We start from the raw sequence: 57,377 nt of genomic DNA, 5'->3' as shown, positions 1-57,377 counted from the left end.
TCTGGAAGCCGGCCTTGATGAGCTCGACTGCCCCGCCACACAGCACCGCCTGTTCGCCGAACAAGTCGGTTTCGGTTTCTTCGCGGAAGCTGGTTTCGATGATGCCGGCACGACCACCACCATTGGCCATGGTGTACGACAATGCGATGTCGCGGGCTTTGCCGGAATGATCCTGATGCACGGCGATCAGCATCGGAACGCCGCCGCCTTGGGTGTAGGTGCTGCGCACCGTGTGGCCTGGCGCCTTCGGCGCAATCATGATGACGTCGATGTCGGCACGCGGCACGATCTGGCCATAGTGGATATTGAACCCGTGCGCAAACGCCAGCGCGGCACCCGCCTTCATGTTGTCGGCAATCTGGCTGCGATAGACCTGGGCAATGTGCTCGTCAGGCAACAGCATCATGACCACGTCGGCGCCCTTGACGGCCTCGGCAACTTCCTTGACTTCCAGGCCTGCGTTCACGGCCTTGTGCCAGGAAGCACCGCCTTTGCGCAGACCCACGGTGACGTGCACACCCGAATCATGCAGATTCAGCGCATGCGCATGGCCTTGCGAACCATAACCGATGATGGCGACTTGCTTGCCCTTGATGAGGGACAGGTCACAGTCTTTGTCGTAAAAAACTTTCATTGTGTACTCCGTAGATTTTTGTGATTCTAAAGAATGAGGGGTTTGAATGAGGGACTCAGAGCTTGAGGACGCGTTCGCCACGCCCCACCCCCGAAACGCCTGTACGGACGGTTTCCAGGATGGCGCTGCGGTCCAGCGCACCGATAAAGGCCGCGATCTTGTCCTGCACCCCGGTCAGCTCGATGGTGTAGGTCTTGTCCGTGACGTCGATGATGCGGCCTCGAAAGATCTCGGCCATGCGCTTCATCTCTTCGCGTTCCTTACCGACCGCGCGCACCTTGATGAGCATGAGCTCACGTTCGACATGGGGCCCTTCCGACAGATCCACTACCTTCACCACGTCGACCAGGCGATTCAAGTGCTTGGTGATCTGTTCGACAATCTCATCCGAGCCCACGGTGACAATCGTCATGCGCGACAGCGTGGCATCTTCAGTCGGAGCCACGGTCAGGGTCTCGATGTTGTAGCCCCGGGCCGAGAACAGCCCGACCACGCGCGACAGCGCGCCAGGTTCATTTTCGAGCAATACGGAAATGACGTGTTTCATGATTTTTTCCTCACAGATCCTCGGAACCCAGCAGCATTTCAGTCAAGCCCTTCCCAGCCTTGACCATGGGCCAGACGTTCTCAGTCTGATCGGTGATGAAATTCATGAACACCAGGCGGTCTTTGTGCTTGGTGAATGCCTCGCGCAGCGCCGGTTCGACGTCTGCCGGCTTTTCGATCTGCAGTCCGATGTGGCCGTAGCTTTCGGCCAGCTTGACGAAATCAGGCAGGGCCTCGACATAGGTCTCGGAATAGCGGGAGCCATATTCGATCTGCTGCCACTGCCTCACCATGCCCAGATAGCGGTTGTTCAGGCACAGAATCTTGGGAGTGAGCCGGTACTGCTTGCAGGTAGAGAGCTCCTGGATGTTCATCTGGATGGAGCCTTCTCCGGTGATCACCGCCACGTCACGACCTGGATTGGCCATCTGCACCCCCATGGCGAATGGCAAACCCACCCCCATGGTGCCCAGACCACCGGAATTGATCCAGCGCCGCGGCTCCGCAAACGGATAGTACTGAGCCGCCCACATTTGGTGCTGCCCCACGTCGGACGTCACAAAAGCCTGGCCGCGCGTGACTTCCCAGAGCTTCTGAATCACGAACTGTGGCTTGATCACCGAATCGGAGTGTTCGTACTCCATGCACTTGCGGGCCCGCCAGGTGTCGATCTGCTTCCACCAATCGTCCAGCCGATGTTCGGTGCCGCTCTCTTCGGCCAGCGCCTGCGCATACAGACCAATCAGGTCCTGCAGGACTTCTTTGACGTCACCCACGATAGGCACGTCGACCTTCACCCGCTTGGAGATGGACGACGGATCGATATCGATGTGGACCACCTTGCGGGGCACCTGCGCAAAATTGCGCGGATTGCCAATCACACGATCATCGAAACGCACGCCAATGCCAATCAACACGTCGCTGTTCTGCATGGCCATGTTGGCTTCGTATGTACCGTGCATGCCCGGCATGCCCACGAATTTTTCGTCGGTGCCCGGATAAGCCCCCAAACCCATGAGCGTAGTGGTGCAAGGCGCACCCGTGACGCGAACCAGCTTGCGCAGTTCGTCAGAGGCATTGGACAGCACCACACCGCCGCCCGCATAAATCATGGGACGCTCGGCTGCGAGCAACAGTTGCACAGCCTTCTTGATCTGCCCCTGATGACCCTTGGTAACAGGGGCGTACGAACGCAACTGCGTCGGGCCTCGCTTGGGCATGAATTTGCAGGTTGCGACCGAAACGTCTTTGGGGATGTCGACCAGCACGGGACCAGGACGCCCCGAGCGCGCGATGTAGAAGGCGCGGCGCAAGGTCTCGGCCAGATCCTTGACGTCGCGCACAAGGTAATTGTGTTTGACGCAAGGCCGCGTGATGCCCACCGTGTCGCATTCCTGAAAAGCGTCTTGCCCGATTGCATGGGTAGGTACCTGGCCACTGATGATGACCATGGGAATCGAATCCATGTAGGCTGTGGCAATACCTGTCACGGCATTGGTCACGCCAGGACCGCTGGTCACCAGGCAGACGCCTACTTTGTCGGAAGATCGGGAATACGCATCGGCCGCATGAACTGCCGCCTGCTCGTGTCGCACGAGGATGTGCTGAAATTTATCTTGCTTGTAGATGGAGTCGTAGATGTAGAGGACGGCACCGCCAGGGTAGCCAAATACATGGTCTACGCCTTCCTCGATCAGACAACGCACGACGATGTCGGCGCCATTGAGTTCCATGATGGGTTCCTTTCGTAACCAGTGCTTCACACCAAGCGATCGGAGAATGATCTGGGCCATGACCGGTGATCCACGACATATCTGGCGCTTGGCGATTCACGGAACCGCTTTGCCCGGATACCCCACAGGACCGATCTGCACCCCTTGGCACAAGACACGAGCGCTTTAAAAGCGCGGGAGGTAGAAACGGACGCTTCCGACGTCGCTTGTGGCGGTCTGCGAAGCATTGGACAGGCTTGAAAACCGGGCACGTCGCCCGGTTGGTAACCTGATCGGCCTGCCTAGATGCGGCAGACCGAGGGGATTAATTTAATGCATTGCAACATTTGCCGCAAGCGAGGGCCCGGGCAGAGAGGAGTCATTGGGGATTTGATAAGCGGTCGGCATCGTGGGGCCGCCAACACGGTTCCAGCACGGTGAGCGCTGTAGCGACCCCTGGCACTCCCGACGTTCCACATCACGTCAGCGGCCCCTGCAGCAGCCGCCTGCAGCACGATATCCCAGAGGCTGCGATGACCTTAAATGCCCAGGTATTTCATGATTTCGGGGCTGCCGCGCAGGTCGGTTGCCAGGCCTTCGTGGCGGATCTGGCCTTTTTCGATGATGTAGCCTCGGTCGGCGAGTTCCAGTGCAAACAGGGCATTTTGTTCGCACACCAGCATGCTGAAGCCTTCGCGCTTGAGCAGACGCAGCCAGTCGCCCAGATCATCGACGATGGCGGGGGCCAGGCCTTCAGTAAGTTCGTCAAGCAGAAGCATCTTTGGATTGGCCACCAGCGCACGACCCAGTTTGAGCATCTGCTGTTCGCCGCCACTCAGAAAGCCGGCTTTGCGGGTATCGAGTTCGGCGAGCTTGGGAAAGATCTTGTAGACACGGTCGATGCCCCAGCCATCGGTACTGCCGGCTGCCTGGCGCAGGTACAGCAAAAGATTTTCGCGTACGGTGAGTTCGCTGAAGATTCGCCGCCCGCTGGGAACGAAGGCGAGCCCAGCGCGCGCGATGCGAAAGGTCTTGTCGCGCGTGATGTCTGCGCCTGCAAAACGAATTTGGCCTTCGCTCGCGGGAGTCAGGCCCATGATGCTGCGCAAGGTGGTCGTTTTGCCCGCGCCGTTGCGCCCCAGCAAGGTGACGGTTTCGCCTTCCTGTACCTCCAGGCTGACCCCTTGAAGAATGTGGCTGTGACCGTAATAGGTATGGATGGATTCTAGCTTCAGCATCAGGAATTCCGCCGCCCAAGGTATACGTCGATGACTCGCTGGTCGGTTCGAACGGCATCAGGTGCGCCGTCGGCGATGATCTGGCCTCGATGAAGCACAGTGACCTTATCGGATATCGTGAACACGGTGCCGATATCGTGCTCGCAGAAAAGCACGGTCAGGCCGCGAGATCGGGTAAGGTCGCGCACCAGTTCAACCATCTTCTTGGTTTCGAAGGGCGACATCCCCGCCGTGGGTTCGTCCAGGAGCAATAGCTTGGGCTGGGTGGCCAGTGCAAGGGTGACTTCGAGGGTGCGCTGGTCGCCGTGCGACATGGTGGCGGCCTGGACGTCGGCCAGTTCGGCCAGGCCCACGGTTTCAAGAAGCTGGAGCGCCTCGGCCCGCGCAGTGGGGCGATTCCACAGCCAGAGGCTGGCGCTCTGGTGACGGCGCGCGCTGATTGCACATTCTACGGATTCAAGGACGGTCAATTTAGGGAAGATCGTCGTCACCTGAAACGCGCGCGTGAGGCCGCGCCGTACCATGGCGTCTGGCGACGACTGCGTGACATCATCCCCCGCGAAGCGGATGGCGCCGGCGCTGGGATGCGAATGCCCCGAAATCAGGTTGAACATGGTCGTCTTGCCTGCTCCATTGGGGCCTATGACCGCGTGGATGGAGCCTTCTTCGACCGCGAACGACACTCCGTCGACTGCATGGAAGCCGCCAAAGGTTTTCCGCAATTCGGTGACGTCGAGCAAACTCACGAGTGCCTCTTTTTCGGCAGGAGAGAGGACAGCAAGGCCCGCACACCACCCGCGCGCCCGGCACCCTGGCCCACACCCAGCAGGCCATTGGGCGCAAACAGCACGATGAGGAGCAGCGTGAGGCCCAGGATGAGCTCCCAGGCGTTGCTGTGCGCCACCAGATAATCATGGGTGAAGACGAAAATCAGTGCCCCCACCAGTGGACCAAGGAAGTAATGCAGGCCACCAATCACCGACACCAGAATAGGCTCGCCAGACTGTGTCCATTCGAGCAACTCGGGATAGGCCGACTGGCTGCGCACCACGAACAACGCCCCCGCCAAGGCGCAGAATGCGCCCGACAATACAAAGGCATACAACTGATAGCGATACAGATTGACGCCCAGCGCCTCGAGCCGCTTGGAGTTTTCACGCAAGGCCTGAAGCGTCAGCCCAAACGGCGAGACCGTAATCATCCAGAGCAGCAACAGTGCCACCAGGCAAATGATCAACACGAACCAGAGGCCCACCTGCGGGTCCAGGAGGCCCATGGGAATCATGGACCCGAACACGCCGTTGGCCCCACGCGTGAAGCCATACCACTGATTGGCAATGGTGAAAAAGAGTTGCGAGAAGGCAAGGGTCAGGAGCGCAAAGTACCAGGTCTTGGTACGCAAGACCAAAGCACCAATGACCAATGCGCTGAGCGCCCCGACGATCGGGCTGAGGATGAACAGAACCCAGAATGGCCAGTGCAGATGCAACCAGCCCAACGCGACCACATACGCCCCGAGCCCATAGAACACAGCCTGACCAAACGATACCAGGCCCCCGTAGCCCACCAACAGGTTGGTGGACACGGCGAAAAGCCCCAGCACCAGGACGTTTTGCAGGAAGAAGAGCCATTCGGGCGGAAACATGAACGAAAGCCCGAAGATCACGATCGATCCAATGACCAGGATCAGCGGCACCGCCCAGAACTTGCAATGGTGAATCAAATCAGAGGCAGCAGTCACCGTTCAGACACTCCCAGCAAACCGGTAGGACGGATGATAAGCACCAGAATCATCGCCAGATAGATCGACGCCGAGGCAAAGCTCGGAGCCCACAAAACCCCCACCGTCTTGAATAGGCCAATGATGAGGGCACCAATGGCTGCCCCCGGAATGGAGCCCAGCCCTCCGATGACCACCACGATGAAGGCCTCGATCAGAATCTGCGTATCCAGCCCGGTCGTCACGGATTGGATGGGGCCCACGATCACCCCCGCAATCGCCGCCAACACGGCGCCCAGGGCAAACACGCCCGTGAACAGCAGACTGACGTTGGTTCCTGAAACGGCCAGCATCTCGGGATCTTCGACAGCGGCGCGGATACGCCACCCCAGTTGAGTGCGTTGCAACAGCCACCACATGAACAGCCCCACCCCGATGGCCACAGCCAGGATGAAAAGATCGTAAACAGGCACGGCCCCTGCCACCCCCGCCAGATGCCCCTGGAGCGACGGAGGAATGGATACAGAGCGGAAGTTGCCTCCCCAGATCGTGAGGGCGATGCCTTCAAATAGATAAAGCAGACCGAACGTGGCCAGCAACTGCAGCAGGTGCTCGCTGGCATAGAGTCGGCGCAACACCAGGATTTCGGTCAGTGCCCCCAGCACCCCCACGAGGATGGGCGCCACGATGATGGCGAGCCAGAACGCGAGTTCGGAGTGGCCGGCGCTGGCCCCTACCCACGAGGCCACGATGAAGGCGCCAAACATGTAAAAGCTGCCATGCGCGATGTTGATGATCTGCATGGCGCCAAAAATCAGCGTCAGCCCCGACGCCACCAGAAACAGCAGGCTCGCGCTAGTCACCACGCCAAAGAACTGCGTGAAAAAATCAGCCAGAGTCAAGAAGCCACCCTATGAGAATCGAGGCCAGGACAAGATGCCGAACGCACTGGCAACAGCCCGATACGGCACGGGCTGTTGCGACTGGCTTTTATGAAGTTTTTATGATTTCTGCAGAGCCAGCTTGGCCTTGCACGTCATCATGATCTTTGATCCCGGGATCTTTTCGACGTGATCCATGGTGCGGATGCCGTACTCGGCATTCACGTCCTTGGAGAGCACCCCCATGTATTCCGGGACCTCGGCCTGATGGTCACACTCACGAATCGTGAAGGAACCCCGCAACGCACTGTGGATGGTGGCGCCACTGAGTGCCGCTGCGACCTTGTCGGCATCGAACGACCCTGCCTTCTTCACGCCCTGCGCCCAGGTTTCAACTGCGGAGTACCCAAGAATGGCCCAGCTTGGCGGCCAACCGCCAAACTTGCTGTGGTATTCCTTGGTGAATGACTTCATGTCTTCAGAGGGCGACAGATAAAACGGTGCCGCGCGATCCGAACTGATGACCCCGGCTGGCGCACTGGCACCCAGAGCCTGCAAGGCGCCCATCCAGTACCCCGCATACACGCTGGCCGCCTTGAAGAGCCCCGCGCCTTCAGCCTGCTTGGTGAAGGTCACCAGGTCGCCCCCATACTGGCCCACGAACAGGAAGTCGGGCTTCTTGGACATGATCGCCGAGATGTACTGGCTGAAGTCGCTGGACCCCAGGCCCGGCCACTGCTGACCCACGAGATCGACGCTGGCGCCATTGGCTTTCATGCCTTTGAGGAATTCGTCGACCGTCGTACGCCCGAAGCTGTAATCAGGACTCACGGTGTAGTAGGTCTTCCAGCCTTTTTCCCTGCCTTCTTTGGCAATGTAAGAAGCCACTGCGTGGGGCTCCATGAAGGTGCTGGGAACCACCTGAAAAACATACTTGGAAAATGACCGGCCCGTCTGGTCTACGTCATTGGATACCGAGTAGAAGATCGGCACCTTGTATTGTGCAGCCACTCCGGCTTCGGCTGAACCCACGGCACTGCTCACAGGGCCGAACAGAGCCTTGACCTTGTCCGAAAGCACAAAATTACGGGCGTTCGTCACGCCCGTTGCTGGTTTTGCCGTGTCTTCTGCCGATAGCAGCTTGATCTGCTTGCCCAGCAGGCCGCCTTCGGCATTGATTTTTGCAATGGCCAGTTCGATGCCATTTTTGTTCGACTGACCCAGCGGGCCGATGGCGCCGCTCATGGTGGTGGATAAACCGACATTCACCGTACCGGCTGCCCAGGCTCCTGGCCCGAACGCCAGCCCCGCACCGCCCACCAGCGCCAGTGCAACCGCCAATTTACCCGTAGAAGATAGCTTCATGCTTTGACCTCCACCTTTTGTCGCAACCTGCACAAACCCAAAGACACGACTTCAAGTTCGTGAACGTTGGAAATTTTGTCGCGTCACAACTTCTGAAACTGCGCGGCGTGGCGGGCTTCAGACACACCCGAAACCCTCGTGGCCATTATTCTGTTTGTGCGATCTGCTTGTCAATCCGCATGTTCCTTGGCTTCCAGGGTGCCACTGAAATTCCGGTACTATCAAAATTCATCGCATCAGTGCGGATACCGGCTGCATGACCTCCACCACTTCACAGCTGCAGCGCTTCTTCTACAGCCACTACTTTTTCGGCGGCCTGCGGCAGTCCGTTGGAGTCTTGCTGCCGGCGCTGGTGCTCTGGGGCATATTCTCGTGGGTGTCGGGGGGGTTCATCGCCGCCGTTGGGGCGGGCTGCGTCGCCATCCTGGATCAACCGGGAGGCCCACGCCGATACGGGATCAACGGCATGGTCGCCGCCTTGTGTCTGTGCTCGGTCACCACGGCCATCACAGGCCTGGCCTCCAGCTACGCGCTCGCCATCTGGGTAGTCGTGCCCGCCCTGTGTTTCGCATTTTCGATGCTCACGGTCTACGGCAAGCACGGAGGGCTTCTGGGCTTTGCGTGCCTGCTCATCATGACGCTCACCATGCGCACACCCATGGCCCCGGCTGAAGTCTGGAGCTACACGCTGATTTCGTTTCTGGGAGGCACCTTCTACCTGAGCTACAGCGCCATTGCCCACCGCGTTCTCTGGCACCGGGAAGAACAGCAGGCGCTCTCCGTCGCGCTCTTTGCGACCGCCGACTACATCGCCGCTCGTGCACGCTTTTACGACGTCCACCTGGACATCGAAGACAATTATCGTCAGCTCATTCGCGCGCAGACCGCCATGACCGACGCGCATCAAGTCGCCCGCGACATGGTGCTGCGCGAGCTGCCACAAGGCACGCAATCACGGGGGGACCGGCTGCGGCAGGGCCTGCTCAACCTGTTCGTGGACATGGTGGGGCTGCTTGACAGCATGGTGGCCACCCATACGGATTACGCCACCTTGCGCCAGCAACTACCCGACAGCGACATCCTGCTGTTTGCGCGCGACGCCATGAACAAGCTGGCTAACAACATTGCGGGTCTGGCGCTCAATGTGGCACGCAACCGCCACACCCGCATACGCAACAGCGTCAAGGCTGAGCTGCGTGCCTTCGAGTTCGAACTGCAATCCTTGCGCGACGCGGGCACCGCACAATCCGACCCCGAACTCTACGCGCTGCTGGTTCAGGTCTTGCGACGGCTGCGCAACGTGACCAACCGCGTCGATCACATGGCCGATCACACTCACCGTCAGGTCGCGGTAGCCTCCGACAATACCGCGGCCAACAAGACGCTGAACCGATTCCTCACCCAGCAGAAGTGGCGCCCTGACACCCTGCTGCGCAACCTGAATATGCAGTCGATCCATTTTCGATATGCGTTGCGGGTGGCCGCTGCCGCCATGATCGCCATGGCCATCGGGCTGGTCATGGGGCACGCCCCCATCGTCCGCACACTGGACCCAGGCATGGCAGGCCATAGTTACTGGATCATTCTGACCGTACTCATCATCATGAAGCCGGGCTTCGCGCTGACTCGTCAGCGCAACGGCTGGCGGCTCATGGGCACCTTGCTGGGTTGCGGGATGGCGCTCGTCATCTTTGCCGTGGTTCAGAACGAGGCCCTGTACATCTTCATCCTGATCGCCTGCAGCATCCTGGGTTATGGGCTAGTTCAGGTGAACTACACATTGTCGGCGCTTTCGAACACCACGCTGGTGCTCATGGCCTTTCACCTGCTGATCCCCGGCTCGACTGCCGTCGTTGGTGAACGGCTGCTGGACACTGCCATCGGTAGCGTCCTCGCGTTGGGCTGCAGCTACATCCTCCCCTCCTGGGAGCGCCACAACCTGGATACCCTGGCCGGGGCACTGCGCAAGGCCAATCTTGCGTTCCTGCAAAGCGGCCTGGACTACGTCAGAACAGTACGGGGCATCCGGGCCGGAGTTCCCGGCACCGACGAGCAAGAAGCACAGATCCGCTGGAGCCTGGCCCGCAAGAATGTTCACCTGGCCTTCAGCAATTTTACGGCGGCGTTCTACCGGATGATGGACGAGCCCGTGCGCAAGCAGCGCCATGTCCCGGAGCTCAACCGGCTCCTGATCCAGAACCACACCCTGGCTTCGCAGATCGCCGCCGTCATTCCGAACCTGGCCCAAATGGACGACGAACCCAAAGGCATCGCGCGCGCCATCCAGGCCACACAAGACCTGCTGCGGGGCTACGAAGCCAGCCCCCCCAAAGTCATCGAAACCGAGGGTGGACTGGCCACTATTGCCTACCCGCTGCGGCAAATGACGCAGGCCGCGCAGGTCATCCGCGAAAACACGTGTAAAATCGAGGCCGACGACAAGCCGCTGCCGGGAACAGCTGCGGCTCAACAGGGCTGATTTTGTCCGGCGCGCTCTTCATTGCGCCGCACGGCGGAAAACCAGGCGGTCGGCAGTCGATTCCTGTGCAGCGTACTGATAGCCTTCGGCGTCAAAGGCCTGAAGTGCATTTACCGACTTCACTCGGTGCTCCACGACATAACGCGCCATCAGGCCACGCGCCCGCTTGGCATAGAAGCTGATGACCTTCCAGACGCCATTTTTCTCATCCTGGAATACGCACTCCACCACGCGCGCCTGCAGCGAGCCACGGTCGACCGACTTGAAATACTCCGCGGAGGCCAGATTCAGCAGCACCCGTTCACCCGGCAACACATCCAGGCGTCGATTCAGTTCCAACGCGATCTGGCTCGCCCAAAACGCATACAAGGTCGCGCCGTGCGACGTACGCAGACGCGTGCCCATTTCGAGCCGATAGGGCTGAATCAGATCCAGGGGGCGCAACACCCCGTAGAGTCCGCTAAGGATGGCCAGATGCTTTTGTGCCCACGAAAACTGTGCGTCCGACCACGCGGGCGCCTGCAAGCCTTCGTACACGTCGCCATTGAAGGCAAGGGCCGCCTGTCGAGCCTGCGCGACATCAGGCACGTCGGCCCAAGCAGCATAGCGCTCGGCATTGAGGCGTGACAGCGCCTCGGACAACCCCATCAGGCGCGACAAATCCGCCGGCGACTGGCGTTGCATCACGCGAACCAGCGCCAGCGTCTGCTCCCGGAACACCGGCACAGACTGCAGTGTGGTGCGCACCGGAGTGTCGTAATCCAACTTTTTGGCTGGGGACAAGACCATCAACATAAGAACCGTTCCTTCAAAAAGTCTACGACACTGGGCCTGCCGGCACGTGCCGCACTCTCATGGCTGTTCGCAGTGTATCTCGCGCGGACGCTGTCCAGGCCACACCTCTCAGACAAACGCCTCTTGCCGGCGGCGGCAACTGGCTGGTAATATTTTTATGCTGAATGGAGATGGCATCCCTCCATGAACCGCCTGCTCGCAGGCTGATGATGCCTACAACTACCGGATCACCCGGGTTGTAGGCATTTTTCATGCCCACTGGGTAGCCGGTTCACTCACTTAGACAAGGAACCTCGTGCCCACTCTCCCCACCACCCTCATCGCCATCTCACTAGGTGCCAGCGTCGGTGCCATCCTCCGCTGGTGGCTGGGAACCAGCCTCAATGCACTGTTCCCCACCCTGCCCCCTGGCACCCTGGTCGCCAACCTGCTGGGCGGCTACATCATCGGGCTCGCCGTGGCATGGTTCGGCGCGCATCCCGGGCTCTCACCACAGATGCGACTTTTCATCATCACCGGTTTCTGCGGCGGGCTCACGACTTTTTCTACCTTCTCGGCCGAGCTGTCACTCCTGCTGCAGCAAGGCCGCTATGGCTGGATGGCCACCTCGATGGTCATCCACGTCGGCGGATCGTTGGTCATGACACTCATGGGCATCGGCACAATGATGGTGCTCAAAGTCGTCCGATAGCGATAGCCACGTCGCGAGGCCAACGAGCACCCGAATCAAGGGACCTTGTTCAGCCAGGCAGGGGTATCGAATTTTTCGATTATCAGCTGATTTGCCGCTTGAAGCTCGCCGGCTGTCAGAGCCCCTGCCTGCAAGCCATACCGCTGGCGAAAGGTCTCTATCATGCGATCCAGAATGACCTCGCGTGCCAGGCCCGTCTGGCGGCGCAGCGGGTCCACGCGCTTTTTGGCCGACTTGGTCCCCTTGTCGGACAGCTTTTCGCGCCCAATGCGCAGCACCCCGACCATCTTGTCGGCATCCATGTCATAGGCCATGGTCACATGGTGCAGCACGCCGCCGCCTCGGTGCGCCTGAGCCGCTCCGCCGATCTTGCCATCGGCCGAGGTGATGTCGTTGAGCGGTTGATACCAGGCTTCGATACCCATGGTCTTGAGGGCCTCCAGCGTAAAAGCATCCATGTCGGCATAGGCCTCCTGGAAGCTCATCCCTGCAATGAGTGCCTTGGGCGCATAGATGGAATACGTGATGGCACTGCCGGGTTCGACGAACATCGCCCCGCCGCCGCTGATGCGACGCACGACTTGCACGCCAAAGCGCTGGGCGGCCTGCATGTCGACCTCATTTTTGACTGATTGAAAGATGCCCAGAATAATGGCCGGGGCCGACCATTCCCAAATGCGCACCGTGGGGGCTCGACGTCCGGCCGCCACCTCGTTGAGCAGCACCTCGTCAAGCGCGAGATGCATGAGCGGCGACTGTGGCTCGGTATGGATCAGCTGCCAGTCGTAGTCTGTCCAGCGGGTCCGGGTCACAGTGCTCATGCCAGCGCCCTCTGGATAACCACGGCAATGCCATCCACGGTAATGCCAAACAGCATCACGTCTGCGGTGATCACCGGAGCCAGGGCCTGCGCGACGCTGGCTGCATCGCCATCGGCGGGAAGCCCCACCAAGGCCGCATTGATCGCATCAAGGGTCTCGGGAGGTTCCAGGAAGAAGTCCCCCGACAGCTGCACGTCGTGCAAATGGCCATCTTCGACCAACAGATCAACCACTAGCAGCTTGCCGCCGGGAATTTTATATTCGGCATGGCGGCGCCCGCCTGCCAACTGCGACTTGGCCATACGTCGTCTCGTGGAGTCAGAAAACTGCGCCATTATGCCTCGCGGCAGGTCCCCCGCAAGGCCATACCTGCCTGTCGCGAGGGGCGATTACTGCATGAACCAGCCGTGGCTCACCACCAGGGATTGCCCTGTCAAGGCGTTGCTGGGGAAAGCAGCAAAAGTCAGTGCCACCTGAGCCACGTCGTCGACCGTGGTGAACTCGCCATCGACCGTATCCTTGAGCATGACCGTCTTGATGACCTGTTCTTCGGTGATTCCCAATTCCTGAGCCTGTTCGGGAATCTGCTTTTCAACCAGCGGCGTACGCACAAATCCCGGGCAAATGACGTTGGTGCGAATGCCGTACTGCGCACCTTCTTTTGAGATTACCTTGGCCAGGCCTTCAAGGCCATGCTTGGCGGTGACATACGGGCTCTTGAGCTTGGAGGCTTCCTTGGAGTGCACCGACCCCATGAACAGAATGCAGCCGCCACGTTTGGAGGCAATCATGTGGCGCACGGCAGCACGCGACGTCAGGAACCCGCCATCCAGGTGCACGGCCAGGAGTTTCTTCCAGTCAGAAAACTTGAAGTCCTGAATCGGGGCCACAATCTGAATGCCGGCGTTGCTCACAGCGATATCCACGTACCCCATCGCTTTCTGCACCTGGTCGAAGCCTGCATCGACAGCGGCTTCATCCGTCACGTCCATGGCAACTGCCATCGTCTTGACACCTTTCTTTGCGATGGCATCGGCGGTCGCTTGTGCCGCCTCGAGCTTCAGGTCAGCGATCACAATGTTTGCCCCTGCATCGGCAAAGACCTCGGCAATCCGCTTTCCAAGGCCGCTGGCCGCCCCCGTCACCAGGGCCACCTTACCTTTGAGACTCAGCACAGGGCTGGCATGAACTTCAGTGGACGATTGCGTGCTCATAATGCTTCCTCCGGGAAGATGATCGATGCATTCAAGCATACAGCGATTCCCTGACGCCCCGGTTACACTGACTTCCTACTCCCACGATCTCGGGCCCTGCCATGAGCACCTCATTCACCCACACGCCCAGCCCCATCACCCTGGACGGCCACGGGGTACGACTGGTCCCGCTGTCACCCTCCCATGTCCAAGGCCTGAGGACAGCCGCCGCCGACGGTGAACTCTGGCAACTGCGCGTCACGTCCGTGCCCGAGCCCGACGAGGTGCCGGCCTACATAGACCACGCGCTGCAGGGTCAATCCAACGGACACATGCTGCCCTTTGCCGTGCTGGACGCGGCCAGCGGCACCGTACTGGGCACCACGCGTTATCACGACATCGTGCCAGCCATCGCCCGGCTGGAAATCGGCTACACCTGGTACGGCAAGTCCCACCAACGCACCCACGTCAACACCGCGTGCAAGTTTCTGCTGCTGCAACACGCGTTCGAGACATTGGGAGCGGCGCTCGTGGGCTGGCGCACCGACAACTTCAACATAGCGTCACAACGCGCCATCGAGCGCTTGGGCGCAAAGCGTGACGGCGTCTTGCGCCATCACGCCCTGCGGCGCGACGGCACGGTGCGCGACACGGTGATGTACAGCGTCACAGCCGGCGAATGGCCCGAAATCCGGGCTCACCTGCAATACAAGCTTGCGCGCTGATCGCCGCGTCAGAAGTTACGCCGCAAATCCATGCCCTTATAAAGGGCGGCCACGTATTTTTCATAGCCATTGAAGGGCCGCGTGGGGATGCGCGCCGCAAAGAACCCTGAGCCGATCCGGCGTTCCGTCGCCTGGCTCCAGCGGGGGTGCGGCACGGCAGGGTTCACATTGGCATAGAACCCGTATTCCTGGGGCGCTGCCCGCATCCAGCTCGTGACCGGCTGCTCTTTCTGCAGATGAATTCGCACCAGCGATTTACCCGATTTGAAACCGTACTTCCAGGGGATGACGACGCGCATGGGTGCGCCATCTTGTGCCGGGAGTTCGTGCCCGTACAAGCCAAATGTGAGCAGCGTGAGCGGGTGCATGGCCTCGTCCATCCGCAACCCTTCGACGTACGGCCAATCGAGGATGCCTTCCTGTACACCGGGCATCGCCTTGGGCTGCACCACCGTCGTGAACACCACATACTTGGCGTCTTCGGTCGGTTCGACATGGCTGAGCAGATGGGACAGCGAGTACCCCGTCCAGGGAATCACCATGGACCACGCCTCGACACAACGCAGGCGATAGACCCGCTCTTCAAGCGGTGCCAGCTTGCGCAGGTCGGCGATGTCTAGCGTCATGGGTTTGCGCACGGCACCATCGATCTGCACGCTCCAGGGACTCAGGCTCATCTTGCCTGCGTACTGAGACGGGTCGCTCTTGCCCGTGCCAAATTCGTAAAAATTATTGTAGGTGGTGATGTCATGCCAACTGTTGACGGTCTCGTCCGTAGACCATTTGGCATCCCGGGGCGCGGGAAGCAACGCGCCTGTCGGTGCATCGTCATCAGCCTGAGCGAGCGCAGGCGCCGCCAAGGCCAACGGCGCCAGAGTCGCTCCACCCAAAAACCGCCGACGAGATTTCCAGACAGACTCCGGCGTCACATCCGACGCCTTCAAGCCTATGTCCCAACTATGACGCATGATGCACCTCCAGCATTTGCATCAATGAGGAAAACACAACGCCACGCCGCGGTCAATGGCATCCTTGGCAACACTGGTAACAGGAAGACACACCGGGCCCGACCAGGCCACCGCCGTACCAGCTACCCGGAGACACGGACGTGCGAATCGCCAGTCGGTTTACCGGCCGATACCGTAACCAAAGACAAGCCGCCCACCCAGCCAGCCGCCAACCAGGAGCGCGACGAACGCCGCTGCATCAAGCGAAAGCGAAAGCGCGTCAGGGGGCAAAGGCCGCAAATGATACATCCGCAGCCCCAAGCGGAACGCATACAGTGCAAACGCCACGAGCATAAGGCTCAAGTGCAGGAAAGTGTCGCGCAGGGCCACACCGTTCGGGACACGTGGAAATTCGAACAGGCCGGCCAACATGGCCGCCAAGGCGGTCAGGCAACCGACCGACAGCAAGCCGGCGGACCAGTGCCATAAGGAATTGCCTGAACCCGAACGCAGGCTTGCAAAGTCTGCAAAAGTCGCCAGCGACCAGCAGGCGACGGGAAAATGAACCAGAGCAGGATGAAGTGGATGACGCATATTTTTTAGAGTAGCAGGATCAAGGCCCAGGGCCTCCATGAACCTAAAGAACCCGTGACAGGAACGCTATCGTGCGTTCGTTCACGGGATGCCCGAAAAGCGCCGCCGGCGCACCCGATTCGACCACTCTGCCGCCGTCGGTGAAATACACGACATCAGCCACTTCTTGCGCAAAGCGCATTTCGTGCGTGACGAGGATACAGGTCATGCCATCGTGCGCCAGTTGCCGTACAACGTCCAGCACCTCTTTGACGGACTCGGGATCCAGAGCCGCCGTGATCTCGTCGAACAGCATCACGTCCGGCCGCATGGCCAGGCTGCGCGCAATAGCCACGCGCTGCTGCTGCCCGCCTGACAGCTCGCCCGGGTAGCTGTCGAGCTTTCCTGCCAACCCCACTCGATCCAGCAAGGCGAGTGCACGTGTCCGGACCTCGGCACGGTCTTCCCGCAACACATGGACAGGCGCCATCATGACATTCTGCAAGGCAGTCTTGTGCGGGAACAGGTTGTACTGCTGGAACACCATGGAGACGCACTTGCGCAACGCGATCTTCTGCGCCTCAGTCTGGAGCGACTGGACGTCGAAATCGCCCACCCGGATGCTACCTCGGTCTATTCCCACCAGGCCGTTGATACAGCGCAGCAAAGTCGACTTACCCGCACCCGAAGGCCCAATGATGCAGGCTACGTGGCCCTTTGCCACGGTCAGAGACACGCCCCGGAGGACCTCGGTCGCCCCAAAAGACAAGTAAACGTCTTGGAGGGTCACGACCGCCGGCGTGTCGGAGCTCTCAATCATGGACGGCATATCTGCGCTCCAGATGCAGCGTAAGACGCGCGATGGGATAGCAATAGGCGAAAAACCACAGCAGGTCGTAGCTATAGAAAGGCAGCAACAACCCTGGCTGGTCTTCCGCACTGAGCGCACGCGCCGTCTGCGTCAGCAGTTCATTGACCCCTACAATGGATGCCAGCACGGTCGCCATCGTCAGGATGGAATACAGATTCATCCAGGGCGGCAACATCCGCTTGATGCACTGCGGCAAGATGACCATCCAAAGCGTCCAGCGACGCGTAAATGCGAGCGACGCAGCCGACTCCCACTGGCCGGTCGGGATGGACTGAACTGCCCCCCGCAAAATCTCCGACACATTCGCCATCACTGGCAACGACAAGCCGAAGGTAGCCTTGACCCAGCCGGGGATGGAGATCGAGTCACCCAGAACCGTGACCCGAAACGGCAACAGGTACATGCAATAAAAGAGCAGGACCAGCCAGGGTGCGTTACGGAAGAATTGGGTCACGAGCCATGAAGGCTTGCGGACCCAGGCGGACAAGGCAATCTGCCCAAAGCCCAGCAAACATCCCAGTATCGTCCCAATCAACATAGACAAGGCACTGATGGCAAGATTCAGCAAGAAGCCACGCGCCAGCAGAGGCGTCCACTTCCACAGCGCCGCGAATGCCGAAGCACCCTGTGCTCCAGACTGGGCCTGAGCCACTCCACAGGAAGCAACGAACAGAACGAGCAAGCCCACTCCGAGCGCACCTGTCAGCCGCAAGGGCTGCGACTCACCCGGGACAGAGAGGCGCCCCAGCGCGCGCACCGCCTCAGGTACCAGAACAGGCAGATCTGTGCGGCCGCTGAACCTCATGCGCCAAACCCCGGCAACTGCAAGGCACGTTCCCAACGCCGCATAAGCAAGGCCAGCGCTCCGGCAAGCAGGACGTAGCAAACCAGCAGCACGTTCATGAGTTCAGTCACATTGAGCTCATCGGACCAGATCTGACTCGTCACGTAGAGCATCTCGGGGACCGCGATCGCATAGGCCAGTGTGGTGGTCTTCACCAGGTTGATGAGATTATTGGCCAGTGCCGGCAGGCTGATGCGCAAGGCCAACGGAAATACGATGAGCCCATACGTCTTCAGGCGGCTGAAACCCAACGATTCGGCCGCCTCGATCGTGGTATGCGACACCGCCTGGATCCCCGAGCGAAAGATCTCGGTATTGAAGGCCCCCGCAAAAAACGAGAGCGAGACGATCGCCCACGCAATGTTGCTGACCAAGGGAACAGGCTGCCCCGATGCGCCCGTCGTGCTGAGCAGACTGCCTAGCCCAAAGTAAAAGAAAAAGAGCTGCACCAGCGGCGGTGTATTGCGGAAAAACTGGATGTACCAATAGACCAGCGTGCGCACCAGCCTCGAGCGTGAATCCTGCAGCCAGGCACCCACAATACCGATGACGACACTCAATACAATGCAGATAACCGAGAGGCGCAAGGTCATGAGCAGACCCGCAAAAAAGCGCCCACGATCAAAGGGGTCGTAAAAAATCGACAAATTGATCCCCGTGGTCTCGTACAGCCAGTGAAACCAGTCCCAGAGATTCTGCATTGACGACCCTATGTTCCGCGCCGCGAGGCGCGGGCACGTCTACCTATTTGCTGTACTTTTCGTGTTCCTGCTGCGCAAAGGCAATGGGCTTGATGCCCCACTTCTTTTCCAGATCCAGGATCTTGCCTGACTTATGCCAACCCACCACCATCTTCGACAGCACGGACGCGAAGTGATTCTCGCCCTTCTTGGCGCCTATGCTCCAAGGCGTAAAGAAGATGGAGGTCAGCGGCATATCGTAATCCTTCCATTGCGGCTTGAGCAGCTCACCCTGGATGGCCGTGTCGTCATACGCAAAGGCGGCACACGAGCCGTTACGCAAGGCTGAATAGGCCTCGGCCGTACCTGGGAATGCGAGCCCCTGGACACCATATTGGGTTTGCAAATCCTTGTTCGTGAAGGTGCCCTGGATCAGGCACACCTTTTTGCCGCGCAGCTGATCCCAACTCTTGAAATCGGCCGATTTAGGCGCCAGGATATTGACGCCCGCACCATAATAATGAGGGTCCACCATGTCCATGAGCTTGTCGCGCTGCGGGGTGTCCGTGAGCGTCGCAAGAATGATGTCGATCTTGCCCTGCTGAAGATACTGCACGCGGTTGGAGGCCACGACCGGCACCATCTGCAGCTTGACCCCCAGCTGCTTGGCTACGTCGGCCGCCAGATCGGGGCCAAACCCCACAATCTTGCCCGAAGCGTCCAGATACCCGAAGGGGCGGTAATCCGCTTTCACCCCTACCACCAGCGTACCTCTGGCCTGGATGTCGCTGACGGCATCGGCATGCGCTGCTGTCAGCGCAGAAAAGCCCAACGCCACCGCAAATGCGGTCAGCGTCAACGTTTTACCCATGACTTTCGCTCCTGATTTCAAGCCGCTGTCGCGGCAAACTCTCGCACCGGCAACTGACCGGATGCACGACCCAGATACGCCGCGAGCGTCCGCATGCCATACAGCCCCGCCTTCTGTTCGGCTTCGCTGTTGTAGTTTGTGTTGGTGTTGACGTCGTAGGTATAGCGCACACCGTGTTCGTCAACAATGGATTCGATGCCTGTCACGCCGATGCCGTTATCCTGCATGAAGTGCTGGTAGCGATCCAGATCGGGGCTCTGGAACCCCGCAATGACCTCAAAACGCGGACGCGTCACCGCGGTCTCGCCACCCACCGGGCAGGCCAGATCGCCAATCTGGCAGACGTCAGCCGGACAAAGCTCGAAACCCTGGGAGGTGTCGACCCGCACGGCGTACAAGAACTTGCCGCCGATGAATTCCGCCCGCGTGATGCAAGGCTCGGGCGCCTGGATATACTCCTGGATCAGCGTCACACCGTCGACCGATTGCTCGAACTGCGGACTTGCCACATAGCGCTCCAGGCTTGCGACGTCATGGAACAGATGCACACCCAGGCCCTTGCCCGCTCGATTGTGCTTGGTGATGAAGGGCGCCGGCATCTCGCGCGCGGCTGCCACGATATTCTGGGTGCCCACCGCGGCGAGCGTGCGCGGGGTGCGTATGCCATACCGCCGTAACGCGGCATACTGTGCGATCTTGCTGACCTCAAGCCGCAAGGCCCGGCTATCGTTCACCACTACCCTGTCGTAGGATTCCAGCCACGCAAGCACCGCTGCCGTGTATTCCGGCCCATAGCGATGCCCACGCGTATGCGAGGACGCACTCATACGGTTGTAAAACACCCCTTCAGGTGGCGCGCTGGAAAAATCCAGCACCCCTTCGTCCAGGAACCACTCTTCGTAGCTCAGATCGAGTTCCTTGAACGCATCCCGCAGGGGTTCCACCCACGCGTTGTTCTCATGAATGACGAAAATTTTTGACATTACCAGCACCTGTCCGTACCCCACAAGGGCGGCCGTAGTCCTAAAAAAACAGATTCACTCCAGTGATCCTTAATTACGGTAATCCTGGTTCGAGCCGCAATAAAATAGCTATTAGCTATTTATTTATGGGAAGGGGTGAGAACGGCCCGCGGCCATGCAACAATCTCACACAAGCACTACTCAAGCCTCCCTCCATGACCTTCCTGCCCCAGGTCCTTGTTTTCCTCATTGCCGCCTGCGTAGCGGTGCCGCTATCGCGCAAGTCGGGGTTCGGTTCGGTCCTGGGGTATCTGATTGCTGGTGTTCTGATCGGGCCATGGGGGTTGCGGCTCATTACCGGGGTGGACGCACTGCTGAGTTTTTCGCAAATCGGCGTCGTGCTTCTGATGTTCATCATCGGACTGGAACTGCAGCCATCCCGCTTGTGGGCACTGCGACGCACCGTGTTCGGGATCGGGGCGCTGCAGGTGGCGGCCACAACGGCTTTGTTGCTGCTGGCCGCCCGTGCGCTCGGCGTGGCCTGGGTGCCCGCGCTCATTGCCGGGTTCGGGCTTTCGCTCTCGTCTACAGCCTTCGTGCTGCAGATGCTGGCCGAGAAAAAGCAACTCACGACGCACCATGGCCGTGCGGCGTTTGGCACGTTGCTGTTTCAGGACATCGCGGCCATCCCGGTGCTCGCCATGCTCAAATTATTCTCCGGCGGAGCGGGTGGTGCGCCTGGCACCGGCCTCGTGCCTACGCTGCTGGTCATTGCGATTGTCGTGGCCCTGCTGTTCCTGGGTGGCCGATATGTTCTGCGCTGGGCATTCGGTTTCATCATGCACTTTGGCACGCCTGAAATCTTCACGGCCATGGCACTCTTGATCGTCATTGGCGCAAGCCTGGCTGCCGAACTCGTGGGCCTTTCGATGGGACTTGGCGCCTTCGTCGCCGGCATGCTGCTGGCCGATTCGAAGTACCGGCACGAATTCGAAGCAGACATCCAGCCCTTCAAGGGCCTGTTTCTGGGGCTGTTCTTCGTAGCCGTGGGCATGTCGGTGAATCTGGGCCTGCTCGCCGCCATCCCGCTGCAAGTGCTGGGCCTCACGATAGGCTTCCTGGCGGTAAAGGCGCTGGTGCTCTATGGCGTGGCTCGTGCCTTCGGCCTGCCGGTGCCGGCGCCGCGCCACTTCACTGTGGTGCTGGCATTGGGGGGAGAGTTCGCCTTCGTGATTTTCGCCACCGCTGCGGCGTATCATCTGTTTCCGCAACAAACGGCCGACCTGCTCACGCTGGCCGTGACGCTCTCCATGGTGGTGACGCCATTCATCGTGATGTTCAACGATCGAGTTCTGAACGTCCGCACAAAGCGTGGCGAGGTGCCCGACTTCGACACCATCACCGACACGGGAACGGCAGTCGTCATTGCGGGCTTCGGACGATTCGGCCAGATCGTGGGACGCATGCTGCGCCTGCAAAACATCCCGTTTACGGCACTCGACGCGGATCTGGACGAAGTCAACGCGATTCGCCGCTTCGGCACCAAAGTCTACTTCGGCGATGCTTCGCGGCTCGACCTGCTGCGCGCAGCTCATGTCGCCGACGCAAAGATCTTTGTGCTGGCAATCGATGACGTGCAAGACTCCGTGCGCGTGGCCACCCTCGTACGCAGCCATTTCCCAGGTGTGGAGATCTACGCGCGCGCCCGCAACCGCCATCATGCTCACCTGCTGCGCGAATTGGGCGTAAAGCTCAGCGTGCGGGAGACGCTGTATTCGAGCCTGGAACTGACCAGGAATGTGATGGAGGGGCTGGGCCTGTCCGCGCACGAGACGCGCCACGTGATCGAGCGCTTCCGACGCTACGACCGCGAATTGCTGGATCGGCAGTACGCGGTTTTTCGAGACGAGAAGCAGCTCCTTCAAACCACGCGCCAAGTGGCCCAGGAACTCGAGCAGCTACTCTCGGAGGACACCCAGAAAGGGCGCTGAGTCCGACACCAAGTGGTGGGGCGCGCTGCGATCCGCCTGGCTCTCGCACAACAGATCCGGCAGGTCTCGCAACACCGCGCGTGCGTCCAGAGAACGTAGCGGCACACCCGCATCCGCCGGGATCCGGCCATCAACCTGCAGCATCTGATAGCGCAGGCAACAGACCCGCAAGAACGAAGTGAAGTTGCCTGTTTCGCCCCGATACTGCAGCAATTCGTCGTACAGGCGCTCGATCAACTGAGTCACCCGCATGCCATCACGCTGAGCGATGTCCTCCAGCACATGCCAGAACAGATGTTCCAGGCGCACGCTGGTCGCCACACCATGCAGGCGCAGCGAGCGGCTTTCACTGTTGTAGGACCGGGGATTGGCCCGGATGAAGATTTCGCACATGGCACAGGCTCCCGAGCAGGCGCTTCATCTCCTGATTGTAGAGACTGGCGCCAACTTGGGAAATCAGTGCTGTATGCGTGTGCCCAGAACGACCAGGAACTGCGCGATCCAGGCTGGATGCGCGGGCCAGGCCGGTGCCGTAACCAAGTTGCCGTCCGTATGCGCCTGGTCCACGGCGATGTCAGCATACTGACCGCCCGCCAGGCGGACTTCCGCCGCGCAGGCCGGATAAGCGGAACATGTGCGTCCCTTCAGCACACCGGCCGCTGCCAGGATCTGCGCCCCATGGCAGATAGACGCAATCGGCTTGTTCGCGCTCTGGAAGTGCCGCACGATGTCCAGGACACGTTCGTCCATGCGCAGATACTCCGGCGCACGCCCCCCGGGGATGACCAGTCCGTCGTAGGCTGCCGCATCCACCGTATCGAAATCCCGGTTCACCACGAAGCGGTGCCCAGGCTTTTCGCTATAAGTCTGGGCACCGTCAAAATCATGCACCGCCGTCGCGACCCATTCGCCTGCCTTTTTTCCCGGACACACCGCATCGACGCGATGCCCGACGGCCTGCAAGGCCTGGAACGGCACCATGACTTCATAGTCTTCGACGTAGTCGCCCACCAGCATCAATAATTTCTTGGCCATCATTTGTCTCCTGTCCTGTTCAGAGCTGTGGATATCTGGTCCATTGTGATGCTTTCGCCGAGGTGCCGGGTGGTATGCACATACCGCGCAGAGAGCCGTCGAAGTGCACTTTCACAATGAAGCCAAAGCGCTTCCGAGACCCGGCGCCTCTCTTGCTCCGCGTCCCTGGCGATTGTGGCCAAGCAGGAAATGGCGGAAACCTGAAACGAAAAGCTCGCCTCAGCGGGCGGGTACAAGGCTTTTGACCAAGGATGTCGGCCACCTCGTGATCCTGGGGAGACCCCTGGACCAGCAGCACATTGCTTTCAGTGTTTGCCATTCGCAGCGGCTTGATCGCCGCGTAGGCCGCAGAGGCAAAAGAAAACGGCATCCAGAGCTCAAGTCCGAATGCCGTATCTGTTTGATCTTATTGACAAGCTGGCGGAGAGGGTGGGATTCGAACCCACGGTGCGGGGAAACCGCACGCCTGATTTCGAGTCAGGTACATTCGACCACTCTGCCACCTCTCCGGGAACGACCGTGATCAAGTCGCGCATCTTAGCATAGAACGGGTCAACCCACCGGGCGGACGGCTGCTGCCGTGCAGGACCCAGACCTATCAAGCAGCGCGAATCACCTCCAGACCACCCATGTAGGGCCGCAATACCGACGGAATCACGATGCTGCCATCTTCCTGCTGATAATTTTCCAGCACGGCGACCATGGCACGACCCACGGCCAGGCCAGAGCCGTTCAACGTGTGCAGGTACTCCGGCTTGGCCTTGGGTCCTTCTGGCCGGAAACGTGCCTGCAGGCGGCGTGCCTGGAAGTCCAGGCAATTGGACACTGACGAAATCTCGCGCCAGGTGTTCTGAGCCGGAAGCCAGACCTCGAGATCGAAAGTCTTGGCCGACGAGAACCCCATGTCTCCCGTGCACAGCAGCACCACGCGATACGGCAAGCCCAGCGCCTGCAACACGTGTTCGGCATGCCCCACCATCTGTTCCAGCGTGGCCCAGGATTGCTCGGGGTGAACGATCTGTACCATCTCGACCTTGTCGAACTGATGCTGCCGGATCAGGCCCCGCAAATCACGCCCACCGCTTCCCGCTTCGGAACGGAAACATGGTGTATGGGCGGTCAGGCGAATCGGCAGATCGGCGGCGTCGACAATGCGCTCGCGGACCGTGCCCGTCAAGGGGATTTCGGCCGTGGAAATCAGATAGAGCTCTTCCGCCTGACCATCGTCATCCGGCGTGCTTCCCTTGCCGCCCCGCGTCACCCAGAACATGTCGTCCTTGAACTTTGGCAACTGCCCCGTGCCAAAGAGCGTTTCACTATTGACGATGTAAGGGGTGTAGCACTCTTGATAGCCATGCTCGCCCGTTTGCAGATCCAGCATGAATTGCGCCAAGGCTCGATGCAAACGCGCAATAGGGCCTCGCAGCATCATGAAACGAGCCCCTACGAGCGAACGTGCCGATTCAAAGTCAAGACCAAAGGGCTCAGCCAGATCCACGTGGTCACGCGGCTCAAATCCCAGGCCCGCCGGGTTGCCGTCGGCATCGGCCACCCCAGGCAGCCAGCGCCGAACCTCGACATTATCCTGATCCGACTTGCCGTCCGGCACGCTCTCATCCGGCAGATTCGGGATCGTCATCAACCAGTTGCGCAGCTCCTGCTGCACCGTCGCGAGATCCTGCTCCAGCGCCTTGAGTTGATCCGGAATGGCCTGGGATTCAGCCATCAGGCCTGAGGCGTCTTCTCCATGCGATTTCAGCTGACCAATCTGCTTGGCCAAGGCGTTACGGCGCGCTTGCAGTTCCTCAGTGCTGACCTGAACGGACTTGCGGCGATTTTCCAGCGCGAGATAGCGGTCTGCATCGAAGGCAAAACCTCGCCGGGCGAGTGTACGGACGACGTGGTCCAAATCTTTGCGAAGCAGGTTGGTATCAAGCATGATGTCAAAAAGAGGAAATCGGAGGATCAAGGGCCGTATTGTATTAAATTCAGAGGCTGCATCCTCCACTCACCAGACTGCGCGACACCCAAGCCGCCTCCCTCCTCTGCCATGCATGATCAGATTCGCATCCTCACTGCACAAGAAACGCCTGTGCAGCCCTGGAAAAACGGCGGTGGCCTCACCCGACAATTGGCCATCCACCCCGACAGCGCAAACCCGGATGATTGCATCTGGCGCGTGAGCGCCGCCGAGATCAACACATCGGGGCCGTTTTCTATCTGGAGCGGCTACGATCGCATCCTGATGATGACCGACGGCGACGCCATCCAGCTGACCCGTACCGATACCGGGGGCGTCACGCACATGGGGCCTGGATCACGGCTGTACTTTGCGGGCGAAACTCCCTACACCGCCGAACTGCTGGGCGGCCCGGCGCACGATTTCAACCTGATGCTGCGACGTAAACATGCCCACGGCTGTGTCGACTTGCGTCGCAGTGCCCAGGCCATTGCCCTGCGGCCCGGCGAAACCATATTGCACTGCACACAAGGCGTGTTCAGGCTGGACTTTCCACCCAGAATGGGTGGTCCACGCACGCTGGCAATTGGCGATACCTTGCATCTGACGCTGGACTACATCCCGGCCTTTCGGCTGAATATCCAGCCCGAGACACCCAACGCCTGCCTGGTCGACGCCCGCATCAACCTCTATCCCGGCACCGCAGACACCCCCTGATATTCCAGTGCACAATGGGCGCACATCACCTCGTCGACGGAAAAGCAGGAAGTCACTTTTCGTGTAGGGTTTCTACTTGTTGTTGTAGTTAGATCTCTACGAATATGATGATTCCACAGCGAGATCAACAAGTCAGACGCAGAGACCCCTCCCCACAAGGCTGAGCGTTCACGTTGCGATGTTTTCAGGAGCCTTCGCTTCCATCAGGATCGTCGGTCTCCGCGTCCTGTCTTGCGACACCTGCAGTCGCCCATCACGGACGCGCTTTCAGCGCATCCGCTACAGCACAATAATTCACCTAATCAGTGGAGACAGAGACATGGACACGCAAATCAGAGGTTTCCGGTCGGCGAAGACCTGGGCTGTAGCCGGCAGCTTGATTCTTGGCTGTTTCATGGCGGCACTCGCGCCCGCGAGTGCCTACGCCCAAGACTCTTCCAATCTAACAAAGATTCGCTTCGTAGTCAGCCACCGCAGCGCCCTGTTGTCCACCCTACCCACCTACATTGCCGAAGACAACGGCCTATTCAAGAAGCACGGGATCAGCGTCGAATACATCAGTGGCAGCGGTGGCGGCAGTACCTTGCGCCTGCTCTCGACGGGCGACGTGGACATGGCTGAAGGCGGCACCCCGGCGGCCATTCTCGCAGCCCACACAGACCCCAACATCGAGCTCGTCGAAGGCTGGGCTCGATCGGCAAGCGTCATGGTGTGGATCGCCAGCAAATCAAGTGGCATCACCTCTCCCGAAGGGCTGTCAGGCAAAAAGCTTGGCTACAGCAAGGCGGGCTCTGCCTCGCAATGGCTGGCCGAAGAAAGCATCCACCGCGCCGGGGTCAAAAACGTGTCGTTCGTCTCTGTGGGCGGCATGGGTGACAACTGGACCGCCGTCAAGGGGGGCATCATCACGGCCGGCTGGGCCATGGAGCCGTTCCTGAGCGAAAAGATTCACAACGACAATGCCGTGGTGGTGCTGGACCCCAGCCATTACATCAAGCACTACTACCTGGAAGGCATCGCAGTGAATAAAAAATTTGCTCAGAAAAACACCGCTGCAGTGAAAGGGCTGTTCATGGCGCTTGACGAGGCCGTGGCATTCATCAAGGCCAACCCTGAAAAAGCTGCAGAAATCGGCACACGTCACTACAAGTCTTCAAAGGCTGTACTCCTCTCAGGTATCAAGACGTACCTGAAAAACGATGTCTGGGACATGAAGATCGATACTGCCGCATTCAATACCGTCATGAAAGGCATGAAGGACAGCGGCCTGATCGACAAAGAAATCGACATGAGCAAGCTGGTGCACCAAAACTACCTGCCTGAACACCTGCGCACGCCCTTTTGACGGAAGCCAAGATGTCCAGTACGGAATTCCTTGAACTGAAGGAAGTCTCCAAGGCGTACTCCGTACGCCAGCGAGACGGCTCCACGCAGCGCATCGAGGTGGTCCATAAGGTTACGCAGAGCGTTCCCGAGGGGCACTTCGTGACCGTAGTGGGCCCCAGCGGGTGTGGAAAATCCACCCTGCTGAGCATGATCGCGGGCTTGAATTCGATCAGCAGCGGGCAGCTGCTGCTCAAGGGAAAACCCATCAACTCGCCTCATCCGTCGCTGGGCATGGTTTTCCAGGAAGAATCCATCTTTCCCTGGATGAACTCTCTGGAAAACGTGTCCTTTGGGCTCGAAATGCAGGACGTTCCCAAAAAGCAGTGCCGGGAGCGCTCTCAAGAAGCCCTGAATCTGGTGGGTCTCAAAGGGTTCGAATACTCCTACCCCAAAGAGCTGTCGGGCGGCATGCGTCAGCGCGTGGCCATTGCGCGCGCATTGGCGCTGGACCCTGATATCCTGCTGATGGACGAGCCCTTTGCTGCAGTCGATCCTCAAACCCGGATGTTCATCGGCACCGAACTGCGCCGCATCTGGAGCGAAACAGGAAAAACCATCCTCTTCATCACACACGACATCAATGAGGCGGTCTTTCTTTCTCAAGAAATCTGGGTCATGTCCAGCCGGCCAGGTGCCATCATCGAGACGATGAACATCGATCTCCCGGAGGTCAGAGACATTTCCATCCTCGGGTCCGACGCATTTTCCCAGTACACCGGCCATTTGTGGAGCATCATGCGCGCCGAATGGGAAGCCACACAGGCGACCGCCGAGCACATGGCCTGAGGTCGAGGATCACAGCATGAACAAGCAGACACCACGGTCCTTAAGGCCGCGTTGGACTATTGCCCTCCTGGTCCTGGCCCTTCTGGCCGTCCTCGAAGCAGTGACCCGTCTGGGACTGGTTCCGGTCGTCATCCTCGCTGCGCCGACCAAGGTAGCGCAAGTTCTCTGGCAACTCGTGATTTCTGGCAAAGTATTCCCGGACCTGTGGCGTACGACCTGGGAGGTCATGCTCAGCGTAGCGCTGGCGATTGCAACAGGTGTCCCCATTGGCTTTGGCCTGTGGCGCACGCCGCTGCTGGGTCGAGTGCTGGAGCCCTATCTCGTGGGCACCTACGCGATGCCCCTGGTGCTGTTCTACCCGTTTTTGCTGGTTGTGTTCGGTCTGGGGGCGACCCCCATTGTCCTGATCGCAGCCGCCATGGGCGTGATCCCCGTCATCCTCAACAGCTGGGCAGCCTTCCAACAGGTGCCTGACATCTACTTCAAGGTATGCGCCAGTTTCCGCTGCAAGGGCTCTCGGAGGTTCTGGAAGGTGGTGTTTCCCGCATCGGCGCCTTTGATTTTCGCTGGCTTCAAGCTCTGCCTGATCTACTCATTCGTCGGCGTGATCGTGATGGAATTCATGGTGGGCAACATAGGCCTGGGCTTCCGGGTTGCCTACGATTACGATGGATTCAAAATCGACGAGATGTATGCGTACGTCACCATTATCGTCGCGCTGGCTGCGGTCATCACGGCCATTCTTGCCTATGAGGAAAAGCGCATCCGAGGAGAAATCAGCAATGGCTAGCGGCACCCAACAACAGGCCAAGTACTCCTATGCCGTGCTGGGTGGGATGATTCTCGTCGCCATCGCCGTCTGCCTGCTCTGGCAGCTGGCTTCTGCGCTGATCTTCGCGGTACCCGCTCCGCTCAAGACACTCGAAGCCTTCAGCGGGATCGGTAGCGAACTCGGACCCGCGGTACAGGCAACCTTCGGCAACGCGGCAGCGGCTTTCGCACTGGCAGTCGTCGTGGGCACGATCCTGGGGGTGCTCATCGGCCGAAGCCCCTACTGGTACACGGTATTCAGCCCCCTGGTGGTGGTAGGTGGCGCCACCCCCAAGATCATCATCTACCCCATCTTGCTGCTGCTGTTGGGCCTGGGCCATTCTTCTGTCATCGCCATGGGGTTCATCGGCGGCATCTTTTCGATCCTGATCAACGTCATGGTGGCCATCCGCACCATGAAGCCCGTGTACGCCAAGGTCGTCCGTTCGCTTAACGTCAGGCCCTGGCGTGCCTTCACCAGGGTTTACCTGCCCGCAGTCTCGTTGCCGCTACTGACAGGCATCCGGCTCTGTTTTGGGCTCACCGTCGTCAACGTGATATTTGCCGAACTTTTTGCCGCCAAGAACGGAATGGGCAAGGTCATCATGGACTACTACGGCGTGGGACGATACGCCGAGATGATGGCCATGATTTCAATTCTCTTTATCGTCGCAATGGGCGGCTCCATCACGCTATGGAGCCTGGAGCGACACATCAAGGGGCGGGTTAGCTGAGGCCAGATCAACGCGCAGTGGCTGCGGGTACGCTACTCATTGGCACGAAGCAATTCAGCCTGCTTGATCCAGCTTGATAGTTCTCGCGTGGACGGCAGCCGCCGCCCTGCATCTTCAGCACGCGTCTCGTCATGATCCATGTTCGAGGCGATGCCCAGCAACACCCGACGGCACGCCCCGATATCTTCATCAGACAGGCCACGCGTACTGACGCTATTGACCTCTTGAGCCAGCGGGACAAGTTTGTCCTGCAGCTCCCGGCCAGCCGGGGTCAGAAAGACGTACAGATTCTTCCGGTTGCCCGGTAGATGCTTGCGTTCGATGTATCCCAAGGATTCCATGGCACGCAGGGCGGAATACGTCGTGGGCTCCATGAGGCCCGCGCGTTCATTGAGTTCGTGCTGAGTGAGCCCGTCTTCTTCCCAGAGAATGCGCAAAAACGCCCAATGCCCAAACAGAACGTTATGCTCTGCCAAACGCATCTGAAGGCCACGGACCAGGGAACGTGCTGCATAGCGGATCAAGTGTGCCAACCGATCCTCGGGATCAATGTCTGGCGCGTATTCCAAAGCGGGGCTCTTCCCGGGGCTCTTCCCTTTGTCTGCCATGTTTTCTACGATGAATAGTAAGCCTCTGACATGATATCAGGTATGGTGCAGGGCTATGTCCTGCCGCGTGCGATGCGATTCCAGCATGGCAAGACAGACCTCGGTGGTACCCATTGCCCACTCACCCGAATGAACTGGCGGCTGATGACCCGTCACCGCACTTTCCAGTTCATCGATGACCTCTACTCGCGGAACGCCCGCGGGCTCCAGAGGCAAGAAGCTGTGCTGCTGATCGGCATACACATTCAGCCCATCCGACATCGGCCGGATGTCTCCGTGCTCACACGACACAACAATGGGGCCAAAGTGCTGAAACGATCGAGGCTCCCGAGACACGCGAGGAGGAGTGTAATCGGCTCCGCCATAGGTTCGGGCCGCCTTCAGGTGCGCCTCTTCTTCGCTTGATCGTATGGCGAGCAACCGGCGGCGCGCCTCACCATACGATTTGGGATCTTTGGGTGCACCCATCTCACCCACCCACCCCATCCACTCGTCGGTGTCAAAGTGGCCGTATCCGTTATAGCTGATGGAAGCATAAGCGCCCTGATCGAACCAGAGCAGTGCGCTGTAGGCTCCCTCGGTAGGGCGCCGAGGATCCCAGTTGCCCAGCACGGCACGCACCCGAACCAGGCGTTGCATGGCGAGCAAACGCACAATGTCGACCTGATGGGCTGCCTGGCTGAACACAGCGCCACCGCCTTCAGCCGTCACCAATTCCTCCGGTCGCCGGGGGCGGTACAGATAGTCGGTGTAATTTTGGGCCTGGATCATCGTGACGCGCCCCAGGCGCCCGCTCGCGATCATGTCGCGTGCGCGCAGATAGGGGGTGTCGAAGCTGTGGCAATGCCCGACAAGCAGCTGTACTTTCGCCTCACGACACGCCTGAATCATGGCATGGCAATCCGCCAGATTCAGTGCCATGGGCTTTTCCACCAACACATGCCTGCCTGCCGATGCCGCAAGCTGCGTATGCTGCCGGTGAAGCTGATGGGGGCTTGCGATATACACAACGTCGACGGCCTCATCGGCGACCAGATCGGCGACATCCGAATAAACAGGTGCGTCAAAATCCGACGCAAACTGTCGACGCGCCGCCTCGCGTGGGTCGCTGGCTGCCACCAGACGGACCCGTGAATCGGCCAGAAAGGTCGGCAACATCAAGGAAAATGCACGCCCCAGACCAACGACGCCGATACGCAATTGAACAGGAGTTCGTGCCATGGTCAGATTCACCAATCCAGAACAAGGTTGTCGGATTTAGCCCGAGAGACGCACACCATGATCTGGTCGCCTTTTTCTTCAGGCATGAGGACCATGTCGCGATGATCGGCATCGCCCTGCAGCAAGTGTGTCCTGCACGTGCCGCAGGTCCCACTCTCGCAAGAGTATGGGACGTTCACTCCCGCATTGCGCAACACCTCCAGGATGGACTGGCCCACGGGAATCGCAAGTGTGCGCCCCGAATGCGAGAGGGTGACCGTGAAGGGCCTGTCATCCGGCTTCTTCTCACCGCCCTCCAGAAAACTTTCGAAGTGAATGCGGCTGCTGGACCAATGTCCCGACATGTCACGCACGTCTACCATGAGCTTACGCGGCCCGCAGCAATACACATGCCCCTGATTCGGCTTCTCGAGCACAGGCCACAGGTCGAAATGATCGTGGCGACTCCCGCTGTGATGCAAGGTCACATGCCCAGCATAGGATGGCGCAGAGAGCAGCTCACGGTAAGCCGTCCCCTGCTCATCGTGAGTCAGGTAATAAAGAGACCAAGGGATCGTTGAGTCGTCGCCCAACGACCGGATCATCGACAGCATCGGTGTGATGCCGATCCCTCCCGCAATGAAGATCAAGCGCCGAGGATCTTCGACCAGAGCGAAGGCATTGTCCGGTGGCTGAGCCAACAGAGTCTGTCCTGGCACGGTGTCATCCACGAGGCTGACGGACCCGCCGCGCCCATGCGCGTCACGCTTGACCGTGATGACATAGCGTCCCGCATCGTCGGGCGAATTGCAAAGCGAATACTTTCGCAGTTCGCCATTGGGGGTACGCACCCTGATATGGGCACCCGGCGTAAACGCAGGGAGCGTCTTCTGCTGTGCAGCCACCAGTTCAAAAGCGTAGATGTCGCGCGCTACGGCATATTTCTGTGTGATGGTCAGCGCCAGCGTCATCAAGCCTTGTGGGTCCGACTGGACGGACAGCGCATCGTCGAGCACCTGCATGGTAAGGAACCTGTTGAAAATCAGATCTTGAAGGATTCGTAGGTACTCGGATGGAACAGCTCATCCACGGAGACGAGACGGCTCGAGAGGCCTTGCTGAAAATGGTGTCGTGTGAAGGTTTCAAGCGTCTTGCGATTGGGCGCCACGCCATAAGACCAAAAATCCTCACCCAGCGACTCTCGAGCCGCCTTGAGTTGCTCTTCGACAAATGGCAGCGTGATTTTGGTGGCCGACGTATCCGACAATTTCTCAAGCGCACGGGCCTTGGACTGCTCGAATGCCTTCAGCAGTGCCCCCGCCAGCCAGGGGTGTTGATCTGCCAATGAGCGACGCAGCCCGAGCAGATGCATGATCGGGAAGATCCCGGTACGGCGGTAGTAATCTTTTGCCACTGCGGTGGGATCGTCGAACAACCAAGCAATATCCGGGTTGTGCTGTGCAGCCCCGGACGGCGCGCGCGGGGCGATAAAACCATCGAGCTCCCCTCGATCCAGCATGTCGGAGATCGTGGTGTCGGCAGGGGCATCCGACAGCTCGACACCGGGAGGAAGCGTCAGCTTGATTTTCTCCAGCCGCCCAGGCTGATCGATACCACCCCGTACCCAATGCACATCAGAAGGGGCGACCCCGTAGTCGTCTTGTAACAGCGCACGTGCCCACACGATAGCGGTCAGTTGGTATTCGGGAATGCCAATCCGTTTGCCCTTCAGGTCGGCGGGCGACCGGACCCTGTCTTTACGCACATAAATCGACGTATGCCGGAAGGCCCGCGACAGGAAGGCCGGCAATGCAATATAGGGACTTGTCCCCTGAGCCACCTTGACCAGGTAGCTTGAAAATGAGATTTCGCTGACGTCGAAATCCTGATACCGAAAGGCTCGAAAGAACATCTCTTCCGGACTCAGCAACATGAAGGTCGGGTCGACCCCGTCAATCTGGACGTCGCCGTCGAAAAGCGGACGATTCCGGTCGTAATCGCCCATGGCGATGGATAGTGCCAGTTTGGCCACAGTGTTCTCCGGGTAGTGTCAATGAACGGACCTTGGCTACAGGGCATCCGCCCCGGTGACCGGATGCACGTCGCAGGTCCGCCAATCGGTGCTCTTCGGGAAGATCCCCTGAAATGAACACACCGAGGCACGAACATGAGCCTCGCCAGTGCCAATGGCGGGCCTCCCCGACTGAAACGCCTTGACGGCCTCAATCATGGTGCGCCGAAACTCTACGACAGCCAGATCCCCTGCCGCCAAGGTCTCACCCTTGGCGCTACGGTCGGCAATGGGGCCCAGACTGGTCCACATGGCCAGATCCTGATTGGGAAACCCTTTGATGCCGGTGAAATTGCCGGCACGCATGGCCTGCCGATCTTGCCAGAACCTGTTTTCCGCATTGCGGTAAGGCCGGTACAGCACATCCAGATCCGAGCCGATACTCTGCCCCAGGAACCGGCGCCAGGCCTCGGTATCAGGAGTGGTTTGCGGGTTGCCCCAGGCAATGAAATGGAACACCGTGTGCGTGTCATCCATAGGCACGTTGATGTTGGCGACGTTGTACCGGTTATTGGGTGGAATCAGCGCTGACGACGGAGCGATGAAGACGGTAGAACGGATGTAGTCGTTCTCGTCCGCGCCTGTGATGGGACGCCGGATGGCCGCGTAACGAAACCCATAAGGGGTGTGTTCGATCTGCAGGCGCGGCGCCTTGTCAGTCGTCGGGCGTAGCCATTTCTTGTCGGTCGCCTCGCTGCCACTGACGCGCGCCGCCACCATGTCGGACGAGTGCAGGCTTGAGCTATGCGAAGAATCGATATTGCCTTCCAGAATCTGTGCCCAGTTACAGGGCACAATCACTTTGGCAATGCTGACCCGGACATCTTTGCTGGGTGCCCAAGGAGGCGGAACGAATTCCGGCACCTGATCCAGGGAGCCCATGTAGGCCCAGACGATGCCAGCCCACTCATGCGTCTTGTAGGCAAGATGGTGCACCTTGCTCGGCAGGTCGCTGCCCGCTGGCTCGGACACCATCTCGAGCACCTTGCCATCCACATCGAATTTCCAGCCATGGTACAGGCAGCGTAAGCCACACTCTTCGTTGCGACCATAAAACAGGGATGCACCTCGGTGCGGGCAGTGCTCTGCCATCAGGCCCACACGACCTTTGCTATCGCGAAACGCGACCAGGTCTTCACCCAACATCCGTACACGGACAGGATCAGAATCCGATTCGCTGATTTCTTCGCTGAGGCACGCCGGTAACCAGTGCTGGCGCATCAGCTGGCCCATCGGCGCATCACCCTCTACCTTGCACAGCAACTCGTTTTCATCGTGGGTCATGGCCGGCTTGCCTCTTGAGAATGTTCCGTTGGGTGACCCCATAGCTGCATCGACCGTGGGGTGATTCAATAATGTTAGTGATCTAATAATAATTATTCAAGTAAGGGGATACCCGAAAACCCGAAACGGAATACCCGAAACGAAGTCCAGAGACGTCCAGCCCATGGACTTCAAGCAACCGGGGCTGGCGTTCGCAAATTGCTACTGCTGCGACGCTTCTGCGCGTGCCTTCCAAAGGCCCCAGGGGCGCTGCATGACGGTCTGAATGGAGTGATCGGCCAGCCGCCCCTCTTCGGGAGCCAGAAAGTGGATCGGCCCACCCAGATTGAGGGCTGTTTCGAGCAAGGCGGCATTCTGCTGCGTGTAAATGGCACGATAGACCGCAATCTGCACTGTCGTTCCCACGGACACGAAGCCATGCCCGCGCATCAGACAGACCGCAGCTGCGTCCAGCGACTCAGCGAGCGCCACCCCTTGCTCCTGACAAGTCACCAGCATGTCCGTGGCCCCGAACCGTTCGGCAATGTCAAAAACGGGAGCGCCGTCCGCGAGAAACCCGGCCATATGAAAGATCGGGCGCAGCGGAACCGAAGAGACCGTGAAAGGCACCACTGCGGCCGAATGGCTGTGCACGATGGCTTGCACGTCCGGTCGCTTCCGATAGATCTCGCCATGGATGAAGCGCTCAAGATACAGCTTGCGTGTCTCAGAGGAGACTGGATTGGAATCCAGATCGAACTCGACCAGATCGTCCAGAGTGACGATTCCCGGTGCCAGAGACCGCGACAGAAAGAATCGCTCAGGATTCACGGGGTTGCGGACGCTGGCGTGGCCAAAACCATCCAGCACATTGTTTTGCGCCAGGATATGGTTGGCAAGCACCAAGTCTTCACGACAGGTTTGAGTGGCATCATCCATGCTGACAGGCTCCATCACGGTTATCGATCATTCGAGTTTTAAAAACCACCTCTCTGAAGATCTCTGCAATAACAACCGCGTCGCACGCGGCGCGCCCAAAGAGCACAGAGACTGCAGGGCTTTTCAATAATATTAGAGCGCTAAATATAGATCAAGCACCGATCAGAAACCAAGGAAGCCAGGCGCCATTTCTCAATGGGGTAAGCTACTGGAACGACGAACTGATTCAAGCTCGCCCTCTCTCGACCGCAGGCCCACGCTCCGTGACACCGACCACCCAAGACCTCCGGGCCTCACGCAAGAAACACCCACTAGTCATATTTCTTCTGACAGTCGTCGCACTGCTCATGAATGCGATCGATCAAACGATCGTCGCGACTGCACTGGACACGCTGCAAAAAGACCTGGACGCCCCCATTTCGTGGGTCGCGTGGACCATCACCATCTACGCGCTGGGCATGCTGCTTTTTGTGCCTGTCGCCGGCAAGCTATGCGAACAGCACGGCCACCGCCGTGTCTTCCAGGGCTCCATCATTCTGTTCACGCTGGCTTCGCTGTCTTGCGGGCTGAGCAACGACATCTACACGCTGGTCGCCCTGCGCTTCGTCCAGGCCGTGGGGGTAGCGGGGTTCTACCCGGCGGCCACGGGACTCATCGTGACTCACCTGGGCTCGGATCGAGATCGGGCATTGGGCCTCTTCGGCAGCATGTTCCCGATCGGCGCCATGATAGGGCCCATCTTCGGCGGGCTGTTCGTCACCTACTGGTCCTGGCGCGGCATCTTCTTCGTCAACGTCCCAATCGGGATCGTGCTCTCCTTGCTGACCTTTTACTTCGTTCCAGTCGACATCCAGCAGAAACAAAAGCGTGAGCCGATGGATTTCAAGGGAATGACGCAGCTTGGCGCCGGAATGCTATGCCTGATGCTGGCCTTCAACGGGCTGAGCGGCGGTGGGCACCAGTCGACCTGGCTACCGGACGTCGTACTGCCAACGGTTCTCGGACTGATTGCCTTTGCCCTGTTCATTCGTCACTCGCGGGTCACGGCGCAACCCTTCATTCCCGGTTATCTCATGGGCGGACCCGGATTCCGCAACGTGAACCTCATCAACTTCGGAGGCGGGACGGTGGTCGGGATCATCTCGCTGATCCCACTCTATGCCGCGTCCAGATACGGGATCTCGGCACTGGGCTCAGGCACCATCCTGACCGTTGAAGGGCTCATCGCCCTGCCCTCGTCAGCCTTGGCCGTCCTGACCTTGCGCAAGACGGGTTACCACTCGCCCATCTACGCCGGGCTGGCCACGATCGGCCTGGGAACCGTGATGCTGGCGGTCCCCCCGTGGGGTTTGCATCCCTATCTCTGGCTTGCCATTGCAGCCGCCCTGATCGGCTTCGGCGCGGGCTGGCTGTCACCCGCCAGCCGTAACGCAGGCTTTCAATTGGCACCCGACCGGGCACCCACACTCGCTGCACTCAGAACCATGGCCATGCAGATCGGTGCGATCGTCAGCATCTCCATCACCACTGCCGTCATTGCGAACGCAAGCAACCCGGGGCTGGCGCACGCCTGGGCTTACGTCGGATGGGGGGGCCTGCTGTTGGTGATGATGACCCTGGTGGCACAGGTGCCGGAACATCATGGGGCGTGGTGACCGCCACGACAAACCGCCTGCATTCTTGTATTCGCGGCCAGTGACCGATGCGTCAGCTGGCGTCTTTGTCCAATTGACGCAGATGGGCCAGCTTTTCGGCGATCCTGGCCTCCAGTCCTCGCGGCGTGGGCTGATACCACCCCGGCTCCGCCACGCCTTCAGGCAGATAGGTCTCACCCGCCGCATAGGCCTCGGGCTCATCGTGCGCATAACGATAGTCGTGCCCATACCCCAGCTCTTTCATCAGCTTCGTGGGAGCATTGCGCAGATGCACTGGCACCTCGCGGCTCCGGTCCTGCTTGATGAACGCACGAGCCCGGTTGTAGGCCATGTATCCCGCATTGCTCTTGGCGGCCACGGCCAGATAGATCACGGCCTGACCCAGCGCGAGTTCACCTTCGGGCGAGCCCAGACGCTCGTAGGTACCGGCTGCCTCATTGGCAATCTGCAGGGCTCTGGGGTCGGCAAGGCCGATGTCCTCCCAGGCCATGCGCACGATACGACGTGCCAGGTAACGGGGATCGGCCCCCCCATCGAGCATGCGGCACAGCCAATACAAGGCAGCATCCGGGTGTGATCCGCGCACCGATTTGTGCAAGGCCGAGATCTGGTCATAGAAATTGTCGCCGCCCTTGTCGAAGCGTCGGCTGTTGAGCGTGAGCGCGTTTTGCATGAAGGCAGCATCGACGCGAGCGACATGCGCCGCATCCGCAGCTGTATGACACTGCTCCAGCAAATTCAGAAACCGCCGGGCGTCGCCATCTGAATACCCGATCAAGGTATCGATCGCAAGATCGTCGAACTGCAAGGTACCCAACACCTGCGCACGCGCACGCACGAACAACTGACGCAGTTCGTCCTCCGTCAGCGGTTTGAGAACGTAGACCTGGGCTCGCGAGAGCAGCGCTGAATTCACCTCGAAGGACGGGTTCTCGGTGGTGGCGCCAATCAGCGTCACCAGCCCGCTTTCAGCATACGGAAGCAGCGCATCTTGCTGCGATTTGTTGAACCGATGGATTTCATCGACGAACAGGATGGTCTGGCGACCCCGGTGCTGATGCAGTTGCGCCTGCTCCATGGCCGCCCGAATGTCCTTCACGCCCGAGAACACGGCCGACAGCGCGATGAATTCACAATCGAAGGCATCCGCCATCAATCGCGCCAGTGTGGTTTTCCCCACGCCGGGCGGCCCCCAGAAGATCATCGAGTGGGGCTTTCCAGATTCAAAAGCCAGGCGCAATGGCCGGCCTTCTCCGAGCAGATGAGACTGACCGACGACTTCGGAAAGAGACTTGGGGCGAAGAAGTTCTGCCAGAGGAGCACTCAGGGGAGATCCCACAGGCGCAGTGCCGTGCCCAGCGTGGCGAGCGCGCCCCTGCCCAGAGGCAGGTCCGGACAAAGACAACGGCTCGGCTCCGAGCAGATCACCCTGGGTGCTCATTCATTCATCTTCACCAGTGCTGCCCCTTTGGGAGGCGTGAACTGGAACTGATCCGCCGCAATGGTGGGATTGGTGACCATCTGGCTCAGTGTGATGCGCGTGGTCTGGCCAAACGCATCGAGCAGCTCGAGCCGCACGGGAATCCCACCTGAAAAGCCGATGTCCACATGAGTGAAACCTGCATTCGAGGTCTTGGGTGTGGCCCGCAGCCACTGAAGGTTGTCATGGTCCGGCTGGCTGGTGAGCGTGAAGGCATCGCTGAGCGACCCTGATCCAAACAGCAACGCCGCTGGAGAAGCCCCCACGGCCTGGCTGGCAGTGCGCTCCGTCACCTGATCCAGATCCGGGTCGTATTGATAGACATGACGGCCATCAGACACGATCAACTGCGCATAAGGTTTGGTCACCTGCCAACGGAACTTTCCAGGGCGTTGAAACGCAAACGTGCCGCTTTGAGAGCGCTGCCCGCCAGCCCCGTCGCCAGAACGGTCCTGCTGGAATTGGCCCGTGGCAGAGTGGATCGTATCCACGAAAGATTGCAGCTGCTGCTGTGCGCTGGCCGCAAACGACCGCTGCGGCAGCGCCACGAACAACATCGCCAACAGAGTGGCTCCGGCGCACACCAGAAACCGACGCGCCGAGATCCTGGCGCCATCAATACTCTTATATGTCCCTGTCTCACCAAATTTCATCATGAATCCCGAAAATGTTGAGGCGACCCCCAAGGACTTCTGTGCGTACGCACGCGAGGTCGCGCCCCAAGCCAAAGACTGTTATTCGTCATCGGTCGCACCGCCGGCTGGCGCAAGGATTTCGCGGTTGCCATTGGGCTGCATGGCAGACACCAAGCCTGAGCGCTCCATCTGCTCGAGAAGTCGCGCAGCTCGGTTATACCCCACCCGCAGGTGGCGCTGCACGGAAGAAATCGACGCACGGCGATTGCGCAAGACGATTTCCACCGCTTGATCATACAAAGGATCGGACTCCTGATCGGCAAACCCGGTGACCGAACTGACGCCATCACCGGTTTCGCCAGGAGCGCCATCGAGCACGCCATCAACGTAATTGGCCTCACCCTCGGCCTTCAGCGCTTCGACCACACGGTGAACCTCATCGTCATGCACAAAAGCCCCATGCACCCGCGTAGGGACACTGGAACCCGGTGGCTGATAGAGCATGTCACCTTGCCCCAGCAGGGCCTCGGCCCCCATCTGGTCGAGAATGGTGCGCGAATCGACCTTTGAGGACACCTGAAACGCGATTCGAGTGGGGATGTTGGCCTTGATGAGCCCCGTGATCACGTCGACGCTAGGCCGCTGGGTTGCCAGTATGAGGTGAATGCCCGCTGCACGGGCCTTCTGCGCCAGCCGGGCGATGAGCTCTTCGACCTTCTTGCCCACCACCATCATCAGATCGGCCAGCTCGTCAATGATGACCACGATCATGGGCATGGTGCCCAGCGGCTCCGGTGCATCAGGCGTCAGCGAGAACGGGTTGGGGATGGTTTCTTCGCGCTTCTGCGCCTCACGGATCTTGGTGTTGTAGCCCGCAAGATTACGCACGCCCAATTTGCTCATGAGCTTGTAGCGCTTTTCCATCTCGGACACGCACCAGTTCAGGGCGTTGGCAGCATGGCGCATGTCGGTCACCACTGGCGCCAGCAAATGCGGAATGCCTTCGTACACCGACATCTCCAGCATTTTGGGGTCGATCAGGATCAGGCGCACCTGGCTGGCATCTGCCTTGTAGAGCAGAGACAGAATCATCGCGTTGATGCCTACTGACTTTCCGGACCCGGTCGTTCCGGCCACTAACAGGTGCGGCATCTTGCCAAGGTCTGCCACCACCGGGTTGCCCGCGATATCCTTGCCCAAGGCCATGGTCAGCAGCGAGCTGCTCGCATGGTAGACCTGAGACCCCAGAATTTCAGAGAGTCTGACCATCTGACGACGAGGATTGGGCAGCTCGAGCCCCATCAAGTTCTTGCCCGGGATGGTTTCCACCACTCGGATGCGCACCAGGCTCAGTGCGCGGGCCAGGTCCTTGGCCAGATTGACGATCTGGCTTCCTTTGACCCCTGTAGCGGGTTCGATTTCGTACCGCGTGATGACCGGCCCCGCCTGTGCCGACACGACCGTGACGCTGACGCCAAAATCGGACAGCTTCTTTTCGATGAGCCTGGACGTGAATTCAATGGTCTCTGGAGAAACGGTTTCGCCTGTCTGCTCCACAGGATCGAGCAGGCTGAGCGCCGGCAGCCGCCCCGCCATGTCGGGATCGTCTTTGGCAGTGAACAGGGTCTGCTGCTTTTCTTGCAGGACACGAGGTGATTTGGGCACCGAGGTGACCGACGGCTCGATTCGCACAGGCTGCTCATGCACGAGCTGGGTCTGACGCGTTTCGACCAGTTCCTGGCGTTCTGCCTGGGCCGTGACCCCCACCCGGCGATCCAGCCAGGCATTCTTCAGATTCAGGATTCCGCGCACGCCGCGCTCCAGATGGAGTCCCACGCGCTCGGAGACCGTCAGCCAGGAAAAACCGAAAAACAGGCTGGACCCCATGACGATGAACGCCAGCAAAAGCAAGGTGCTGCCTGCACTTCCCATGAGCTCGGCAAGACTTGTTGCCAGGAGCCGCCCCAGTTGCCCCCCCGCACCAGCAGGAAGCGCCGCCCCCCAGTCCTTGAGCCGCAATGCTTCAATCCCCATGCAGCCCAAAAACAGCAAGGTGAAGCCTATGCCGACTTCCCAGCGCACGCGCGGAAGGAGCTCGGGGACCTTGGTTGGCAGGACTACGCGCGTCAGGCGATAAAAACCAGCCGCGACACGCCGCCCCAGCCAAAGCACCCAAAGCCACGCAGAAGCCCCAAACAGATACAGCAGCAGGTCGGCCACGTAGGCACCGAATGTGCCGCCCCAGTTCAGCGTGGGTCCGCTATAGATGGAATGCGACCAACCCGGGTCGGATTTATGCCAGGTTGCCAGCACCAGGACCAGCCAAGCGGCAACGACCGCCATCAGGATCCAGCGGGCTTCGCGCAGCAAGCCTGAAAGGCGTGACTGCATGGGCGAAGGGCCATTACGCACATTGCGGGAGGAGCGGGACGAGGGTGCCGGAATTCTTGCCATCGCGTCATTATAATTGCGGGGTCATTGATGAATGGATTTTCTGTGATGTCTACCGCAAAACACGCGAAAGTGATGATACTGGGCTCAGGACCCGCCGGCTACACGGCCGCCGTCTACGCAGCCCGCGCCAACCTGTCGCCCGTGCTGATCACGGGTCTGGAACAGGGAGGTCAGCTCATGACGACTACCGAAGTCGACAACTGGCCCGCTGACGTGGCCGGAGTCCAGGGGCCCGACCTGATGCAGCGTCTGCTTGAACACGCCCAGCGCTTCAACACCGACATCGTGTTCGACCACATCGCCAAGGTAGATCTTTCCGTACGCCCCTTCGTCCTGACGGGCGACACCGGTGAAACCTACACCTGCGATTCCTTGATTGTTGCCACAGGCGCGTCAGCCCAATACCTGGGCCTGCCGTCCGAGCAAAGCTTCATGGGCCGCGGGGTGTCCGGATGCGCGACCTGCGACGGCTTTTTCTACAAGAACCAGGACGTGGTTGTAGTGGGGGGCGGCAATACGGCCGTCGAAGAGGCACTCTATCTATCCAACATCTGCAAGACCGTCACCCTCATCCATCGTCGCAACAAATTCCGCGCGGAGCCTATCCTGGTGGACAAGTTGATGGAAAAAGTCGAACACGGCAACATGCGCCTCAAGCTCTTTAGCGAACTGCAAGAGGTGCTAGGTGACGAATCGGGCGTCACTGGCGTGAGGCTGCGCAACAATCAGACAGGCAACACGGAAGACCTGGCCGCGTTGGGCGCTTTCATCGCCATTGGGCACAAGCCCAACACAACCATTTTCGAAGGCCAGATCACCATGGAAAACGGCTACATCGTCACCCATGGTGGCTTGCAGGGAATGGCCACCATGACCTCGGTGCCCGGCGTTTTCGCCGCAGGCGATGTTCAGGATCACGTCTACCGCCAAGCCATCACCAGCGCTGGCACCGGCTGCATGGCCGCGCTGGACGCACAACGCTGGCTGGAGAATGAAGACCTCTAAGGCCACGCTGGCCGACCTCCGCCAGCTGCGGGCCAAGGCGGCTCAGGAGCCAGTGACTGGGGGCAAAGACACCACAGCGACGCGCACCTCAGCCAAGATAAGAGTGCAGCGCTCTCCTGCCAATTCGGCCGTTCAAACGGGACAGGCCGCGGGACAGCGCGCAGACGCGCCGCGGTTACCCGCGGCGGCTTCGCTAGATCCCGCCGATCGTGTGCTCCTCGAGCAGGCCATGCGCTTCGTCAAACCTCTGGCCCGCCATGGCAGCCGCGCACGGACGCGTTTGCGCCGCGAGCCCGAGGCGATCCTGCGCATGCGGCGTACTCAGGCACAAGGCGAAGACGCCAGCACACAGGCGCCGCCACCACGCAGCCACCGCCGCATCCCGACAGCGATGGATCCGGACGCGCGGGAATTTCTCCAGACCGGTTGTGGCACCGACCTCTTGAGGGGCCTGCGCAAGGGAAAATGGCTCCCCGAAGCCATCCTGGACCTGCATGGCAGCACAGAAGAACAGGCGCACGAGCGCCTGGACCGCTTCATCGCGACCTGTGCAGAACACGACATTCGCTGCGTGCGCATCGTCCACGGAAAGGGCATAGGATCGCGAGACGGAACCCCAGTGCTCAAGCAGGCGGCTCGTATTCATCTGTGCCGACTGTTGGCGGTGCAGGCCTGGGTCGAGTGCGCAGAACCAGACGGTGGCGCTGGAGCCGTGACGGCTCTGTTGCAGCCACTCTCGAAGCCCCATATCCGCAATACGCATCCCGCATGAGCTGGCTCTATCTGACCATCGCCATTGCCGCCGAAGTCGTCGCCACCACGGCGCTGAAGGCCTCGCATGGGTTCACGCGCCTAGGCCCCTCAGGCATCACGCTCGTAGGCTATGGGATCGCGTTTTACCTGCTGGCCCTCGCGCTCAGGACGATCCCAGTAGGCATTGCCTACGCAGTCTGGTCGGGAGTGGGCATCGTGGCCATCGCCGCAATTGGCTATTTTGTCTTCAATCAGGCATTGAACGCAGCCGGGGTCATAGGAATCGGCCTGATTTTGGCGGGCGTATTGGTGCTGAACGTGTTTTCAGGCAGCGCGGGCCACTGAGCAGCAGGCGGACGCCCGCGTGGTGGAATGCTGCATACGGCAGAAATGGAAGGAGCCGATGACTCTTGTCATCGGCTCCACCAAATTCTCGTTTTTATGGGTACTGCCACAAATGAAAGCGCCGTCTTTGTGCGCTGGTGCCCAAGCAGGGCTGTCTCCTCACCTGCATGGGCACCATTATGCCCGCAGCCAATTTGAATATCACTTAGGGAAGTCCCTAGAAATCAACCTGAAGCCTCTAGACTCTGAACCGTCGAATCATCCTTGTCAGAGCGCCGGGTTTCGCCTACCGCACACCCATACTCGGAAGCCACAAAGCAATCTGCGGGAAAATCACGACCAGGGCCAGCCCTACCAAACCCAGAGCCGCATAGGGCAGCGACCCTACGAGCACGTCGCGGATCGTGTAATCGGGACGCAGGCCCTTCACCACGAACAGATTCATGCCCACCGGCGGCGTCACAGCACCAATTTCCATATTGATGACCAGAATCACACCGAACCAGATCAGGTCGATGTGCAGCGCCTCCAGGCCAGGCAGCAGGATAGGAACAGTCACCAGAATGGCGGCGGAGGCATCCATGAACATGCCGAGGACCAGGTACAGCAGATTTACCGCGATCATGAACTGCCAGGGACTAAGCTGCAGGCCTTCCAGCCACATCGCAAAATCCTGGGGCACTCGCAGCAGCGAGAGCGTGTTGCCGAACACACCGGCGCCAGCAATCAGCATCAGAATCATGCAGCTGGTTACTACACTGTCACGCAACGCATCGACGAATCGAGGCCAGGTCAGCGTACGTTTAAAGCATGTGGTCAGGAAGAACGCGTAGATGACGCCGACACCCGCTGCCTCGGTGGGCGTGAACCATCCGGTATAAATGCCACCCAAAATGAGCGGAATCATCAGAAGGCTGCCCAGCATGCCCCAGGTCAATGGCACGTGTTCGCGGGCGATTGACTGCTGAATGCTGCCGCGCCTGCTCCTGTTCCATGCCCAGTAGATGGAATACAGGCAGAACATGAACGCCAGCATGATGCCAGGCAGCACGCCGGCCATGAACAGCTTGCCAACGGACGCGTCCGTCACAAGAGAATACAGGATGAACGAAATGCTGGGCGGGATCAGGATCCCCAGTGTCCCCGCTACGGCCACAACACCGGCGGCCATGCGCTTGTCGTAGCCACGGTCACACATTTCGGGAATGCTGATGGAGCCTATCGTCGCCGCAGTTGCTGTCGACGAACCCGAGATGGCAGCAAAGATGGCACTGGCCACAGTGGCTGCAACGGCGAGCCCGCCCGGCAAACGGCCCACGACCCGCTGGGCAAAGTCGAACAGATCACGGCCCGACTCGCCCTTCAGCATGATCTGCCCCATGAGGATATACAGGGGAATTGCAATGATCACGAAAGAATTGAGATCGGTGTATGTAAGCTGCGCCAAGGCGGTCATGCCAGGCCCGACGCCTATCGTCATCATGTAACCCGCAGTGCCGCTGATCAGCAGCGACACGGCAATCGGAACCCCCAGGAGCAGGAGGACACCCAGCGACACCAGTGTAATGATGAATATCATGTCAGGCCCGCCCCGCAACCAGCCCACGAACGAAGTGGTGAATTTCGAAAGCCAGCCACAGGATCGTGCCAACGGGCAAGGCGAGGTGAGGAATCCAGACAGGCCAGCTCATGACGTCCAGCGTCGTCTCATGTGTCTGCACACTGTTGAGGAACTGCTCGAATCCGGAAATGGTGAACACGACCAGAAAGGCCGAGATAATGACGAAGCGCAGCACGAGCATCAGGCCAGCGCACCGCGGGAGCATGTTTTCAAGAGCAACACCCGAGGTGACATGCTCGCCGCGCAACGCGGTGAAAGAAGCTCCCACGAAAGCCACCCAGATGAGCGAAAACAGATCGACATCGTAAGTCCAGGAATTATCGATGTGCACGGTGCGCATGACGATACCCAGAATGATCGACAGCGACATGACGACCATGAGAAATGCGGACACATAGCCCACCACTTTACCCAAGCGCTGGCCGCATCTCTGCACAACCTGCGCGCAGCGCTGCGACCTCGCCGCCGAAGTCTGATCATCAACCAAGCGAATCCTCCTGTACGCACCCGGGCAGGCGTACTCGCACCCACCCGGGCTTGTCCCCCAACCGATTATTTTTTAAGTGCAGCGTCCACGTCGCTCAATATCTGCTGGCCGGGCGCACCCACCTCGGCAATGTAGTCCTTACGAGCCTGGACGCCTGCAGTGTCCTTCCACTGTTGCAGCTCGGCGTCCGTCGGACGATAGACCTCGTTGCCATGCTTCTTTGACAGTGCGATGTCGTCGTTGAATTCTTTCTCGATATCGGCAACCGCCTGAGACTCCGTGCCCACGGCAGCCTTGGCGATGATGTCACGCTGTGCCTGGGTCAGGCCTTTCCACCATTTTGCGTTGACCTGGATGGGGTAGACCAGCGGCACGTAATGGATGGCCGTAATGTAATGGCCGACTTCATACCATTTGCGCGACACGATGCTGGACAGACCCGACACGGCACCATCCAGGCTACCGCTTTGCAGGGACGTGTAGACCTCGCTCGAATCCACGGCAACCGGCGTGGCTCCCTGGGCCGCCAGAAATTTGGCTGATAATTTGCCCTCGGAGCGCATCTTCAGGCCCTTCAAATCAGTCGGAGTCTTGATCGCCCTCTTGGTGTTGACGTAGCTTTCGGCATAGCCGTAGAAGCCCCAACCAATGACTTCGACGTTGTGCTTGTTCAGAAGAGTATTCACGTCCTGACCGAGCTTGCCATGCAATGCGTTCAGCAAGGCCCCGGCATCATCCGCCAGGAACGGAACAGTATCCCATTCTAGTGCTGGCTCGTATTTGGACCACCAGTGCATGCCGAAAATAGCTGCATTGACGGTGTTATTGCTCAGGCCTTGGGCGATATTGGATTCTTTCAGCAAAGACCCGGAAGGATAAGTTTCGACCTTGATTTTGCCATGGCTCAACTTCGTGACGGCATCGGCGAAGGCTTGCCCCTGATCAGCGGTCGCAGTGTGCGGCGGCATATACCATGCAATGCGCACGGTGAGGTCGGCTGCCCGAGCAGCCGTCATCCCCACCAGGCAAAAAACGCTGACGCCAGAGGCGGCGAGCAGCTTGCGGAGTTGACTATTCATTTCATTCCTTGTCAGAAATTGGTACCGACGCACGCCACCAGAAAATAGTATCGCGTACAGGAATATCCAGACGTAAAAGACACTTATACTCCCCCGAGCCGTTTTCAGTTTACGCCGCGAAATCGGCTGGTCGCAACAGGTTTCACTAGCGGAGCAGGCCGGAGATACCCTATATTCAGTCAAGCCCGCAGGCAGAAAAAAGCCTCACTCTCCTGCGAGAGCGAGGCTCTTTCAGACCTCGAAGGATCAGGCTGGCAACACTCACATGTTGTCGATCATCACCTGACCAAAACCGGAGCACGACACCTGCGTCGCACCTGCCATCAGACGGGCAAAGTCGTACGTGACCTTCTTGGACAAAATGGACTTTTCCATGCTGCTGATGATGAGGTCAGCCGCTTCGGTCCAGCCCATATGGCGCAACATCATCTCCGCAGACAGAATCTCTGAACCCGGATTGACATAATCCTTGCCCGCGTACTTGGGCGCCGTACCGTGAGTGGCTTCGAACATGGCGACAGAATCCGACAGATTGGCTCCCGGAGCAATACCGATGCCACCCACCTGGGCTGCCAACGCGTCAGACACGTAGTCGCCGTTCAGGTTGAGCGTCGCGATCACGTCGTATTCAGCCGGGCGCAGCAGGATCTGCTGCAGGAAGGCGTCGGCGATCACGTCCTTGACGGTAATGTCACGACCCGTCTTGGGATTCTTGAACTTGCACCACGGACCGCCATCGATCATCTGTGCACCGAATTCGCGCTGCGCAAGGGCATAGCCCCAATCGCGGAAGCTGCCTTCGGTGTACTTCATGATGTTGCCCTTGTGCACCAAAGTGACCGTTGGACGATCATTGTCGATGGCGTACTGGATGGCCTTGCGCACCAGACGCTCGGTGCCTTCGCGAGACACCGGCTTGATGCCGATGCCAGACGTCGCCGGGAAGCGGATCTTTTTGACCCCCATCTTGTCCTGCAGGAACTCGATGATCTGACGGGCCTTGTCGGATTCGGCTTCGAATTCGATACCGGCATAGATGTCTTCGGAATTTTCGCGGAAGATGACCATATCGGTCTTCTCCGGTTCGCGCACCGGCGAAGGAACACCCTTGAAATAGCGCACCGGGCGCAGGCAGACATACAGATCGAGTTCCTGGCGCAGCGCCACGTTCAGTGATCGAATGCCGCCGCCCACCGGCGTGGTCAGCGGACCCTTGATGGCAATGACGTATTCACGCACGGCTTCCAGGGTTTCTTCAGGCAACCAGACATCAGGGCCATAGATCTTCGTGGATTTTTCGCCCGCGTAGAGTTCCATCCAATGAATCTTGCGTTTGCCGCCATAGGCCTTGGCCACCGCAGCGTCCACGACCTTCAGCATCACCGGGGTGATGTCCTGGCCCGTACCGTCACCCTCGATATAGGGGATGATGGGTTCGTCAGGGATGTTGAGGGAGAAATTGGCGTTGACGGTGATCTTTTGCCCGCCGGCCGGGATCTTGATGTGCTGATAAGACATGGATGCTCCAGTGACTCCGGAATGATTGGTATGAGAAAAAGGGGTCGAGTCTTATATAAGAGTTTAACGTAAAGTCTGCCACTCACCGCAAGTCAGTGCTCCTTCAGTAGATCTCGATCACAAAAAAACTTGGACAGACCGATAAAATGGAACACTGGCTCGCCCTACGACCTGCTTCCGAAACCCTCGACGCACCATGGCCATTTTCACCCCATCCAAAGAACAAGTTCGCGACTTTTTCACTCAGGCGTGGCGCAAGCGCCGCGAAGGTGGCGTGCTCACCCCACTCGAAACCATGGCTGCCGACCTGGTTGCGCAGCACCCGGAATACCATGAAGACCTGGAATCTCCTGATGCGGCCACGCGAGACTACCCCGTAGAAGGCGGGCGCACCAACCCATTCTTGCACTTGTCGATGCACCTGGCCATTCAGGAGCAACTGTCCATCGACCACCCTCCCGGCATCCGAGCTGCCTGGCAGCAATTGCTGCGCAGCCACACTGAGCACGAAGCCGCCCACGTGATCATGGAAGCGCTGGGCGAGGTCGTCTGGGAGGCCCAACGGTTGGGCAAGTCTTTCGACAACGACCACTATCTGAGCCTGATTCGCCGACACGCGACCCATGACTGAAAACAGCGGCTCACGCCGCTGCTTTTTTCTGCAAGACACCTGGCCTGCCCGATAGGCCAGGATGCAACACGCCTATTTGAATTCGGCCGGATGCACAGACAACGGCGAAGGCAAGGTAGACAGCCACGCCGTGATGTTTTCGATGTCGACCGCCGAGAGCTGCATGGCCATGCCGCCCATGATGGCGTTCTTGCGTACATTGGCAGAGGCTGGCTCGCCTTTCTGACCACGCTGATAGGCTACCAGCGCGTGAGCAAGGTAGTCTTGGTGCTGGCCCGCCAAAATGGGATATGTGGGCAGAATGGGCGACTTGGCATCTGCCCCGTGGCACGACGAACAGTTGAATTTTTGGAAGTCAGCCTTGCCTGCCGCAAGGTCGGCAGCCTGAGCAGCACCCGCAATCATCAGGCCACACCCCAGCACGGCAATACAGAACTTACGCATGGTGTCTCCTGATTATTTGAGAGTGGAATAGTAGGCTGCGACATCGGCCATATCTTGCGGAGACAAAGACCGCGCAATAGCCCCCATGGTCGGGAAGGTTCGCGCACCATCCGCGTATTCTTTGAGTGCCGCGACGATGTAGGGGGCATTTTGCCCCACGATCATGGGAACGTGATAGAGCTCGGGATACGCAGTCTTGTAGCCCTGTATCTGGTGGCACCCAATGCACATGGACACCTTCTGAGCACCCGCCTGAGCGTCTCCCTTGATGGCTGGGGGGTCAGCGGCAAACGCAGACCCGGCAAACAAACAGGACGCCGCAACCAGTACGGAACCCACCCCACGATCAAATAATTGTCGCGACTTCATATGGCCTCTAGTCTCCAGAATTCGTTCTTACTTAAATATCGGGCACCGGCCACCCTCCTGCCAGCCGATGAGGCTTCCCGATTGTACGATAATTGTCCTTGCCCTCAGTAAGCTGACCGCAAGCCTAACTCATCGCCGGCCCAAAGGGGAATCGTGATCTCCCCTAGTGTCGCAAGCCCGACACGTCTGGAATGTCGGTGAACGGCAGTGGTTACACCAGCCCCCCGTTGGGCTGCACGATCTGCCCATGCACCCAGGACGCCCGGCTCGACGCCAGGAAGCTCACTACCGCTGCAATCTCGGCAGGCTCACCCACCCGATTGAAGGGGCTCAGTGCAGCCGATCGCTTCAAGGCCTCAGGCCCCTTGCCTGCACGAAACAGGTCCGTATCCACCGGCCCGGGCGCCACGGCATTGACGCGAACGTTGCGCGGTGCAAGCTCTCTGGAAAGCGAGCGCACCAGACACTCGACCGCGGCCTTGCTCGCGCTGTAGGGTCCGATGCCAGGTACGGCACAACGCACCAGAGAAGTGGTCAGCGCGATGATCGTGCCACCGTCCCTCACATTGCGGGCCGCCTCGCGCAACACGTTGAACGCGCCAACGATATTCACCTCGACCAGCCGCCGGAAATCGTCTGTACTGCATTGCGCCAATGGGCTGGGCGGCACATTGATACCCGAGTTGGCCACGATGCAATCAGGAGCCTCGCCAAAGTCTTTCTTCACGGCTTCGAAAGCGGCCGCGACCTGCTCCGGGCTTTGCACGTCTGCCGCGTAGGCCATGCAGCGCTGCTGCCCGGATAAATCGGGGGCGTGGCCCGGCTTTGTGACATAGGTATACGCCACATCAAAACCATCCTGCACAAGTGCCTGCACACAGGCCGCACCTATACCCCGAGAACCACCAAATACAAGAGCCGTGCTCATGGAAAACCTCCACCGGAAAAAAGATCAACTAAAACCAAAGGGCCGCTCGAGAACACCGCTTAAAGCCACAGTATCTGCTTGCGATAATCCAAATCCGTCAGCAATGCCTCGGCAGGTCCTTCGTGGAACACGGAGCCGCGTTCGAGTCCGTAGACGCGATCGGCCAAAGCGAGCACCAGGTCCAGGTTGTGTTCCACAATGACGATGGACAGGTGCTGGCGCAGCTGGTCGAAAACCGTGAACAGTTCCTGAACCACAGCGGGTGCCAGGCCTTCAAAAGGCTCATCAAGGAGCAACAGCCGGACGTTGCCCGAAAGTGCTCGGGCCACGGCCACCATCTGCTGCTCTCCCCCAGAAAGGTAGTCGGCCTCGACATCCATCCGCTCGCGAATGCGGGGGAAATATTCGAAGATTCGTGCTTCGTCCCACACGACCCCTGTTCGGCCGTCGGTGGGACGGGCTTGTCTTCCCAACGCAAGATTCTCGGCCACGGTCATCCCTGCAAAGAGCCCACGGCCTTGCGGCACATACCCGATCCCCATGCGGGCAATATCAGGGGCAGCCATATCCGCGATGTTTTGGCCGGAAAATTCGATGGCACCAGACGCTGCGCGCACCAGACCCACCATGGTCTTGAGCAGCGTGGATTTGCCAGCGCCATTGCGTCCCAGAAGGGCCACGATTTCACCTTCGCGAACATCGAGAGAGGCCTTCTGCAGGATATGGCTCTTCCCGTAATACGCATCGACCTGGTCAAAATGCAGCAGTGTGGGCCGCTCAGCGGCGGCTCCCACCGAGCGCCCCGTGACGGCCGGCGTCCCCGTACCGGTATAAATTTCCTGAACCTGCCGATCCTGCCGAATCGTCTCAGGATCTCCGGTGAGGAGGACTTCTCCTTGATTCATGACGGTCACCTGATGCGAGATCGCCAGCACCCGGTCGATATCATGCTCAACGAGCAGGACAGGAATATTGCTCGCTATCGTCTGAATCAAGCGCGATACCCGTTCACGCTCCGCCGCAGCCAGACCGGCCAGCGGCTCATCCAGCAGCAACAGGCGCGGCTTGACGCCCAGCGCGATCCCCAGGTCCACCAGACGCTGCCCCCCATAGGACAGCTGGTCACCCCGAACCTGTTCCATCCCCTCCAGCCCCAGAAACCGCATGAGCTCCTTCGTTTCGGCGTGAACACGAGCGTAATCATCGCTGTCCCGCCACAGGTTGAAGCGGCCTGGACTGCACGATTGGAGCGACAAGCGCAGGTTTTCGTAGATGGTGAGTCCTTTGAACAGATTGGTGATCTGAAAGGACCGAGTCAGGCCCAACCGACAGATGGTCTGCGCGGGCTCGTGCTGAATCTCGCGGCCGTGTAATAGCACGTGCCCAGAAGTGGGTGCGAACATGCCCGAGATCAGATTGAAGGTCGAGGTCTTGCCGGCCCCATTCGGTCCGATCAGCGCGTGGATTTCGCCCGAGCGAACTGTCAGGCTCACGTCATGCACCGCATGGATGCCGCCAAAGCGTACGTTCAGATCGCGCACCTGGAGAACGTCTCCCGCGTGCGCGGCCGGATGCAGGAATGCGGGCAAGGGCAAGCCTTCGTATATTTTGCGCTTGCTCATGGCGGCACTGTCGGTGGGCAATGGCCGGATCATGTCGCGCAGCTTGGCCCAGATGCCGGTCAACCCCGTCGGCGAAAACAGCACGAAGGCCATGAAAATCAGGCCGAACCACAAGAGCCAGTTGTTGGTGTAGATGGAGAACAGTTCCCGGAACAGCTGATAGGACAATGCACCAAGGGCCGGCCCCAACAGGCTATGCATGCCGCCAATCACCACCATGGCCAGCAGCTCGCCTGAAAACTCGACTGTCGTCGATTCAGCTGCCGCAATATGGTGCAGAAAAACCAGCAGTGAGCCAGCCAACGCCGTGATGCAGGCCGACAGCACGAAGACAATGAGCTTGTAGTACTCGGTGGTATAGCCTTGAAAAGTCGCGCGTTGCTGATTTTCGCGGATCGCCACCAGCACGTGCCCAAAGGGTGAGCGCACGACTCGCAGCATCAGATACAGCACCAGCGTCGCCACGATCGCAGTGAACACGTAATAGGTCAGGTAACCATCGAGTGCAAAAGGCCCGATGGCGCCGCGTCTGAGGCCTCCCAGCCCTCCCTCCCCGCCTGTCACGCTTGTCCAGCGAAAGGCCACGGAAAACGTCAGGGCACAGAGCGCGAGAGTCAGCAGCGCGAAATAGACACCCCGCCGGCGCAGAATGAGATACCCCACCACGGCCGACAGGACCGCCGTAAAGAGGATGGCGCACACAATGGGCAAGAGGATCTGATCCGGAAACCAGTAAATCTGGGCCAGTGCAGCGGCGTAGCCACCAATGCCGAACCATGCACTATGACCAAAAGACACGAGTCCCGTGTACCCGACCAGGAGATTCAACGCCATGGCGGCCATCGCCAGAATCACCACCAGCGTGGCGCTGTCGAGCGTCAACCCCAGAACCTGAAAGGCGACGGGCAGCACGATCAGGCCCATGATGCCGACCCAGAGCGGTCCATAATTGCGGATCATGTTCGGGCCCCTCATTCGAAACGCTCGATGCGCTTGCCCAGCAGGCCGCGCGGCCTGAACATCAACACCAGGAACATCAACACATACATGGACGCCTCACCGGCTGCCGAATCAAAATAAATGGTGACGCCGCGAACCACTCCCACCAGTATCCCCGCCAGCACCACACCCCAGAAACTGCCCAGGCCACCGATGATGACCACCACGAAGGCAATCGTCATGATGTCGGTTCCCATCGCCGGCTCAACTACCGCAATAGGAGCGAACAGAACGCCGGCCAAGGCGGCGGTGGCCACACCCAGCATGACGATCCCGGTCAGGTAGGGCTGGAGGCGGATTCCGAGCACCGCTACCATGTCCGGCTTCTGGACGCCGGCACGTATCACACGGCCAAACGGAGTCTTGTTCAGCAGCAACCAGATCCCTGCCATCAACACCAGCACCACCAGCAAAATAAAGATCTGATACTTGGAAAACAGGAAACTGCCCAAAATCACCGCCCCTTTGAACGAGGCCGGCATGCTCAGGAACAAGGGTGCAGACCCCCAGATCATGCGAATTGCCTGCTCTACCACCATGGCCAGAGAGAATGTGACCAACAACCCCAGAATGGGGTCTGCGGTGTAGAAACGTCGCAGCAGGAATCGTTCGAACAGAATCCCCAGGAGGCCCACAAGTACCGGAGTGATGATGATGCTGCCACCAAACCCCACGTACTTCATGAGCTCGAACGAGACATAGGCCCCAATGGCGTAGAAAGCACCATGGGCCAGGTTGACCACCCCGCCCACGCTGAAGATCAGCGAAAGTCCCAGGGCGACCAGAATGTAGTATCCGCTCAGGACCAGGCCGTTGACGACCTGCTCAAGCAAGAAGAGAAGCTGCATGATTGACCGTGAAATAAAGAAGCAGAGGCACGGATCACGCCTGCGAGGGCGATCAGGCTCGTCTCGCAGGCGTGTGCGGAAACATCACATATGGCAGGTGTTCTCGGCCTTGGTCGGGTAGAGCACTTCAAGCGGCTGATCGGGCGCTGGCACCGCATTGCCCAGCTTGAGGAAATCGTGCGGCCCCTTGACCTGATCCGGGGGTAGCACCGAATAGGTATAGGCTTCCTGGATGAGCTGGTGATCCCAGGATCGGTAATACGCCTCGCGCGCCTTCAGAATATCGAACTTTGCGCCAGATTCCAGATAGGCCACGAGTTTGTCGGTCTGGGTCGATTTTGTCTCTGTGATGGCCTTGGCCAAAATCTTGAGCGAGATATATTCCACCCAGGCATGGTTCTCGGGCTGCGTGTGATACTTGGCCTCGAAGGCCTTCACGAACGCGTGCGAGTCCGGCGTATTCAGCTTGTATTGCCACACTGTCGGCCAGATCCCCGTCAGGTTGCCAGGGCCCGCTGCCCAGGCATCCGCCACGTTGAGGTTGAACCCGGCCAGCGGGATCGTCAAACCGTAGCTGGAATACTGCTTGATGAAATTGGTCACCTGGTTTCCAGCCAGGTTGCAGGCAATCACGTCCGGGTTGGCTTGCCGGATCTTGAGCAGATAGGGGCTGAAATCCGTCACGTCCGTTGCCACCAAGGCGTCGCCGACCATAGTGCCACCGTGCGCTGCAACGAACTTATTGACAGCCTTGGAAAGGTCGTGCCCGAACAGGTAATCGGCCGTCAGCCCGAAGAGCTTTTTACCCTTGATCAACCCGGCACGGTCGAGCGCAAGTCCGGCCGAATTGGCCAAGACCGTAACCGGGATGTCCGAGTGGAACGTGTAGCGATTGCAGTCCTTGCCCCGCAGCGTGTCGGATCGCGCCCCCGTGTTCACATACAGTGTCTTGTTGCGCGCAGCCACCTGAGAGATGGCCAGCGCCGAGGCCGAACTGATTTCGCCCAGGAGCACCACTGCCTTGTCGCGCTCGATCAGGCGCTGCGCCTTGGTCGACGCGACCTGAGGATTGACGGAGTCTTCCGAGATCACCTCGATTTTTCGCCCTAGCAGCCCTCCTGCGGCGTTGATCTGTTCTGCCTGCAGTTGCACCCCTTTGACGGCGTACCCGCCCAGAGCGCCCAAAAACCCCGTGAGCGGCGTCAAATGACCAATCTTGAGGGTGTCGGCGCTGGCGCTCCATGCCCACGGGCTGAATCCCAATGCGGTGCTGCCGATCAATGCCGCTCCAGATTTCAGCACCGCTCGGCGCGACACTGTCGCACCCGTAATCTGCTTGCTGTTTTTCATGGTTTGTCTCCGATGAATGAAATGTGCAGGATGCTGCCGTTCTGCAGGGAACTACTTCTTATATGAAAGAATGCCTTGATGATAGGGGTTTCTTTCTTTCCTGATGAAATACTGTTTTTCAAGGTAGGGCATAGGCAAATCTTATGGGCTGACCACCCCGCGCCTGGATGGCCCATAATGAATTCAATAGCCACGCGGAGACAGTCATGAATCTGAAGCAGCTCCAATACTTCGTCCAGACGATCGAAAGCGGAAGCATGACCAAGGCTTCTCTGCAGTTGTTCATCGCACAGCCCGCATTGAGCCAGCAGCTCACCAAACTCGAGGACGAAGTCGGAAAGCCGCTGCTGGTGCGTTCGGCCCGCGGGGTTACGCCCACCGATAACGGTCTGGCTCTCTATCACCACGCCAAATTCATGCTGAGGCAGCTCGACCAGGCCCTGTCCATTGCTCGGCAGGAGACCATGGAAACCTACGGCATGGTCACTGTGGGGCTCGCTGCCACAACCGTCTCCGCCCTGGGCCTGCCACTGGTACGACGCATCCGGGAGCGCTATCCGCGCATCTTGCTCAATGTCGTAGAAGGGATGAGCGGCCATCTGGGACAGATGATGCGCATGGGGCAGCTCGACATCGCCATCCTCTTCAAAGCCAACGTGGCACCCGATCTGACCGCCGTACCCGTCCTCGAAGAAGAGTTGTTCGTGCTGCTTCCAAAGGCCAGCCCGCTGGTACCAGCAGACCAGACTTCACTGACGCTGGCCGAAGCTGCCGATCTACCGCTGATCCTGCCCACGAGCAAACACGGCTTGCGCCAGCGCATCGAAAGCGAACTCGAAGCCCGCAGCATCACCTCGCACGTGGTCGCCGAGATCGATTCGCTATCTCTGCTGATGAGTTGCGTCTATGGCGGCATGGGGGCCACCATCAAGCCCATTTCAGCACTCGTGCTTGAGGGAGAACGAGGCAAAGAGTGGCGCGCCCTGTCCATTTCAGACGCTCGAATCAACCGCCGCAACTACCTCTACACCATCTCACACGAGATGCTTTCGCCCGCCACCGCACTGATTGCTTCCGAAATCAAGAACACCATTCGCTGGCTGGCC

The 57,377-nt window shown here is 59.4% G+C and carries 56 protein-coding genes, 1 tRNA gene and 1 riboswitch (2 of these 58 cut by a window edge); of the genes, 15 read left to right on the top strand and 42 right to left on the bottom strand.

What is annotated here, in order from left to right; all coding sequences use genetic code 11:
• From ilvC to VF285_RS10925, 8 genes are all read right to left on the bottom strand, one after another.
• Positions 1-634: the 5' portion of a ketol-acid reductoisomerase gene (gene ilvC, locus VF285_RS10960; RefSeq protein ID WP_346952652.1), read on the bottom strand. The gene continues 383 nt to the left of window position 1, outside the view; the window shows 634 of its 1,017 coding nt (coding positions 1-634); it begins with the start codon at positions 632-634; its stop codon lies off the left edge, out of view.
• A gap of 55 nt (positions 635-689) precedes the next feature.
• Entirely contained in the window at positions 690-1,181 is a 492-nt protein-coding gene (ilvN, locus tag VF285_RS10955) for an acetolactate synthase small subunit (protein WP_346952651.1), read from the bottom strand.
• A 10-nt stretch (positions 1,182-1,191) separates the two neighbouring features.
• Positions 1,192-2,913, bottom strand: a complete 1,722-nt coding sequence (locus tag VF285_RS10950) for an acetolactate synthase 3 catalytic subunit (RefSeq protein WP_346952713.1) — start codon at positions 2,911-2,913, stop codon at positions 1,192-1,194.
• Positions 2,914-3,431: 518 nt separating this feature from the next.
• Positions 3,432-4,130 carry an ABC transporter ATP-binding protein gene (locus tag VF285_RS10945; protein ID WP_346952650.1) on the bottom strand — a complete coding sequence of 233 codons (699 nt, stop codon included), beginning with the start codon at positions 4,128-4,130 and terminating at the stop codon, positions 3,432-3,434.
• On the bottom strand, positions 4,130-4,876 hold the full coding sequence (locus tag VF285_RS10940) for an ABC transporter ATP-binding protein (protein WP_346952649.1): 747 nt from the start codon (positions 4,874-4,876) through the stop codon (positions 4,130-4,132). Before VF285_RS10940 ends, VF285_RS10945 begins: the two co-directional genes overlap by 1 nt.
• Positions 4,873-5,871, bottom strand: a complete 999-nt coding sequence (locus VF285_RS10935) for a branched-chain amino acid ABC transporter permease (protein ID WP_346952648.1) — start codon at positions 5,869-5,871, stop codon at positions 4,873-4,875. Before VF285_RS10935 ends, VF285_RS10940 begins: the two co-directional genes overlap by 4 nt.
• Complete coding sequence (locus VF285_RS10930; protein WP_346952647.1) at positions 5,868-6,752, bottom strand: branched-chain amino acid ABC transporter permease; 885 nt, start codon at positions 6,750-6,752, stop codon at positions 5,868-5,870. Before VF285_RS10930 ends, VF285_RS10935 begins: the two co-directional genes overlap by 4 nt.
• A gap of 99 nt (positions 6,753-6,851) precedes the next feature.
• On the bottom strand, positions 6,852-8,096 hold the full coding sequence (locus VF285_RS10925) for an ABC transporter substrate-binding protein (protein ID WP_346952646.1): 1,245 nt from the start codon (positions 8,094-8,096) through the stop codon (positions 6,852-6,854).
• Between the two features lie 256 nt (positions 8,097-8,352).
• On the opposite strand from VF285_RS10925, the gene VF285_RS10920 reads away from it, so the two are divergent.
• A complete protein-coding gene (locus VF285_RS10920; protein WP_346952645.1) occupies positions 8,353-10,575 on the top strand; it encodes an FUSC family protein in 2,223 nt (740 codons plus the stop codon).
• 18 nt (positions 10,576-10,593) lie between these two features.
• On the opposite strand, the gene yaaA is transcribed toward VF285_RS10920, so the two are convergent.
• Positions 10,594-11,370 carry a peroxide stress protein YaaA gene (gene yaaA / locus VF285_RS10915; RefSeq protein ID WP_346952644.1) on the bottom strand — a complete coding sequence of 259 codons (777 nt, stop codon included), beginning with the start codon at positions 11,368-11,370 and terminating at the stop codon, positions 10,594-10,596.
• Positions 11,371-11,527: 157 nt separating this feature from the next.
• Positions 11,528-11,593, top strand: a riboswitch (Fluoride riboswitch).
• 72 nt (positions 11,594-11,665) lie between these two features.
• Between yaaA and crcB the strand changes: the two genes are divergently transcribed.
• Entirely contained in the window at positions 11,666-12,061 is a 396-nt protein-coding gene (crcB, locus tag VF285_RS10910; RefSeq protein WP_346952643.1) for a fluoride efflux transporter CrcB, read from the top strand.
• A 35-nt stretch (positions 12,062-12,096) separates the two neighbouring features.
• Here the strand turns inward: crcB and VF285_RS10905 are convergent, their stop codons facing one another.
• From VF285_RS10905 to VF285_RS10895, 3 genes are all read right to left on the bottom strand, one after another.
• Positions 12,097-12,873 carry a biotin/lipoate A/B protein ligase family protein gene (locus VF285_RS10905; protein WP_346952712.1) on the bottom strand — a complete coding sequence of 259 codons (777 nt, stop codon included), beginning with the start codon at positions 12,871-12,873 and terminating at the stop codon, positions 12,097-12,099.
• Positions 12,874-12,878: 5 nt separating this feature from the next.
• The gene (locus VF285_RS10900) at positions 12,879-13,184 is read right to left on the bottom strand and encodes a biotin--protein ligase (RefSeq protein ID WP_346952642.1); all 306 of its coding nucleotides are present in this window, start codon (positions 13,182-13,184) and stop codon (positions 12,879-12,881) included.
• An 87-nt stretch (positions 13,185-13,271) separates the two neighbouring features.
• Positions 13,272-14,054 carry a 3-hydroxybutyrate dehydrogenase gene (locus VF285_RS10895; RefSeq protein ID WP_346952711.1) on the bottom strand — a complete coding sequence of 261 codons (783 nt, stop codon included), beginning with the start codon at positions 14,052-14,054 and terminating at the stop codon, positions 13,272-13,274.
• Between the two features lie 143 nt (positions 14,055-14,197).
• Here VF285_RS10895 and VF285_RS10890 point away from each other — a divergent pair, with 143 nt between their 5' ends.
• Positions 14,198-14,800 carry a GNAT family protein gene (locus VF285_RS10890; protein ID WP_346952641.1) on the top strand — a complete coding sequence of 201 codons (603 nt, stop codon included), beginning with the start codon at positions 14,198-14,200 and terminating at the stop codon, positions 14,798-14,800.
• Positions 14,801-14,808: 8 nt separating this feature from the next.
• Here VF285_RS10890 and msrP read toward each other — a convergent pair whose 3' ends face one another.
• From msrP to VF285_RS10855, 7 genes are all read right to left on the bottom strand, one after another.
• On the bottom strand, positions 14,809-15,768 hold the full coding sequence (gene msrP, locus VF285_RS10885; protein ID WP_346952640.1) for a protein-methionine-sulfoxide reductase catalytic subunit MsrP: 960 nt from the start codon (positions 15,766-15,768) through the stop codon (positions 14,809-14,811).
• Between the two features lie 159 nt (positions 15,769-15,927).
• Entirely contained in the window at positions 15,928-16,341 is a 414-nt protein-coding gene (locus VF285_RS10880) for a DUF2231 domain-containing protein (protein ID WP_346952639.1), read from the bottom strand.
• A 43-nt stretch (positions 16,342-16,384) separates the two neighbouring features.
• Positions 16,385-17,149 (bottom strand): amino acid ABC transporter ATP-binding protein, encoded by a 765-nt coding sequence (locus VF285_RS10875; protein ID WP_346952638.1) that lies wholly within the window; start codon positions 17,147-17,149, stop codon positions 16,385-16,387.
• Positions 17,133-17,996, bottom strand: coding sequence for an amino acid ABC transporter permease (locus tag VF285_RS10870; RefSeq protein WP_346952637.1), 864 nt, complete (start codon positions 17,994-17,996; stop codon positions 17,133-17,135). The genes VF285_RS10875 and VF285_RS10870 overlap by 17 nt, the downstream gene beginning before the upstream one ends.
• On the bottom strand, positions 17,993-18,736 hold the full coding sequence (locus VF285_RS10865) for an amino acid ABC transporter permease (RefSeq protein ID WP_346952636.1): 744 nt from the start codon (positions 18,734-18,736) through the stop codon (positions 17,993-17,995). Before VF285_RS10865 ends, VF285_RS10870 begins: the two co-directional genes overlap by 4 nt.
• 43 nt (positions 18,737-18,779) lie before the next feature.
• On the bottom strand, positions 18,780-19,586 hold the full coding sequence (locus VF285_RS10860; protein ID WP_346952635.1) for a transporter substrate-binding domain-containing protein: 807 nt from the start codon (positions 19,584-19,586) through the stop codon (positions 18,780-18,782).
• Positions 19,587-19,603: 17 nt separating this feature from the next.
• Positions 19,604-20,569, bottom strand: coding sequence for an alpha-L-glutamate ligase (locus VF285_RS10855; RefSeq protein WP_346952634.1), 966 nt, complete (start codon positions 20,567-20,569; stop codon positions 19,604-19,606).
• Positions 20,570-20,763: 194 nt separating this feature from the next.
• Between VF285_RS10855 and VF285_RS10850 the strand changes: the two genes are divergently transcribed.
• Positions 20,764-22,539 (top strand): monovalent cation:proton antiporter-2 (CPA2) family protein, encoded by a 1,776-nt coding sequence (locus VF285_RS10850; RefSeq protein ID WP_346952633.1) that lies wholly within the window; start codon positions 20,764-20,766, stop codon positions 22,537-22,539.
• Here the strand turns inward: VF285_RS10850 and VF285_RS10845 are convergent.
• The 4 genes from VF285_RS10845 to serS form a co-directional block, all read right to left on the bottom strand.
• Positions 22,507-22,932, bottom strand: a complete 426-nt coding sequence (locus VF285_RS10845) for a ribbon-helix-helix domain-containing protein (RefSeq protein ID WP_346952632.1) — start codon at positions 22,930-22,932, stop codon at positions 22,507-22,509. The two genes, VF285_RS10850 and VF285_RS10845, sit on opposite strands and share 33 nt — an antisense overlap.
• Before the next feature lie 63 nt (positions 22,933-22,995).
• Positions 22,996-23,574, bottom strand: coding sequence for a DJ-1/PfpI family protein (locus VF285_RS10840; protein WP_346952710.1), 579 nt, complete (start codon positions 23,572-23,574; stop codon positions 22,996-22,998).
• 418 nt (positions 23,575-23,992) lie between these two features.
• A tRNA-Ser gene (locus tag VF285_RS10835) sits at positions 23,993-24,083 on the bottom strand.
• An 89-nt stretch (positions 24,084-24,172) separates the two neighbouring features.
• Positions 24,173-25,513: a serine--tRNA ligase gene (gene serS / locus VF285_RS10830; protein WP_346952631.1), complete on the bottom strand. Its 1,341-nt coding sequence runs from the start codon at positions 25,511-25,513 to the stop codon at positions 24,173-24,175.
• A gap of 111 nt (positions 25,514-25,624) precedes the next feature.
• On the opposite strand from serS, the gene VF285_RS10825 reads away from it, so the two are divergent.
• The 5 genes from VF285_RS10825 (at position 25,625) to VF285_RS10805 (ending at position 29,967) form a co-directional block, all read left to right on the top strand.
• Positions 25,625-26,251 carry a HutD family protein gene (locus VF285_RS10825; protein ID WP_346952630.1) on the top strand — a complete coding sequence of 209 codons (627 nt, stop codon included), beginning with the start codon at positions 25,625-25,627 and terminating at the stop codon, positions 26,249-26,251.
• 319 nt (positions 26,252-26,570) lie between these two features.
• Positions 26,571-27,596 carry an ABC transporter substrate-binding protein gene (locus VF285_RS10820; RefSeq protein ID WP_346952629.1) on the top strand — a complete coding sequence of 342 codons (1,026 nt, stop codon included), beginning with the start codon at positions 26,571-26,573 and terminating at the stop codon, positions 27,594-27,596.
• Positions 27,597-27,607: 11 nt separating this feature from the next.
• The gene (locus VF285_RS10815) at positions 27,608-28,423 is read left to right on the top strand and encodes an ABC transporter ATP-binding protein (protein ID WP_346952628.1); all 816 of its coding nucleotides are present in this window, start codon (positions 27,608-27,610) and stop codon (positions 28,421-28,423) included.
• A gap of 16 nt (positions 28,424-28,439) precedes the next feature.
• Entirely contained in the window at positions 28,440-29,213 is a 774-nt protein-coding gene (locus tag VF285_RS10810) for an ABC transporter permease (RefSeq protein ID WP_346952627.1), read from the top strand.
• Complete coding sequence (locus tag VF285_RS10805) at positions 29,206-29,967, top strand: ABC transporter permease (RefSeq protein WP_346952626.1); 762 nt, start codon at positions 29,206-29,208, stop codon at positions 29,965-29,967. The genes VF285_RS10810 and VF285_RS10805 overlap by 8 nt, the downstream gene beginning before the upstream one ends.
• Positions 29,968-29,999: 32 nt before the next feature.
• Here VF285_RS10805 and VF285_RS10800 read toward each other — a convergent pair whose 3' ends face one another.
• From VF285_RS10800 to VF285_RS10775, 6 genes are all read right to left on the bottom strand, one after another.
• Positions 30,000-30,575: a MarR family winged helix-turn-helix transcriptional regulator gene (locus VF285_RS10800; RefSeq protein WP_346952625.1), complete on the bottom strand. Its 576-nt coding sequence runs from the start codon at positions 30,573-30,575 to the stop codon at positions 30,000-30,002.
• A 36-nt stretch (positions 30,576-30,611) separates the two neighbouring features.
• On the bottom strand, positions 30,612-31,796 hold the full coding sequence (locus VF285_RS10795) for a Gfo/Idh/MocA family oxidoreductase (protein WP_346952624.1): 1,185 nt from the start codon (positions 31,794-31,796) through the stop codon (positions 30,612-30,614).
• 8 nt (positions 31,797-31,804) lie between these two features.
• Positions 31,805-32,797: a PDR/VanB family oxidoreductase gene (locus VF285_RS10790; protein ID WP_414648124.1), complete on the bottom strand. Its 993-nt coding sequence runs from the start codon at positions 32,795-32,797 to the stop codon at positions 31,805-31,807.
• A gap of 20 nt (positions 32,798-32,817) precedes the next feature.
• Positions 32,818-33,807 (bottom strand): ABC transporter substrate-binding protein, encoded by a 990-nt coding sequence (locus tag VF285_RS10785; protein WP_346952623.1) that lies wholly within the window; start codon positions 33,805-33,807, stop codon positions 32,818-32,820.
• A gap of 36 nt (positions 33,808-33,843) precedes the next feature.
• Positions 33,844-35,130 carry a Rieske 2Fe-2S domain-containing protein gene (locus VF285_RS10780; protein WP_346952622.1) on the bottom strand — a complete coding sequence of 429 codons (1,287 nt, stop codon included), beginning with the start codon at positions 35,128-35,130 and terminating at the stop codon, positions 33,844-33,846.
• A 201-nt stretch (positions 35,131-35,331) separates the two neighbouring features.
• The gene (locus VF285_RS10775) at positions 35,332-36,048 is read right to left on the bottom strand and encodes a class II aldolase/adducin family protein (RefSeq protein ID WP_346952621.1); all 717 of its coding nucleotides are present in this window, start codon (positions 36,046-36,048) and stop codon (positions 35,332-35,334) included.
• 347 nt (positions 36,049-36,395) lie between these two features.
• Between VF285_RS10775 and VF285_RS10770 the strand changes: the two genes are divergently transcribed.
• Positions 36,396-37,703, top strand: a complete 1,308-nt coding sequence (locus VF285_RS10770) for an MFS transporter (protein WP_346952620.1) — start codon at positions 36,396-36,398, stop codon at positions 37,701-37,703.
• A 52-nt stretch (positions 37,704-37,755) separates the two neighbouring features.
• Here the strand turns inward: VF285_RS10770 and VF285_RS10765 are convergent, their stop codons facing one another.
• The 3 genes from VF285_RS10765 to VF285_RS10755 all read right to left on the bottom strand — a co-directional run bounded on the left by VF285_RS10765 (position 37,756) and on the right by VF285_RS10755 (position 42,272).
• On the bottom strand, positions 37,756-39,144 hold the full coding sequence (locus tag VF285_RS10765; RefSeq protein ID WP_346952619.1) for a replication-associated recombination protein A: 1,389 nt from the start codon (positions 39,142-39,144) through the stop codon (positions 37,756-37,758).
• Positions 39,141-39,839, bottom strand: coding sequence for an outer membrane lipoprotein chaperone LolA (lolA, locus tag VF285_RS10760; protein ID WP_346952618.1), 699 nt, complete (start codon positions 39,837-39,839; stop codon positions 39,141-39,143). Before lolA ends, VF285_RS10765 begins: the two co-directional genes overlap by 4 nt.
• 78 nt (positions 39,840-39,917) lie before the next feature.
• The gene (locus tag VF285_RS10755) at positions 39,918-42,272 is read right to left on the bottom strand and encodes a DNA translocase FtsK (RefSeq protein ID WP_346952617.1); all 2,355 of its coding nucleotides are present in this window, start codon (positions 42,270-42,272) and stop codon (positions 39,918-39,920) included.
• A 45-nt stretch (positions 42,273-42,317) separates the two neighbouring features.
• Here VF285_RS10755 and trxB point away from each other — a divergent pair, with 45 nt between their 5' ends.
• The 3 genes from trxB to VF285_RS10740 are packed head-to-tail and all read left to right on the top strand — an operon-like array spanning position 42,318 to position 44,375.
• Complete coding sequence (trxB, locus tag VF285_RS10750) at positions 42,318-43,277, top strand: thioredoxin-disulfide reductase (protein WP_346952616.1); 960 nt, start codon at positions 42,318-42,320, stop codon at positions 43,275-43,277.
• Positions 43,264-44,049: a Smr/MutS family protein gene (locus VF285_RS10745; protein ID WP_346952615.1), complete on the top strand. Its 786-nt coding sequence runs from the start codon at positions 43,264-43,266 to the stop codon at positions 44,047-44,049. The genes trxB and VF285_RS10745 overlap by 14 nt, the downstream gene beginning before the upstream one ends.
• Positions 44,046-44,375: a multidrug efflux SMR transporter gene (locus VF285_RS10740; RefSeq protein ID WP_346952614.1), complete on the top strand. Its 330-nt coding sequence runs from the start codon at positions 44,046-44,048 to the stop codon at positions 44,373-44,375. Before VF285_RS10745 ends, VF285_RS10740 begins: the two co-directional genes overlap by 4 nt.
• A 286-nt stretch (positions 44,376-44,661) precedes the next feature.
• Here the strand turns inward: VF285_RS10740 and VF285_RS10735 are convergent, their stop codons facing one another.
• The 4 genes from VF285_RS10735 to icd all read right to left on the bottom strand — a co-directional run bounded on the left by VF285_RS10735 (position 44,662) and on the right by icd (position 49,080).
• A complete protein-coding gene (locus tag VF285_RS10735) occupies positions 44,662-45,954 on the bottom strand; it encodes a TRAP transporter large permease subunit (protein ID WP_346952613.1) in 1,293 nt (430 codons plus the stop codon).
• Between the two features lies 1 nt (position 45,955).
• Positions 45,956-46,483 (bottom strand): TRAP transporter small permease, encoded by a 528-nt coding sequence (locus VF285_RS10730; protein WP_346952612.1) that lies wholly within the window; start codon positions 46,481-46,483, stop codon positions 45,956-45,958.
• A 65-nt stretch (positions 46,484-46,548) separates the two neighbouring features.
• On the bottom strand, positions 46,549-47,562 hold the full coding sequence (locus tag VF285_RS10725) for a TRAP transporter substrate-binding protein (RefSeq protein WP_346952611.1): 1,014 nt from the start codon (positions 47,560-47,562) through the stop codon (positions 46,549-46,551).
• Positions 47,563-47,823: 261 nt separating this feature from the next.
• The gene (icd, locus tag VF285_RS10720; RefSeq protein WP_346952610.1) at positions 47,824-49,080 is read right to left on the bottom strand and encodes an NADP-dependent isocitrate dehydrogenase; all 1,257 of its coding nucleotides are present in this window, start codon (positions 49,078-49,080) and stop codon (positions 47,824-47,826) included.
• A 202-nt stretch (positions 49,081-49,282) separates the two neighbouring features.
• On the opposite strand from icd, the gene VF285_RS10715 reads away from it, so the two are divergent.
• On the top strand, positions 49,283-49,711 hold the full coding sequence (locus VF285_RS10715; RefSeq protein WP_346952708.1) for a DUF1841 family protein: 429 nt from the start codon (positions 49,283-49,285) through the stop codon (positions 49,709-49,711).
• Positions 49,712-49,783: 72 nt separating this feature from the next.
• Here VF285_RS10715 and VF285_RS10710 read toward each other — a convergent pair whose 3' ends face one another.
• The 6 genes from VF285_RS10710 to VF285_RS10685 all read right to left on the bottom strand — a co-directional run bounded on the left by VF285_RS10710 (position 49,784) and on the right by VF285_RS10685 (position 56,271).
• A complete protein-coding gene (locus VF285_RS10710) occupies positions 49,784-50,155 on the bottom strand; it encodes a c-type cytochrome (RefSeq protein WP_346952609.1) in 372 nt (123 codons plus the stop codon).
• Positions 50,156-50,167: 12 nt separating this feature from the next.
• Positions 50,168-50,524, bottom strand: coding sequence for a cytochrome c (locus VF285_RS10705; protein ID WP_346952608.1), 357 nt, complete (start codon positions 50,522-50,524; stop codon positions 50,168-50,170).
• Positions 50,525-50,735: 211 nt separating this feature from the next.
• Positions 50,736-51,452, bottom strand: a complete 717-nt coding sequence (locus VF285_RS10700) for an SDR family oxidoreductase (RefSeq protein ID WP_346952607.1) — start codon at positions 51,450-51,452, stop codon at positions 50,736-50,738.
• A gap of 59 nt (positions 51,453-51,511) precedes the next feature.
• Positions 51,512-54,034, bottom strand: a complete 2,523-nt coding sequence (locus VF285_RS10695) for a branched-chain amino acid ABC transporter ATP-binding protein/permease (protein ID WP_346952606.1) — start codon at positions 54,032-54,034, stop codon at positions 51,512-51,514.
• 11 nt (positions 54,035-54,045) lie between these two features.
• Positions 54,046-54,921, bottom strand: a complete 876-nt coding sequence (locus VF285_RS10690; RefSeq protein WP_346952605.1) for a branched-chain amino acid ABC transporter permease — start codon at positions 54,919-54,921, stop codon at positions 54,046-54,048.
• Between the two features lie 84 nt (positions 54,922-55,005).
• Positions 55,006-56,271: an ABC transporter substrate-binding protein gene (locus VF285_RS10685; protein WP_346952604.1), complete on the bottom strand. Its 1,266-nt coding sequence runs from the start codon at positions 56,269-56,271 to the stop codon at positions 55,006-55,008.
• Between the two features lie 206 nt (positions 56,272-56,477).
• Here VF285_RS10685 and VF285_RS10680 point away from each other — a divergent pair, with 206 nt between their 5' ends.
• On the top strand, positions 56,478-57,377 hold the 5' portion of the coding sequence (locus VF285_RS10680) for a LysR substrate-binding domain-containing protein (RefSeq protein WP_346952603.1). Its footprint extends 39 nt past the window's final position; 900 of the gene's 939 nt are visible here — the first part of the coding sequence; its start codon is at positions 56,478-56,480; its stop codon lies beyond the right edge, outside the window.

The sequence above is a fragment of the Castellaniella sp. genome (assembly GCF_036379515.1).
GTDB lineage: Bacteria > Pseudomonadota > Gammaproteobacteria > Burkholderiales > Burkholderiaceae_B > Castellaniella.
The sequence above is the reverse complement of the archived record's forward strand: the minus strand, read 5'-3'. Positions and strand labels throughout refer to the sequence as shown.

Bases quoted from the DNA above. Each gene is read 5' to 3' on its own strand.
- VF285_RS10850 (WP_346952633.1), top strand. From the start codon at position 20,764: ATGACCTTCCTGCCCCAGGTCCTTGTTTTCCTCATTGCCGCCTGCGTA.
- yaaA (WP_346952644.1), bottom strand. From the start codon at position 11,370: ATGTTGATGGTCTTGTCCCCAGCCAAAAAGTTGGATTACGACACTCCG.
- VF285_RS10855 (WP_346952634.1), bottom strand. From the start codon at position 20,569: ATGTCAAAAATTTTCGTCATTCATGAGAACAACGCGTGGGTGGAACCC.
- VF285_RS10865 (WP_346952636.1), bottom strand. From the start codon at position 18,736: ATGCAGAATCTCTGGGACTGGTTTCACTGGCTGTACGAGACCACGGGG.
- ilvN (WP_346952651.1), bottom strand. From the start codon at position 1,181: ATGAAACACGTCATTTCCGTATTGCTCGAAAATGAACCTGGCGCGCTG.
- serS (WP_346952631.1), bottom strand. From the start codon at position 25,513: ATGCTTGATACCAACCTGCTTCGCAAAGATTTGGACCACGTCGTCCGT.
- VF285_RS10860 (WP_346952635.1), bottom strand. From the start codon at position 19,586: ATGGGTAAAACGTTGACGCTGACCGCATTTGCGGTGGCGTTGGGCTTT.
- VF285_RS10755 (WP_346952617.1), bottom strand. From the start codon at position 42,272: ATGGCAAGAATTCCGGCACCCTCGTCCCGCTCCTCCCGCAATGTGCGT.
- lolA (WP_346952618.1), bottom strand. From the start codon at position 39,839: ATGATGAAATTTGGTGAGACAGGGACATATAAGAGTATTGATGGCGCC.
- VF285_RS10825 (WP_346952630.1), top strand. From the start codon at position 25,625: ATGCATGATCAGATTCGCATCCTCACTGCACAAGAAACGCCTGTGCAG.
- VF285_RS10775 (WP_346952621.1), bottom strand. From the start codon at position 36,048: ATGGATGATGCCACTCAAACCTGTCGTGAAGACTTGGTGCTTGCCAAC.
- icd (WP_346952610.1), bottom strand. From the start codon at position 49,080: ATGTCTTATCAGCACATCAAGATCCCGGCCGGCGGGCAAAAGATCACC.
- VF285_RS10685 (WP_346952604.1), bottom strand. From the start codon at position 56,271: ATGAAAAACAGCAAGCAGATTACGGGTGCGACAGTGTCGCGCCGAGCG.
- VF285_RS10920 (WP_346952645.1), top strand. From the start codon at position 8,353: ATGACCTCCACCACTTCACAGCTGCAGCGCTTCTTCTACAGCCACTAC.
- VF285_RS10925 (WP_346952646.1), bottom strand. From the start codon at position 8,096: ATGAAGCTATCTTCTACGGGTAAATTGGCGGTTGCACTGGCGCTGGTG.
- VF285_RS10890 (WP_346952641.1), top strand. From the start codon at position 14,198: ATGAGCACCTCATTCACCCACACGCCCAGCCCCATCACCCTGGACGGC.
- VF285_RS10690 (WP_346952605.1), bottom strand. From the start codon at position 54,921: ATGCAGCTTCTCTTCTTGCTTGAGCAGGTCGTCAACGGCCTGGTCCTG.
- VF285_RS10790 (WP_414648124.1), bottom strand. From the start codon at position 32,797: ATGCAGGTGCTCGACGATGCGCTGTCCGTCCAGTCGGACCCACAAGGC.
- VF285_RS10820 (WP_346952629.1), top strand. From the start codon at position 26,571: ATGGACACGCAAATCAGAGGTTTCCGGTCGGCGAAGACCTGGGCTGTA.
- VF285_RS10800 (WP_346952625.1), bottom strand. From the start codon at position 30,575: ATGGCAGACAAAGGGAAGAGCCCCGGGAAGAGCCCCGCTTTGGAATAC.
- VF285_RS10875 (WP_346952638.1), bottom strand. From the start codon at position 17,149: ATGCCGTCCATGATTGAGAGCTCCGACACGCCGGCGGTCGTGACCCTC.
- VF285_RS10840 (WP_346952710.1), bottom strand. From the start codon at position 23,574: ATGGCCAAGAAATTATTGATGCTGGTGGGCGACTACGTCGAAGACTAT.
- trxB (WP_346952616.1), top strand. From the start codon at position 42,318: ATGTCTACCGCAAAACACGCGAAAGTGATGATACTGGGCTCAGGACCC.
- VF285_RS10710 (WP_346952609.1), bottom strand. From the start codon at position 50,155: ATGCGTAAGTTCTGTATTGCCGTGCTGGGGTGTGGCCTGATGATTGCG.
- VF285_RS10740 (WP_346952614.1), top strand. From the start codon at position 44,046: ATGAGCTGGCTCTATCTGACCATCGCCATTGCCGCCGAAGTCGTCGCC.
- VF285_RS10725 (WP_346952611.1), bottom strand. From the start codon at position 47,562: ATGAATAGTCAACTCCGCAAGCTGCTCGCCGCCTCTGGCGTCAGCGTT.
- VF285_RS10950 (WP_346952713.1), bottom strand. From the start codon at position 2,913: ATGGAACTCAATGGCGCCGACATCGTCGTGCGTTGTCTGATCGAGGAA.
- VF285_RS10815 (WP_346952628.1), top strand. From the start codon at position 27,608: ATGTCCAGTACGGAATTCCTTGAACTGAAGGAAGTCTCCAAGGCGTAC.
- VF285_RS10795 (WP_346952624.1), bottom strand. From the start codon at position 31,796: ATGGCACGAACTCCTGTTCAATTGCGTATCGGCGTCGTTGGTCTGGGG.
- VF285_RS10765 (WP_346952619.1), bottom strand. From the start codon at position 39,144: ATGAGCACCCAGGGTGATCTGCTCGGAGCCGAGCCGTTGTCTTTGTCC.
- VF285_RS10845 (WP_346952632.1), bottom strand. From the start codon at position 22,932: ATGTGCGAAATCTTCATCCGGGCCAATCCCCGGTCCTACAACAGTGAA.
- VF285_RS10705 (WP_346952608.1), bottom strand. From the start codon at position 50,524: ATGAAGTCGCGACAATTATTTGATCGTGGGGTGGGTTCCGTACTGGTT.
- msrP (WP_346952640.1), bottom strand. From the start codon at position 15,768: ATGCGTCATAGTTGGGACATAGGCTTGAAGGCGTCGGATGTGACGCCG.
- VF285_RS10700 (WP_346952607.1), bottom strand. From the start codon at position 51,452: ATGAGCACGGCTCTTGTATTTGGTGGTTCTCGGGGTATAGGTGCGGCC.
- VF285_RS10780 (WP_346952622.1), bottom strand. From the start codon at position 35,130: ATGACCCACGATGAAAACGAGTTGCTGTGCAAGGTAGAGGGTGATGCG.
- VF285_RS10870 (WP_346952637.1), bottom strand. From the start codon at position 17,996: ATGAGGTTCAGCGGCCGCACAGATCTGCCTGTTCTGGTACCTGAGGCG.
- VF285_RS10945 (WP_346952650.1), bottom strand. From the start codon at position 4,130: ATGCTGAAGCTAGAATCCATCCATACCTATTACGGTCACAGCCACATT.
- VF285_RS10805 (WP_346952626.1), top strand. From the start codon at position 29,206: ATGGCTAGCGGCACCCAACAACAGGCCAAGTACTCCTATGCCGTGCTG.
- VF285_RS10900 (WP_346952642.1), bottom strand. From the start codon at position 13,184: ATGGCCAAGTCGCAGTTGGCAGGCGGGCGCCGCCATGCCGAATATAAA.
- VF285_RS10745 (WP_346952615.1), top strand. From the start codon at position 43,264: ATGAAGACCTCTAAGGCCACGCTGGCCGACCTCCGCCAGCTGCGGGCC.
- VF285_RS10735 (WP_346952613.1), bottom strand. From the start codon at position 45,954: ATGATATTCATCATTACACTGGTGTCGCTGGGTGTCCTCCTGCTCCTG.
- VF285_RS10880 (WP_346952639.1), bottom strand. From the start codon at position 16,341: ATGCGTCATCCACTTCATCCTGCTCTGGTTCATTTTCCCGTCGCCTGC.
- VF285_RS10695 (WP_346952606.1), bottom strand. From the start codon at position 54,034: ATGATCCGCAATTATGGACCGCTCTGGGTCGGCATCATGGGCCTGATC.
- VF285_RS10810 (WP_346952627.1), top strand. From the start codon at position 28,440: ATGAACAAGCAGACACCACGGTCCTTAAGGCCGCGTTGGACTATTGCC.
- VF285_RS10770 (WP_346952620.1), top strand. From the start codon at position 36,396: ATGAATGCGATCGATCAAACGATCGTCGCGACTGCACTGGACACGCTG.